The organism is Ruegeria sp. BB5 (genome assembly GCF_056539405.1).
The window spans coordinates 112,855-170,525 of record NZ_JBQFUX010000002.1; the positions used below are offsets into that span (position 1 = coordinate 112,855).

At 58.2% G+C, this 57,671-nt stretch carries 55 protein-coding genes and 1 riboswitch (1 of these 56 running past the window's edge); of the genes, 37 read left to right on the forward strand and 18 right to left on the reverse strand.

What is annotated here, in order from left to right; genetic code table 11:
* Positions 1-4: 4 nt before the first annotated feature.
* Entirely contained in the window at positions 5-445 is a 441-nt protein-coding gene (locus ACR0DL_RS08545; protein ID WP_170349567.1) for a DUF1810 domain-containing protein, read from the reverse strand.
* Positions 442-1,668 carry an argininosuccinate synthase gene (locus tag ACR0DL_RS08550; protein WP_170361039.1) on the reverse strand — a complete coding sequence of 409 codons (1,227 nt, stop codon included), beginning with the start codon at positions 1,666-1,668 and terminating at the stop codon, positions 442-444. Before ACR0DL_RS08550 ends, ACR0DL_RS08545 begins: the two co-directional genes overlap by 4 nt.
* Before the next feature lie 141 nt (positions 1,669-1,809).
* Between ACR0DL_RS08550 and ACR0DL_RS08555 the strand changes: the two genes are divergently transcribed.
* The gene (locus ACR0DL_RS08555) at positions 1,810-2,550 is read left to right on the forward strand and encodes a hypothetical protein (RefSeq protein ID WP_480688601.1); all 741 of its coding nucleotides are present in this window, start codon (positions 1,810-1,812) and stop codon (positions 2,548-2,550) included.
* A 58-nt stretch (positions 2,551-2,608) separates the two neighbouring features.
* Positions 2,609-3,835: a threonine ammonia-lyase IlvA gene (ilvA, locus tag ACR0DL_RS08560; protein WP_480688603.1), complete on the forward strand. Its 1,227-nt coding sequence runs from the start codon at positions 2,609-2,611 to the stop codon at positions 3,833-3,835.
* Here the strand turns inward: ilvA and ACR0DL_RS08565 are convergent.
* Positions 3,832-4,161 carry an Hpt domain-containing protein gene (locus tag ACR0DL_RS08565; RefSeq protein ID WP_480688605.1) on the reverse strand — a complete coding sequence of 110 codons (330 nt, stop codon included), beginning with the start codon at positions 4,159-4,161 and terminating at the stop codon, positions 3,832-3,834. The two genes, ilvA and ACR0DL_RS08565, sit on opposite strands and share 4 nt — an antisense overlap.
* Positions 4,162-4,317: 156 nt before the next feature.
* Here ACR0DL_RS08565 and ACR0DL_RS08570 point away from each other — a divergent pair, with 156 nt between their 5' ends.
* On the forward strand, positions 4,318-5,589 hold the full coding sequence (locus ACR0DL_RS08570; protein ID WP_226689020.1) for a PP2C family protein-serine/threonine phosphatase: 1,272 nt from the start codon (positions 4,318-4,320) through the stop codon (positions 5,587-5,589).
* On the opposite strand, the gene ACR0DL_RS08575 is transcribed toward ACR0DL_RS08570, so the two are convergent.
* Complete coding sequence (locus ACR0DL_RS08575) at positions 5,586-6,032, reverse strand: NUDIX hydrolase (protein ID WP_480688607.1); 447 nt, start codon at positions 6,030-6,032, stop codon at positions 5,586-5,588. The two genes, ACR0DL_RS08570 and ACR0DL_RS08575, sit on opposite strands and share 4 nt — an antisense overlap.
* A 76-nt stretch (positions 6,033-6,108) precedes the next feature.
* Between ACR0DL_RS08575 and hslO the strand changes: the two genes are divergently transcribed.
* From hslO to ACR0DL_RS08615, 8 genes are all read left to right on the forward strand, one after another.
* Positions 6,109-7,086: an Hsp33 family molecular chaperone HslO gene (gene hslO, locus ACR0DL_RS08580; protein ID WP_170349573.1), complete on the forward strand. Its 978-nt coding sequence runs from the start codon at positions 6,109-6,111 to the stop codon at positions 7,084-7,086.
* On the forward strand, positions 7,070-7,675 hold the full coding sequence (locus ACR0DL_RS08585; RefSeq protein ID WP_480688609.1) for a CoA pyrophosphatase: 606 nt from the start codon (positions 7,070-7,072) through the stop codon (positions 7,673-7,675). Before hslO ends, ACR0DL_RS08585 begins: the two co-directional genes overlap by 17 nt.
* Positions 7,672-8,826 carry a CCA tRNA nucleotidyltransferase gene (locus ACR0DL_RS08590; protein WP_480688611.1) on the forward strand — a complete coding sequence of 385 codons (1,155 nt, stop codon included), beginning with the start codon at positions 7,672-7,674 and terminating at the stop codon, positions 8,824-8,826. Before ACR0DL_RS08585 ends, ACR0DL_RS08590 begins: the two co-directional genes overlap by 4 nt.
* Before the next feature lie 191 nt (positions 8,827-9,017).
* Positions 9,018-10,856 (forward strand): ABC transporter ATP-binding protein, encoded by a 1,839-nt coding sequence (locus ACR0DL_RS08595; RefSeq protein ID WP_480688613.1) that lies wholly within the window; start codon positions 9,018-9,020, stop codon positions 10,854-10,856.
* Positions 10,853-12,685 carry an ABC transporter ATP-binding protein gene (locus tag ACR0DL_RS08600; protein WP_480688615.1) on the forward strand — a complete coding sequence of 611 codons (1,833 nt, stop codon included), beginning with the start codon at positions 10,853-10,855 and terminating at the stop codon, positions 12,683-12,685. The genes ACR0DL_RS08595 and ACR0DL_RS08600 overlap by 4 nt, the downstream gene beginning before the upstream one ends.
* A gap of 57 nt (positions 12,686-12,742) precedes the next feature.
* Positions 12,743-13,972, forward strand: coding sequence for a class I SAM-dependent RNA methyltransferase (locus tag ACR0DL_RS08605; protein WP_480688617.1), 1,230 nt, complete (start codon positions 12,743-12,745; stop codon positions 13,970-13,972).
* Between the two features lie 20 nt (positions 13,973-13,992).
* Complete coding sequence (locus tag ACR0DL_RS08610) at positions 13,993-14,778, forward strand: ion transporter (RefSeq protein WP_170349843.1); 786 nt, start codon at positions 13,993-13,995, stop codon at positions 14,776-14,778.
* A 56-nt stretch (positions 14,779-14,834) separates the two neighbouring features.
* Complete coding sequence (locus tag ACR0DL_RS08615; RefSeq protein ID WP_170349579.1) at positions 14,835-15,353, forward strand: L,D-transpeptidase family protein; 519 nt, start codon at positions 14,835-14,837, stop codon at positions 15,351-15,353.
* Here ACR0DL_RS08615 and ACR0DL_RS08620 read toward each other — a convergent pair.
* The 7 genes from ACR0DL_RS08620 to cysQ all read right to left on the reverse strand — a co-directional run bounded on the left by ACR0DL_RS08620 (position 15,337) and on the right by cysQ (position 23,335).
* Positions 15,337-16,782 carry a nodulation protein NodH gene (locus ACR0DL_RS08620; RefSeq protein ID WP_170376485.1) on the reverse strand — a complete coding sequence of 482 codons (1,446 nt, stop codon included), beginning with the start codon at positions 16,780-16,782 and terminating at the stop codon, positions 15,337-15,339. The two genes, ACR0DL_RS08615 and ACR0DL_RS08620, sit on opposite strands and share 17 nt — an antisense overlap.
* 6 nt (positions 16,783-16,788) lie before the next feature.
* Entirely contained in the window at positions 16,789-18,489 is a 1,701-nt protein-coding gene (locus ACR0DL_RS08625; RefSeq protein WP_480662927.1) for a DUF5927 domain-containing protein, read from the reverse strand.
* Positions 18,486-19,472: a glycosyltransferase family 2 protein gene (locus ACR0DL_RS08630; RefSeq protein ID WP_480688619.1), complete on the reverse strand. Its 987-nt coding sequence runs from the start codon at positions 19,470-19,472 to the stop codon at positions 18,486-18,488. Before ACR0DL_RS08630 ends, ACR0DL_RS08625 begins: the two co-directional genes overlap by 4 nt.
* A gap of 166 nt (positions 19,473-19,638) precedes the next feature.
* Positions 19,639-20,676: a glycosyltransferase family 2 protein gene (locus ACR0DL_RS08635; protein ID WP_480688621.1), complete on the reverse strand. Its 1,038-nt coding sequence runs from the start codon at positions 20,674-20,676 to the stop codon at positions 19,639-19,641.
* Positions 20,677-20,683: 7 nt separating this feature from the next.
* A complete protein-coding gene (galE, locus tag ACR0DL_RS08640) occupies positions 20,684-21,667 on the reverse strand; it encodes a UDP-glucose 4-epimerase GalE (protein ID WP_170361011.1) in 984 nt (327 codons plus the stop codon).
* Between the two features lie 70 nt (positions 21,668-21,737).
* Positions 21,738-22,538, reverse strand: a complete 801-nt coding sequence (locus ACR0DL_RS08645; RefSeq protein WP_226689029.1) for a 3-deoxy-manno-octulosonate cytidylyltransferase — start codon at positions 22,536-22,538, stop codon at positions 21,738-21,740.
* Positions 22,538-23,335 carry a 3'(2'),5'-bisphosphate nucleotidase CysQ gene (cysQ, locus tag ACR0DL_RS08650; protein WP_480688623.1) on the reverse strand — a complete coding sequence of 266 codons (798 nt, stop codon included), beginning with the start codon at positions 23,333-23,335 and terminating at the stop codon, positions 22,538-22,540. The genes ACR0DL_RS08645 and cysQ overlap by 1 nt, the downstream gene beginning before the upstream one ends.
* Before the next feature lie 122 nt (positions 23,336-23,457).
* Between cysQ and ACR0DL_RS08655 the strand changes: the two genes are divergently transcribed.
* Positions 23,458-24,279: an ABC transporter permease gene (locus tag ACR0DL_RS08655; RefSeq protein WP_170349587.1), complete on the forward strand. Its 822-nt coding sequence runs from the start codon at positions 23,458-23,460 to the stop codon at positions 24,277-24,279.
* Here ACR0DL_RS08655 and ACR0DL_RS08660 read toward each other — a convergent pair.
* On the reverse strand, positions 24,276-24,878 hold the full coding sequence (locus ACR0DL_RS08660) for an alpha-ketoglutarate-dependent dioxygenase AlkB family protein (RefSeq protein ID WP_480638436.1): 603 nt from the start codon (positions 24,876-24,878) through the stop codon (positions 24,276-24,278). The genes ACR0DL_RS08655 and ACR0DL_RS08660 overlap by 4 nt on opposite strands.
* Before the next feature lie 212 nt (positions 24,879-25,090).
* On the opposite strand from ACR0DL_RS08660, the gene dnaK reads away from it, so the two are divergent.
* From dnaK to radC, 9 genes are all read left to right on the forward strand, one after another.
* A complete protein-coding gene (gene dnaK / locus ACR0DL_RS08665) occupies positions 25,091-26,998 on the forward strand; it encodes a molecular chaperone DnaK (protein ID WP_170349589.1) in 1,908 nt (635 codons plus the stop codon).
* A gap of 74 nt (positions 26,999-27,072) precedes the next feature.
* Positions 27,073-28,227, forward strand: coding sequence for a molecular chaperone DnaJ (gene dnaJ, locus ACR0DL_RS08670; protein ID WP_170349590.1), 1,155 nt, complete (start codon positions 27,073-27,075; stop codon positions 28,225-28,227).
* 128 nt (positions 28,228-28,355) lie between these two features.
* A riboswitch (TPP riboswitch) is annotated at positions 28,356-28,462 on the forward strand.
* Between the two features lie 43 nt (positions 28,463-28,505).
* Complete coding sequence (gene thiD, locus ACR0DL_RS08675) at positions 28,506-29,309, forward strand: bifunctional hydroxymethylpyrimidine kinase/phosphomethylpyrimidine kinase (RefSeq protein WP_480688625.1); 804 nt, start codon at positions 28,506-28,508, stop codon at positions 29,307-29,309.
* A complete protein-coding gene (locus ACR0DL_RS08680) occupies positions 29,306-30,283 on the forward strand; it encodes an FAD-dependent oxidoreductase (RefSeq protein ID WP_480688627.1) in 978 nt (325 codons plus the stop codon). The genes thiD and ACR0DL_RS08680 overlap by 4 nt, the downstream gene beginning before the upstream one ends.
* Positions 30,267-30,461 carry a sulfur carrier protein ThiS gene (thiS, locus tag ACR0DL_RS08685; RefSeq protein WP_226689032.1) on the forward strand — a complete coding sequence of 65 codons (195 nt, stop codon included), beginning with the start codon at positions 30,267-30,269 and terminating at the stop codon, positions 30,459-30,461. The genes ACR0DL_RS08680 and thiS overlap by 17 nt, the downstream gene beginning before the upstream one ends.
* A gap of 2 nt (positions 30,462-30,463) precedes the next feature.
* Positions 30,464-31,228, forward strand: coding sequence for a thiazole synthase (locus ACR0DL_RS08690; protein ID WP_480688629.1), 765 nt, complete (start codon positions 30,464-30,466; stop codon positions 31,226-31,228).
* Positions 31,225-31,821: a thiamine phosphate synthase gene (locus tag ACR0DL_RS08695; RefSeq protein ID WP_480647570.1), complete on the forward strand. Its 597-nt coding sequence runs from the start codon at positions 31,225-31,227 to the stop codon at positions 31,819-31,821. The genes ACR0DL_RS08690 and ACR0DL_RS08695 overlap by 4 nt, the downstream gene beginning before the upstream one ends.
* Positions 31,818-32,780 (forward strand): HesA/MoeB/ThiF family protein, encoded by a 963-nt coding sequence (locus ACR0DL_RS08700; RefSeq protein WP_480688631.1) that lies wholly within the window; start codon positions 31,818-31,820, stop codon positions 32,778-32,780. Before ACR0DL_RS08695 ends, ACR0DL_RS08700 begins: the two co-directional genes overlap by 4 nt.
* Before the next feature lie 110 nt (positions 32,781-32,890).
* Entirely contained in the window at positions 32,891-33,646 is a 756-nt protein-coding gene (gene radC / locus ACR0DL_RS08705; protein WP_058283296.1) for a RadC family protein, read from the forward strand.
* A 4-nt stretch (positions 33,647-33,650) separates the two neighbouring features.
* Here the strand turns inward: radC and ACR0DL_RS08710 are convergent, their stop codons facing one another.
* From ACR0DL_RS08710 to secA, 3 genes are all read right to left on the reverse strand, one after another.
* Complete coding sequence (locus tag ACR0DL_RS08710; RefSeq protein ID WP_480688633.1) at positions 33,651-35,207, reverse strand: phosphate ABC transporter substrate-binding/OmpA family protein; 1,557 nt, start codon at positions 35,205-35,207, stop codon at positions 33,651-33,653.
* 25 nt (positions 35,208-35,232) lie between these two features.
* Positions 35,233-36,156, reverse strand: a complete 924-nt coding sequence (locus ACR0DL_RS08715) for a hypothetical protein (RefSeq protein WP_480688635.1) — start codon at positions 36,154-36,156, stop codon at positions 35,233-35,235.
* Between the two features lie 100 nt (positions 36,157-36,256).
* On the reverse strand, positions 36,257-38,974 hold the full coding sequence (gene secA, locus ACR0DL_RS08720; RefSeq protein WP_170396790.1) for a preprotein translocase subunit SecA: 2,718 nt from the start codon (positions 38,972-38,974) through the stop codon (positions 36,257-36,259).
* Between the two features lie 176 nt (positions 38,975-39,150).
* On the opposite strand from secA, the gene ACR0DL_RS08725 reads away from it, so the two are divergent.
* The 15 genes from ACR0DL_RS08725 (at position 39,151) to ACR0DL_RS08795 (ending at position 54,605) form a co-directional block, all read left to right on the forward strand.
* Entirely contained in the window at positions 39,151-39,999 is an 849-nt protein-coding gene (locus ACR0DL_RS08725) for a peptidylprolyl isomerase (protein WP_170376441.1), read from the forward strand.
* Positions 40,000-40,004: 5 nt separating this feature from the next.
* Positions 40,005-41,231, forward strand: a complete 1,227-nt coding sequence (gene argJ / locus ACR0DL_RS08730) for a bifunctional glutamate N-acetyltransferase/amino-acid acetyltransferase ArgJ (protein ID WP_480688637.1) — start codon at positions 40,005-40,007, stop codon at positions 41,229-41,231.
* A gap of 55 nt (positions 41,232-41,286) precedes the next feature.
* Entirely contained in the window at positions 41,287-41,685 is a 399-nt protein-coding gene (gene mutT / locus ACR0DL_RS08735; protein ID WP_170349603.1) for an 8-oxo-dGTP diphosphatase MutT, read from the forward strand.
* A 195-nt stretch (positions 41,686-41,880) separates the two neighbouring features.
* The gene (locus ACR0DL_RS08740; protein WP_170360986.1) at positions 41,881-42,078 is read left to right on the forward strand and encodes a hypothetical protein; all 198 of its coding nucleotides are present in this window, start codon (positions 41,881-41,883) and stop codon (positions 42,076-42,078) included.
* 389 nt (positions 42,079-42,467) lie between these two features.
* Positions 42,468-44,411, forward strand: coding sequence for an AMP-binding protein (locus tag ACR0DL_RS08745; RefSeq protein WP_170376719.1), 1,944 nt, complete (start codon positions 42,468-42,470; stop codon positions 44,409-44,411).
* 78 nt (positions 44,412-44,489) lie between these two features.
* Complete coding sequence (locus tag ACR0DL_RS08750; RefSeq protein ID WP_170376430.1) at positions 44,490-45,308, forward strand: ABC transporter ATP-binding protein; 819 nt, start codon at positions 44,490-44,492, stop codon at positions 45,306-45,308.
* A 29-nt stretch (positions 45,309-45,337) separates the two neighbouring features.
* On the forward strand, positions 45,338-46,324 hold the full coding sequence (locus ACR0DL_RS08755) for a branched-chain amino acid ABC transporter permease (RefSeq protein ID WP_480688639.1): 987 nt from the start codon (positions 45,338-45,340) through the stop codon (positions 46,322-46,324).
* A 3-nt stretch (positions 46,325-46,327) separates the two neighbouring features.
* Positions 46,328-46,585, forward strand: coding sequence for a hypothetical protein (locus ACR0DL_RS08760; protein WP_170411030.1), 258 nt, complete (start codon positions 46,328-46,330; stop codon positions 46,583-46,585).
* Between the two features lie 3 nt (positions 46,586-46,588).
* Positions 46,589-47,665, forward strand: a complete 1,077-nt coding sequence (locus ACR0DL_RS08765) for a branched-chain amino acid ABC transporter permease (RefSeq protein ID WP_170349609.1) — start codon at positions 46,589-46,591, stop codon at positions 47,663-47,665.
* A gap of 73 nt (positions 47,666-47,738) precedes the next feature.
* The gene (locus ACR0DL_RS08770) at positions 47,739-49,022 is read left to right on the forward strand and encodes an ABC transporter substrate-binding protein (RefSeq protein WP_170360980.1); all 1,284 of its coding nucleotides are present in this window, start codon (positions 47,739-47,741) and stop codon (positions 49,020-49,022) included.
* A gap of 64 nt (positions 49,023-49,086) precedes the next feature.
* Positions 49,087-50,316, forward strand: coding sequence for a patatin-like phospholipase family protein (locus ACR0DL_RS08775; RefSeq protein ID WP_480688641.1), 1,230 nt, complete (start codon positions 49,087-49,089; stop codon positions 50,314-50,316).
* Between the two features lie 2 nt (positions 50,317-50,318).
* Positions 50,319-51,152 (forward strand): ABC transporter ATP-binding protein, encoded by an 834-nt coding sequence (locus ACR0DL_RS08780; RefSeq protein WP_170349612.1) that lies wholly within the window; start codon positions 50,319-50,321, stop codon positions 51,150-51,152.
* A 19-nt stretch (positions 51,153-51,171) separates the two neighbouring features.
* Positions 51,172-52,392 (forward strand): phenylacetate--CoA ligase family protein, encoded by a 1,221-nt coding sequence (locus ACR0DL_RS08785; protein WP_480688643.1) that lies wholly within the window; start codon positions 51,172-51,174, stop codon positions 52,390-52,392.
* 121 nt (positions 52,393-52,513) lie between these two features.
* Positions 52,514-54,178: an ABC transporter permease gene (locus ACR0DL_RS08790; protein WP_170515520.1), complete on the forward strand. Its 1,665-nt coding sequence runs from the start codon at positions 52,514-52,516 to the stop codon at positions 54,176-54,178.
* 76 nt (positions 54,179-54,254) lie between these two features.
* Positions 54,255-54,605 (forward strand): DUF2794 domain-containing protein, encoded by a 351-nt coding sequence (locus ACR0DL_RS08795; protein WP_170349615.1) that lies wholly within the window; start codon positions 54,255-54,257, stop codon positions 54,603-54,605.
* Here the strand turns inward: ACR0DL_RS08795 and ACR0DL_RS08800 are convergent.
* The 3 genes from ACR0DL_RS08800 to ACR0DL_RS08810 form a co-directional block, all read right to left on the reverse strand.
* On the reverse strand, positions 54,602-55,339 hold the full coding sequence (locus ACR0DL_RS08800) for a C40 family peptidase (protein WP_170506329.1): 738 nt from the start codon (positions 55,337-55,339) through the stop codon (positions 54,602-54,604). The genes ACR0DL_RS08795 and ACR0DL_RS08800 overlap by 4 nt on opposite strands.
* Positions 55,336-56,718 (reverse strand): leucyl aminopeptidase family protein, encoded by a 1,383-nt coding sequence (locus ACR0DL_RS08805; protein ID WP_480688645.1) that lies wholly within the window; start codon positions 56,716-56,718, stop codon positions 55,336-55,338. Before ACR0DL_RS08805 ends, ACR0DL_RS08800 begins: the two co-directional genes overlap by 4 nt.
* A 63-nt stretch (positions 56,719-56,781) precedes the next feature.
* On the reverse strand, positions 56,782-57,171 hold the full coding sequence (locus ACR0DL_RS08810; protein ID WP_480688868.1) for a hypothetical protein: 390 nt from the start codon (positions 57,169-57,171) through the stop codon (positions 56,782-56,784).
* 144 nt (positions 57,172-57,315) lie between these two features.
* Between ACR0DL_RS08810 and ACR0DL_RS08815 the strand changes: the two genes are divergently transcribed.
* Positions 57,316-57,671, forward strand: the 5' portion of a protein-coding gene (locus ACR0DL_RS08815; protein WP_170349618.1) for a carbonic anhydrase. The gene runs 295 nt beyond the window's last position; the window shows 356 of its 651 coding nt (coding positions 1-356); the start codon lies at positions 57,316-57,318; its stop codon lies beyond the right edge, outside the window.

A 57,671-nucleotide genomic window follows, 5' to 3' on the forward strand; every position in this document is an offset into this window, starting at 1 on the left:
GCAGTCACGACATTTGCAGGATTTGCCGGGTCCGCTCACAGGGTTGCCCATCATAAAAGGCATCAAGAACAGTCTGGAACTCTGACGGAGCTCCGGGCACGGATGCAAACAACGTCATCGAGGATCGCAGTTTCTTTGCGTCAATCCCACCTAGAATGTCACTGGCATCGCGCCCCTTGTGCTGCAACATCAACCCAGCAACCTTGGTCAGGCGCTGGCGGAGGTCTGGATGATCCAGATAGGCTGTGGCCTCATCCAAATCCTCGATCCCGTACAGCTGCGCCATGTGAGACCGACCAAGTTCGGCCAATTGCGGAAATACAAACCACATCCAGTGGCTGGTTTTCTGCCCTTGTTCCAATTCGCGCAGGACGTCGGACCAGACCGCGTCCTGCGCTTCGATGAACAGATCGAGTTCGTCGTTGATGTCGTCGTCGTCGATCACTTGGACAGGCGCTTATCCCGCGCCGCCAGCAATTTCAGGCGCAGCGCGTTCAACTGAATAAATCCGGCCGCGTCTTTTTGGTCATAGGCGCCGGCGTCATCTTCGAACGTCACATGCTCTTCGGAATACAACGAATGATCCGACCAGCGGCCTACGGTCGAAGCCAGACCTTTGTACAGTTTCACGCGGACAGTGCCGGTGACATGATCCTGAGATTTGTCGATGGCCGCCTGCAGCATTTCCCGCTCGGGGCTGTACCAGAAGCCGTTATAGATCAGCTCGGCATATTGCGGCATCAGCTGATCTTTCAGGTGCATCGCGCCACGGTCCATGGTGATGGATTCGATACCACGGTGCGCTTCCAGCAGGATGGTGCCGCCGGGTGTTTCATAAATACCGCGCGATTTCATGCCCACGAAGCGTCCTTCGACCAGGTCCAGACGGCCAATGCCGTGCTTGCCGCCATATTCGTTCAGTTTGGTCAGGATGGTTGCGGGGCTCATCGCCTCGCCATTGATGCTGACCGCGTCGCCTTTTTCAAAGCCGATCTCAATGAACTCGGGCTCGTTCGGTGCGTCCTCGGGGTGGACGGTACGCTGATAGACGTAGTCGGGCGCCTGATCCGCCGGATCTTCCAGAACCTTACCTTCGGACGAGGTGTGCAGCAGGTTGGCATCGACCGAGAACGGCGCCTCGCCGCGTTTGTCCTTGGCAATCGGGATTTGGTTCGCTTCGGCAAATTCCAACAGCTTGGTGCGGCTGGTCAGATCCCATTCACGCCACGGGGCAATCACTTTGATGTCCGGGTTCAGCGCGTAAGCCGCCAGTTCAAACCGCACCTGATCGTTGCCCTTGCCGGTTGCGCCATGTGCAACGGCGTCGGCACCGGTGGCCTCGGCAATCTCGACCAGACGTTTCGAGATCAGCGGACGCGCGATTGAGGTGCCCAGCAGATACAGGCCTTCGTATTGCGCATTGGCGCGGAACATCGGGAAGACGAAGTCGCGGACAAACTCTTCGCGGATGTCCTCGATATAGATGTTTTCGGGCTTGATCCCCAGCAACTCGGCCTTTTGGCGGGCGGGCTCAAGCTCTTCACCCTGACCCAGATCGGCGGTGAAGGTCACGACCTCACAGCCATACTCGGTCTGCAACCATTTCAGGATGATCGAGGTATCAAGGCCACCGGAATAGGCCAGAACAACTTTCTTGGGCGCGGACATCTGACTTCCCCTTATGCGTAAGACGCTTGGCCCCTAACGGGTTTTGAACGTGGGGGCAAGTTATCTGCGTTGACCCTGGGTGGGAATTGAGGTGATACAGGTGGAAAGAGAACAACGATTGGTTGAGAGGGCGGTTTCAGGATGTTGAGTTGGCAGATTTTCAAACATGCGCTTGGAATGATTTTCAATGATTTAGGCACAGCATTGCGCGTTTCGTCTCCTGTAATTGCGGTGTCTCTGCTGGGAGTGCTTTTGTTCATCGTAAAAGGGCCGGCATTTGTAACAGGAGAGCAGGGAGTTGCCGGTGGGGTTTTTCTGCTCGCGATCCTGAACTACATTGCTGCACTTTGGGTGGCTGTTGGATGGCATCGCTATTGTTTGCTGTCAGAATACCCAGGCAAAGTATTCCCTGAATTCAACGGGTCACGCATTTTGGCTTATTTTGGCTGGGCGCTGCTGCTGGGATTAATCTTTGCGGGAATGGCCCTCGTTTTAGTCGGAGTTGTTTATGTCGTCGGAGGGATTGGAACCGGTTCTTTCTCACTGCTCGGCGGAGCTGTCTTGACCGTTGGTTTCATCTTTATTTTTTGGGTTGCGCAGCGTTTGAGCCTGATACTTCCGGCAAGCGCAGTTGGGAACACGATTTCAATATCTGAATCGTGGCGCGCCACTCAAACAGTAGCGACGGCGATAATTATGGTTTTTCTATTTTTCTTCGCGTTTAGCTTTGTTCTGGGGTTGCTCGCAGGGTTTGTCGGTGCCTTTTCCGGGTTTCTGGGTTTTGTTCTTCAGGCTGTTGTGAACTGGATGATTGCGATGGTCGGCCTGAGTATCCTAACGACGTTCTATGGTATTTGCGTTGAAAAACGCGAGCTCGCCTAACCCGCGTACACATATGTATTCCTTGCTCTTTTAGTCGGGATAGGCCACTGAAACGGTCATGACTGATTTCATGACCCGCGCCCGTGCCGCCGAACAGGCGATGCGCTCTGTGTTTCCGGCAACGCCGCTGCAGCGGAATGCCCATTTGTCGGATCGCTATGGCGCGGATATTTGGCTGAAACGCGAAGACCTCAGCCCGGTGCGGTCGTATAAAATCCGTGGTGCGTTCAACGCCATGCGCAAGCAGCAGGGGCAAGAGCTTTTCGTCTGCGCCAGCGCGGGAAATCATGCGCAGGGCGTGGCCTTCATGTGCAAGCATCTGGGTGTGAAGGGCGTGATATTCATGCCGGTGACGACGCCGCAGCAGAAAATCCAGAAGACCCGTATATTCGGTGGCGACAATATCGAGGTTCATCTGACCGGCGATTATTTCGACGACACACTGGCTGCTGCGCAAGCGTGGTGTGCGCAGCAGGGCGGGCATTTTCTGTCGCCCTTTGACGATGAGGATGTGATTGAAGGGCAGGCCTCACTAGCGGTTGAGATTGAGGCGCAATTGGGCGGTATCCCCGATCATGTCATCCTGCCCGTGGGCGGGGGTGGAATGTCCTCGGGCGTGGCGACATGGTTCGGGGATCGGACTCATTGCCTGTTTGTCGAACCCAAAGGCGGGGCCTGTTTGCATGCGGCCATGGCAGCGGGGCATCCGGTGGCGTTGGATCACATCGACAATTTTGTCGATGGGGCAGCGGTCGGGAAGATCGGGGCGAAACCGTTTGAACTGCTCAAGGATCGCCACCTGTCCGACGTGTTGGTCCTGTCTGAGGATCGTATCTGCACCACCATGATCGAAATGCTGAATGTCGAAGGCATCGTGCTTGAGCCCGCAGGCGCTCTGGCGATCGAGGCGGTGACTGATGTGCAAAGCTTTATCCGCGGCAAAACCGTTGTCTGCGTCACCTCGGGCGGCAATTTCGATTTCGAACGTCTGCCCGAGGTCAAGGAACGGGCGCAGCGTTATTCCGGCGTCAAAAAGTACTTTATCCTGCGCCTGCCGCAGCGCCCCGGCGCGTTGAAAGAGTTTCTGGGCATATTAGGGCCGGAAGACGATATCGCCCGGTTCGAATACATGAAGAAGTCGGCGCGCAATTTCGGTTCGGTCCTGATCGGCATCGAAACCCGTAAGCCCGAGAATTTCGCACGCCTGTTCGCGCATCTGGATGAGGCTGGCTTTACCTATACCGACATCACCGAAGACGAGACGCTGGCGCAGTTCGTGATCTAGGACAGGTTCGCGGCTTTCTCGGCAAAGAACACAGTTTTGGAGTTGTCATAAACGGTCAGGAGGGCAGGCAGATCGACGTCACTGGCCTTGCCAGCGGCGGCGTTGCGCTCTGCGTCCTGACACAGCTTGGAAAACCGGTCGAACCCCAGGCTCAACGCGCTGCCCTTGAGGAAATGCATGTTCTGTTCGAACTCAGCCCGGTCGGTGTCCTGATGCAGCCGGTCGATGGTTTCCTGAACCTCGTCCAGAAAGATCTGCACCACCTCTTCGAATTCGTTGGCACCCACCTCATCCTGCAGTTGTCTGACTCTGGACCAGTCGATCATGTTCGGCCTCTCCACACATATCGCGACCTGACTTGCGTAGCCCACGGCGAGTAAAGAGCGGGTTAAGCAACAAGACAAAGACGCCTTCACCGGATGTTAAACCGCCCCGCGCTAGGGTCGCTGCGTTCCGTAAAGGTCACAGTGCAGAGGGTTCAGGTGGCAGAGGGCAGTCAGGCAGAGGCCAGGTCCGATCAGGATTTTGGCGCGATCCAAAAGGTGCTGGTCGTCGATGACAGCCGGCTGCAACGTCGTATTCTGGTGGCCTCGCTGAAAAAGTGGGGCTTTGAGGTGCTAGAGGCCGATAACGGCGACGCCGCGATCGAGATGTGCGCCACCGACCCGCCGGATCTGGTTCTCAGCGATTGGGTGATGCCGGGGATGAGCGGGCTGGAATTCTGCCGTGCCTTCCGGGCGCTGGAAAGTGATCAATACAGTTACTTCATCCTGTTGACCTCAAAAAGTGAAAAGCAAGAGGTGGCGCGCGGGCTGGACGCTGGTGCGGACGATTTCCTGATCAAACCGCTTGAGGCGGATGAGCTGCGCGCGCGGATCTCGGCCGGGGCGCGGATTCTGGATATGCAGCGCGAACTGTCCGAGAAGAACCGGATGATCGAATCCGCGTTAGAAGACCTGCGCGTGGCGCATGATGCCATCGACAAAGACCTGATTCAGGCCCGGAAAATTCAGGAATCCCTTGTCCCCGAACTGACGCGGGATTTCGGGAAATCGCGGGTCAGCATGCTGCTGAAACCCTGCGGGCATATTGGCGGTGATCTGGTGGGGATGTTCTCGCCCGGGGTCAATCGGCTGGGGTTTTACAGCATTGACGTGTCGGGTCACGGTATCACCTCGGCGATGATGACGGCGCGATTGGGCGGCTATCTGTCCAGCAATCATTTCGATCAGAACGTGGCGATGGAAAAGCGCTTTGACAAATTCTATGCGCTGCTGCCACCCGAACAGGTGGCCGAGATGCTCAATTGCCGCCTGATGGCCGATGCCGGCGTCGAAGAATATTTCACCATGGTTTATGCTATTGTCGACCTGCGCAACGGGCATCTTAAGATGGTGCAGGCCGGGCACCCGCATCCACTTGTATTACGCCAAGACGGCAGTGCCGAATTTCTGGGCGAAGGCGGCCTTCCCATCGGTTTGCTGCCCGATGTGTCCTTTCAGCGGATCGAAACTTACCTGCAACCTGGCGATAAACTGATGCTGTATTCTGATGGTTTTACCGAGTGTCGTCTGGCCGATGGCGGCTTGCTTGAGGAAGAAGGCCTGCAGCAGATGGCCCGCGATTGTGCGCCCGACCGCAGCGGTACCGAGTTTCTGGACGATATGTTCTGGCGCCTGACGCAGGCCATGGCACCGGGCAGCGGCATGGATGATGACGTGTCCGCCGTGTTCTTTGAATATAACGGGGCTTAGAAACTGTTCAGATGTCGGGTGGCAAAGTGACGGTCCCCCTCGTTGCCAAGCATCTGCACCGCAACGGCAGTTTCCATCCAAAGCGCCTCGTGAAACTCTTCGAGAGGCGGTCCCATCCGGCGCACCGGACGGGCGCTGTAGATCATGCAGATTTTCTCGGCCCAAAGGTCATATTCAGGCATAAAGGTGAACCGGCGAAACGCACCGATCCGCCGCGGGGCGGCGATCAGCCAGCCGGTTTCTTCGAACACTTCGCGATGCAGCGCGGTAATCGGGGACTCGCCCGGATCAATGCCACCGCCCGGCAGCTGCAATTCGGGGTTCAGCCCATCGTCATACCACGTGACCAGCAGGTCTTTTCCTTGCGGCAGCAACGCATAGACACCCGGTCTGCGTGTATATGTACGCCCTTTTTCCGGGGTTTCACCGAACCGTCTGATCATGTATGGCCCCTTCAAACCCAATCTGTTCAACCTATATGGTGCCGGTATGCCAACCCGTGGCGTGTAAGGAAACCCCATGTCTCTTGGAACGAAAATCGCGTGGGACGATACTGTCCTGCCCTTTCAACTTGATGTATCGGATATGCGCGGCCGTGTAGCCCGTCTGGATGGCGTGCTGGACGGCATCCTGAAGCAGCATGACTATCCCGAAAAGGTCGAGGCGTTAGTGGCCGAGATGGCCCTGCTGACCGCGTTGATCGGCCAGACCGTTTCGCTGCGTTGGAAACTGTCTTTGCAGGTGCAGTCCAAGGGCCCGGTGCGCATGATAGCGACCGATTACTTTGCGCCCAAGGTCGAGGGTGAGCCGGCCCGCATCCGCGCCTATGCCAGTTATGATCGCGACCGCCTGACTGATGGTGGGCCGTTTGATCAGGTGGGCGAGGGTTATTTCGCCATCATGATCGACCAGGGTGAAGGCACGCAGCCGTATCAGGGGATCACACCGCTGGCGGGGGGCTCGATCTCTGCCTGTGCCGAGGCGTATTTCGCACAATCCGAGCAGCTGCCGACGCGGTTCTCGCTCAGCTTTGGCAAATCGACCGAGCCGGGCGTCGGTGAGCATTGGCGCGCGGGCGGGGTGATGCTGCAGCACATGCCCAAGGCCTCGCCCTTTGTGGCGGACGGACAAGGTGGAGGGCAGATCCTAACCGCCGAAGATCTGGTCGACGGGGAAGAGAGTGAAAACTGGGGCCGCGTTAACATCCTGTTGGATACGGTCGAGGATCTCGAATTGATCGGGCCTTCGGTGGCGCCGACCGACCTGTTGATCCGGCTGTTTCACGAGGAACAGCCGCGGGTCTATGACGCTCAGTCCGTGCAATTCGGCTGCACCTGTTCGGAAGATCGTGTGCGGCAAAGCCTGTCGATCTATTCGGCCAAGGACATCGAAAAGATGACCACGCCCGAAGGCAAGGTAACCGCCGATTGTCAGTTCTGTGGCGCACATTACATACTGGAACCGGGCTCGGTCGGCTTTGATGCGGACGACGCCTGATCCTACGGACCAGCTGCGGGCGGCCCTGCGCCGCCCCGGCCATGGTTCAAGCGATTTCGACCTGAACCCCGAAACCAACCTGCCTGAAGGGCGCATATTGCGCCCGGCGGGGGTGCTGGTTCCGATTACGGTGTTTGACGACACGCCGCGGCTGATTCTGACAAAACGATCCTCGGCTCTGAAACACCACCCTGGCCAGATCGCCTTTCCCGGCGGTAAGCAGGATCAAGGCGACGTAGATGTCACCGCCACTGCCCTGCGTGAGGCGCAGGAGGAGATCGGTCTGCCGCCCGACTTGCCTGAGATTCTGGGCCACCTATCGTCTCATGAAACCGTCACGTCCTTTACCGTTACACCGGTTGTCGCGATCCTGCGCGAAGGGTTTCAACTGACCCCCGAACCGGGCGAAGTGGACGAGGTGTTTTCGGTTCCGCTTGCACATGTCCTCAACCCTGCGAATTATATCGTTGAATCGCGCCGCTGGCGTGGTCACAAACGGTATTATTTCACGGTGCCGTTCGGCCCCTACTACATCTGGGGCGCGACGGCCCGAATGTTGCGGGGATTGGCTGCACGGGTGAATGAATGACGCGAATTTCTGAGGCCTGGGTTACTGATCCGGCAACGCAAAAGGTCTGTGCGGCGTTGACGGGCGCTGGTGCGCAGGCGTTGTTCGTCGGGGGTTGCGTGCGCAACGCGCTGCTGGGCGCGCCGGTCTCGGATATCGATATCGCCACCGACGCGCGCCCCGAACGGGTGATGGAGTTGGCGCAGGCAACGGGCCTCAAGGCCATCCCCACCGGAATCGACCACGGCACGATCACTGTGGTCAGTGGCGGTGCCCCGCATGAGATCACCACTTTTCGCCGCGACGTGGAAACCGATGGCCGCCGGGCGGTGGTGGCTTTCTCCGACAAGGTGGAAGAGGACGCCGCGCGCCGCGATTTCACCATGAATGCGATCTATGCGCGGCCCGATGGCAGTATTCTCGACCCGTTGAACGGGCTGCCCGACCTGCAATCCCGCCGCGTGCGCTTTATCGGCAACGCCGAGAACCGCATTCGAGAGGATTACCTGCGATCCCTGCGGTATTTCCGGTTTCACGCCTGGTACGGCGATGCAGAGGCTGGGTTTGATCCGGACGCTCTGGCGGCGATTGCGTCCAATCTGGACGGGCTAGAGGGCCTGTCTCGTGAACGGGTCGGGGCTGAACTTCTGAAACTTATGGGCGCACCCGATCCGGCACCCTCGATTGCCGCGATGCGTCAATCGGGAGTTCTGGCCCGGCTGTTGCCAGGGGCCGAGGACCGTGCGTTGGCACCGTTGATAGCCTTAGAGGAACAGGCCGGGGCCGCCCCTGAGTCAATTCGGCGTCTGGCCGCAATCGCAACACCGGAAATCGCCAAGACCCTGCGCCTGAGCAAGGCGCAATTACAACGTCTGACCCGCATGCGGGATGAGGCATCCGGTACCGCCAGCGTTGCCGAACTGGGGTTTCGTTATGGCGAAGAGGGCGGCTTGCACGAAACCTTGCTGCGCTGTGCATTCCTTGAACAGCCGTGGAGCGAAACCTTGCGCACCGATCTGCACAAAGGGGCTGAGGCTGATTTCCCGATCAAGGCCACCGACCTGATTCCCGATTTCACCGGTCCCGCGCTGGGCAAAAAACTGGCCGAGCTTGAGGCGCGCTGGATTGCATCAGGCTTTGCGCTGACCCGCGAGGAATTGCTGAGCATCTGACACGAAGTCTCAAAAGGGGATGACAAATCAACTTCTTTGTGGTTTCGTGCGCCTGTCACATGAATGGAGGGATGCGAATGTATTACGGGATCTGGTTCGGCTAAAGCCGGAACACTTTGACCCGTAGGGGTGGTGTTCTGGCGCCATCTTTCTTCGCATGACCTATTTACTGCTCAATCGGAGCACTCTCCATGTTTCGCTATTTCGAAAACCTTGTTGACCCTTTTGCCGACTATACCGAGACCGACACACCGCCCACGCGGCTGTGGCCGTTTATGCTGGATTATTCCCGACCTTTCATGCGGGTGTTTTTCTGGACCGCGCTGATTTCAGTCATCGTCGCCGCGGTCGAGGTCGGGCTGATTTATTACATGGGTCGGGTGGTTGACCTGTTGTCTGGCCCTCCGGCTGAGGTCTGGCAGGCCCACGGGACCGAATTGATTCTGATGGCTGTGTTTGTGCTGCTGTTACGCCCGATGCTGCATGTGGTCGATGTCCTGCTGCTGAACAACACGATCCTGCCGAACTTTGGCACCATCATACGTTGGCGGGCGCATAAGCACGTGCTGCGTCAGTCCGTGGGGTGGTTCGAGAATGACTTCGCGGGCCGTATCGCAAACCGGATCATGCAGACGCCCCCCGCCGCGGGTGAGGCCGTGTTTCAGGTTTTTGACGCGATTTCTTTCTCGCTGGCTTATCTGATCGGGGCGGCGATCCTATTGATGGCGGCCGATCCGCGCCTGTTGTTGCCGCTGCTGATCTGGTTTGCACTATATGCATTGTTGGTGCGCTGGACGGTCGCTCGGGTCGGACCGGCGTCCAAGGCGGCGTCGGATGCGCGCTCGGCGGTGACAGGTCGGGTGGTGGACAGTTACACCAACATCCATTCGGTCAAGATGTTCGCGCATGATGATCAAGAGTTGGACTATGCCCGCGAAGCCATCGCTGAAACCCGTCGCACCTTCCAAGTTGAGATGCGGATCTTCACCATTATGGATGCGGTTCTGGTGACGTTGAACGGCCTGCTGATCGTTGGTGTTGTCGGTTGGGCCATTGCCTTGTGGATGCAGGGCAGTGCTACGGTCGGTGTGGTGGCAGCGGCGACCGCGCTGACCTTGCGACTGAATGCGATGACCGGTTGGATCATGTGGGCGTTGACCAGTTTCTTCCGCCAGCTTGGTGTAGTGGCTGAAGGGATGGAGACGATTGCCCAGCCTATCGACCTGCTGGATGCGCGGGGTGCGAAACCTTTGCAACTGACCACAGGTCAGATCGAAATCCGCGACCTGTCGCATCACTATGGCCGCAAAACCGGTGGGCTGGATCATATCAACCTGACCATTCAACCGGGTGAAAAGATTGGTCTGATCGGGCGGTCCGGTGCCGGAAAATCGACCCTAGTTAAGCTGCTTTTGCGGTTTTACGACGTTGAACAGGGTGCGATCCTGATTGACGACCAGAACATCGCGAGCGTCACGCAGGACAGTCTGCGCAGCCATATCGGCATGGTTCAGCAGGACAGTGCGCTGCTGCACAGGTCAGTGCGCGACAATATCCTGTATGGTCGTCCCGAGGCATCCGAGGAACAGATGATCGCTGCCGCCAAACAGGCCGAGGCGCATGAATTCATCCTCGACCTACAAGACCCACAAGGGCGCACCGGCTATGACGCGCATGTGGGGGAACGGGGCGTGAAGCTGTCCGGTGGACAGAGGCAGCGGGTGACGCTGGCGCGGGTGATCCTAAAGGACGCACCGATCCTGTTGTTGGACGAGGCGACATCCGCCCTGGATTCCGAGGTCGAAGCGTCGATTCAGGAGACCCTCTACGGCATGATGCAAGGTAAAACCGTGATCGCCATTGCCCACCGGCTGAGCACCATTGCGCAGATGGATCGTATTCTGGTTATGGATGGAGGTCGGATTGTAGAGCAGGGCGGGCATTCCGAATTGTTGGCGCATGGGGGGCTTTACGCTCAGTTCTGGGCGCGGCAATCTGGGGGCTTCCTGAACCCGGAGGCTGCGGAATGAAGGCTGCCGATCTTATAGATCCGTTCAAAAACTCTGAGACGCCCCCGCCGCAAACGCTGGGGGCGTTCATCCGTTGGTGCCTGTCCGGCGCGTGGCCGATGATTTTTGTCGCCGCCAGTTTTTCGGCGATGGCTGGCGCGATGGAGGCAGGAACGGCCTGGATGTTGGGTCTGGTGATCGATCTTGCATCGGAAAATGGACCTCAGGGTTTTTTCAACGCAGATAATCTGTGGATGATTCTGGGCGTGGTGGCATTTTTCATGTTGCTGCGCCCGGCGCTGTTTGGGCTGTCTTCGGTGACGAACAACTATATCGTCATGCCCAATGTGCCGCCGCTGGTGCTGGCCAAGCTGAACCGCTGGACCCTTGGCCAATCGGTCACTTATTTCGACGATGATTTTGCAGGCCGGATCGCGCAGAAACAGATGCAGACGTCAAATGCGCTGGCCTCGGTCGTGTCCGAGACAATCAGTGCAATTGTGTTTGCCTTGGCCTCACTTGCCGGTTCTTTGTTCTTGTTAGGGTCTATTCATCCACTGGTGATGTTACCTTTCGCCGGGTGGCTAGTGGTGTATTTTCTGCTGATCCGCTGGTATCTGCCACGCATTCGCGCCCGGTCTGCTGCGCGGGCTGGCGCGCGCGCCATGGTGTCCGGGCAAGTGGTTGATACCATCACCAATATCAAGACCGTAAAGCTGTTCGCCCATTCTGCGTTTGAGGATCAGGCCGCGCGAAACTCGATGGTTGATCTACGCGAAAAGATGTTGGCCTTCGGGGCATTGTCGGCCAGCTTCCGATTTATCCTGATGGTGCTGGCTGGGGTTCTTCCGGTTCTCTTGCTGGGCGCGACGCTGCTTTTGTGGAGAAACGGGATTGCGACGGCGGGTGATATCGTGGCGGCTGGCGCGGTTTCGATCAGAATTGCGCAGATGACCGGCTGGGTCAGTTTCACACTAATGGGGCTCTACGCGAATGTGGGTGAGGTCGAGAACGGTATGAAGACGCTTGCCAAACGCGACCGGGTCGAGGACGCCGCGCAAGCCACTGACCTGACAGTGACCGAGGGGCGGATAGATTTCGACCATGTCAGCTTTGCCTATGGTCGCGATGTGGGTGGTGTGTCCGATGTGAGCATGACCGTGCATCCGGGTGAAAAGCTGGGAATTGTTGGGGCCTCGGGTGCTGGGAAATCCACTTTGGTCTCGTTGTTGCTCAGGCTCTATGACGGGGAAAAAGGCATAATTCGCATTGATGGGCAAGATGTCAGCCAAGTAACGCAGGACAGTTTGCGTAGTCAGATCGGCATGGTCACGCAGGAAACTGCGATGTTCAACCGCTCGGCGCGTGAGAATATCCTGTATGGCCGCCCAAACGCGTCAGAAGACGACATGATTGCAGCGGCGAAGAAGGCTGAAGCGCATGAGTTTATTCTTAGCCTACAGGATGCCCATGGCCGCAGCGGCTATGACGCGCATCTAGGCGAACGCGGTGTGAAGCTCAGCGGTGGGCAGCGGCAACGGATCGCTCTGGCGCGCGCTATCCTCAAAGATGCGCCGATTCTGGTGCTGGATGAGGCGACCTCGGCGCTGGATTCCGAAGTTGAGGCGTCGATTCAAACCGCCCTGCACCGGGTGATGCAGGGCAAGACGGTCCTGGCGATTGCACATCGCCTGTCCACGCTCAGCGAGATGAACCGGATTATCGTCCTGGATCAGGGGCAGATCGTCGAATCCGGCGCCCATGACGCGCTGTTGGAGCAGGGCGGGTTGTACGCGCGGTTCTGGCATCGCCAATCGGGCGGGTTCATTCAGGCCGAAGCCGCCGAATAACGCACAAAGCGTGCTAGGGGGTTTTGTTGCACGCAAAGCCCCGGTATCAGGCCCCTTATGACGCAACACTTCACCATAAATCGCCTGGGTCATCAGGGAGACGGCATTGCTGACGGCCCGGTTTACGCGCCGCGTACCCTGCCAGGTGAGGTGGTAAGTGGTGCATTAGTAGGGCAGCTGCTGACTGACATACGGGTTGAAACACCCTCGGACCAAAGGGTGAAACCTCCTTGCCGTCACTACAAGGCCTGTGGTGGATGCCAATTGCAGCACGCCGCAGATGATTTTGTGGCCAACTGGAAGGTCGAAGTGGTGCGCACCGCACTGGCGGCGCAGGGGCTAGAGGCGCAGATGCGCCCGATCCATACTTCGCCCGAGCGGTCGCGCCGCCGTGCCACGATCGCCGTGCGTCGAACCAAAAAGGGCACGCTCGCCGGATTCCATGGCCGAGCGTCCGACACGATCACCGAAGTCCCCGATTGTCATCTGCTGGACCCGGCCCTGATTGTTGCCATACCGGTGGCCGAGGCGCTGGCTATTCTGGGCGGAAGTCGCAAGGGCGTGCTGGCCGTGACACTGACCTTGTCCGAAGGCGGGCTGGATGTGGCCGTCAAGGGTGGCAAACCGCTGGATGGGCCGTTGGAACTGGCATTGGCGCAGGCAACCGAGAAGCACGGCTTGGCGCGGCTTAGCTGGGATGGTGAAGTGATCGCAATGCGCCAACCTCCGATGCAACGCTTTGGGGGTGTTGGGGTTGTGCCACCGCCCGGAGCATTCCTGCAGGCGACAAAAGACGGGGAACAGGCTCTGTTACAGGCGGTTTTGCAGGCAATACAGGGTGCGAAGCGTATTGCCGACCTGTTTGCAGGCAGTGGGACTTTCTCACTCCCCCTCGCCGAAAATGCCGAGGTACACGCGGTCGAAGGTGAAGCCGTGATGACGGATGCGCTGGATCAGGGCTGGCGCCGCGCGCAAGGGTTGAAACGGGTCACGACCGAGTCCCGCGACCTGTTCCGCCGCCCGCTGATGCCCGATGAGCTGAAATCCTTTGACGCTGTTGTGCTGGACCCGCCCCGCGCTGGTGCCGAGGCGCAAGTTGCCGAACTGGCACAGGCGCAGCGCCCGGTGATTGCATATGTCTCGTGCAACCCGGTGACCTTCGCACGGGACGCAAAAACGCTGGTTAATGCGGGCTACACTCTTGAATGGGTACAGGTGGTGGACCAATTTCGATGGTCGTCACACACGGAACTTGCCGCGCGGTTTGTATGGGGCCCCGCATCATGAGCAGACAGGAGAGTGTCAATATGGGCTTCAATCAGCGTCTGCTGACCATCATCGAACATCCCACTTTTGGCCGGTTCATCACTGCAGTCATCATCTTTAATGCTGTGTTGTTGGGGATGGAGACATCGCCAACCCTGATGGAGGCCGCGGGACCCCTGATCGTGACGCTGGACACAATCTGTCTGGCCATTTTCGTGGCCGAGATCGCCATGAAGCTGTTGGCGACCGGGCGACGGTTCTTTCTCAGCGGATGGAACGTCTTTGACTTTATTGTTGTCGGCATCGCGCTGATTCCCAGCGCCGGGGGGCTGTCGGTATTGCGGGCGTTGCGAATCCTGCGGGTACTGCGGGTTATCTCGGTCGCGCCGCGCCTGCGGCGGGTGGTCGAGGGTTTTATTTCGGCCCTGCCGGGCATGGCCAGCGTATTCCTGTTGATGGCGATACTGTTCTACATCGGTGCCGTGATCTCGACCAAGCTGTTCTCGGCCACTTTCCCGGACTGGTTCGGCGACCTAGGTCTGTCGGCCTATACGCTGTTCCAGATCATGACGCTGGAAAGCTGGTCCATGGGCATTGTCCGTCCGGTGATGGAGGTCTATCCCTATGCCTGGCTGTTCTTTGTTCCGTTCATCATGGTCACCACCTTTGCGGTCGTGAACTTGCTGGTCGGTCTGATTGTGAACTCGATGCAGGATGCGCATCATGCCGAGGATGAGGTGCGAACTGACGCCTATCGCGACGAAGTATTGGAACGGCTGGAAAGCATCGAGCGCCGCCTGACCGAACAGCAGCACATCAAAAAGTGATTTCAGTTTTTCGGAAATCTGGCATAATGCTGAAAAAAAAGAGCAGGCAGTGAAACATGGATCGTCGAGCATTTGGATTGGGCGCTATGGCAACGCTGGGCCTTTCGGCCTGTGCCACAGCTAGCCCACGATTTCTGACATATGATGGCCCCGAGGTGACTTCTTTGGTCATCAACAAGGGCGCGCGGAAGATGTATCTTCTGCACAACCAAACTATTCTCAAGGAATACAAAGTCGATCTGGGCTTTGCGCCAGATGGTACAAAGACCAAGCGCGGTGATGGCCGCACGCCCGAAGGCAGCTATCTGATCGACCGTCGCAACCCCAACAGTCGCTATCACCTGTCGCTGGGGATTTCCTATCCGAATTCCAATGATATCGCGCAGGCCAAGGCGGCCGGTGTTGATCCGGGTGGTGATATTTTCATTCACGGTCAGCCGAAAAAGCGGTCGGAACTGAAACGCGCCAAGAAGACAGCGGATTGGACCGCCGGTTGTATCGCCGTCAAGAATGAAGAGATCGAAGAGATCTATGCGATGGTCAACAAGGGCACACTGATCACGCTGCGCCCGTAACTGGTTCCCAATCCCCGAACCCGAATTGCACATAGTCGCGCTGGTAGGCCTCAGCCGCCAGCGTTTCTAATCTGTCGTCATAAATTTCGGCCAGCGTGAACGGGATTTCCGGCGCGCAAAACCCGGGTGTTGGTGGGCTGTGATGCCCCATCCGTCTGGCTAGATCGGGCAGGGTTGTTGCGATCTCATCCTCGCGCAGGATGAGGTCAGGCAGAGCAAAGGATGCCATTCCGTCTAATACCTGAGACTGGCTGCACCACGTTCCATCCACACGAACGGGCGTCTGTCCGGACATATTTTGGCGTAGGAAGATTAGGAAAGCCGAAAACGCCTCATAATGCTGATCAACCGGGTAATTGCCGTCACGCAGCTGACCCGGGATCGGAATTTTGAATCGGTTGCGCAGCATATTTCGGATTTTCAGGTAAGCGCCGGGCCCGGTGCTGAGGATGTTGGAACAAAAGGCCGAATGCGCCCGTGCCAGAGGGTGCTGTAGCACCGTGAATTTTCGGTGTCCGAGATGAGCGTGCAGCCATCGCCGCATCTGTTTGCGGTTCAGATTGGTGACCAGCTTGTCGGTGCTGACCGAGTCAAGATCGGCCATCCATTGGGTCACCGGTGCCTCAAGCCCGCCGCGTATTGGCATAAACATCAGCGGCGTATGCGGCGCGGCAACATAATTGCCGACGGTCGATCCGCGCCGGGGCTCGAAATTCGGGGTGCGATGCAGGTTGAAACTGTCGATCCGAGCCAAGGCATGCTCGGTCTCTTCCGGGTTTGTCACTTTGGACAGGGTCGGGCCCGGGTTTTGCGGCTTGATCGTATCGTCAATCGAAACCGACCGCGCCGATATACCCAACCACGCGGCCAGCCCGTTCAGCACCTCCAGATTGGTCAGGTCGTCATAGGAAATGTAAAACCCGGTTTGACCCGTTCGCTGAAGGGTATTGAGCAACAAGAGCTGAAAATCCTGCTGTCTATCCAGATAGGATTCAAACTCTTCCGCATTAAACTCTACCTGTGCTTCGCGGCGGCGTTTGATGTTCTTCAGTTGCCACTGCTTGGTTTCCCGCGCAATTTTCAACGAAACGTAACTGTCCAGAGGATTGCGCGTCAAAATGATTTTGGCGCAGCGTGGGTCAGCCAAAACAGGCTCTAACACGCGGTTATCGTGCCCCTGAAAGAAGCGGAACCCATTTAACTCGCCGGGTGCATCTTTGATTGCCTGCACCAGTTTCATCGGATCGCCGTCACGATCTTCCAAAGTTACATCCAACAGACTTTCAGATTTCAGCCGACCAATGAAATGTGGGTTGAATGCCTCACCAAAGCTGGTGACGCCTTCAAGCGCGTTGAGATTGAACTCAAGCAGGTTGGACCCGGTGCGCATCGCGGCGAGGATGACGAAATAGTCGAACTTGGATGTCATGACAGACTATTGCACCAGATAGGGTTTCTTGAATGGCCGAACCCGCGCGCCGAAAATATCATCCGCCGGAAAATCCCCCACCAAATAAGGATGCATTCCCTGATTTTTGAGGTTCTGGAGGAATTGTCCAAAGCCAGTCAAATCCACCATTTTTGGCGCCTCGGTCAAATGGTTCGCGCGATGGGTGCCGATTTCCTCGATCACGGTCTGCATGGGCTCCATCGGAGATTCCACAAATTCGGCCAAGGACCAGGTCCGCACCTGCGCCTTGGTCCAGACCGAGCCCAGAACCTCAAGCTGTTTGGTTTCAATCTGTTGAAGGCGTGCCGCTTCACAGCGGATATCGGCGAAATTCATGTTCGACCGGAACAATGGGATCGCCCAGGCCCCGGTGATAACCGAGATTTGCGCGTTCTTATCCCGCGCCAGAAACCAGCTGATCTTTTGCGTGTCCCCGGGACCGAATTGAAAGCACTGCCGCTCACCCCGTGTGTTCCAGATCAGGTTCGAGATAAAGGCCGTTGGGTTATAGTCACGCAGAACCGCACAATCGCTGAGCGCACCGTTTGTGATCGTGTCCCCGTTGGCAAACTCGGCCCGAGCGGGGCCAAACAGGTGCCCATGCACCCGTGCGCCTGTGGTCTCAGCCAGCCAGGGTTCAAAATCCTCGAACAGCTCGGCAAAGCCCTGAAAAACCGAATAAGGGAATGAGGTCAGGCCGTTCTCACTGCCGTGGCGAGGAAAGCGGCTTTGCATGTACAGCCCGTCGCGCCCACGGGTTCGACGCTCGACCGCTTTGGAAAACACCCGGTCGATCTTGCCCGGGTTGGGTTCGGCTGGTCGCATCGCGCTGCTCTGATCGGTCAGAAAGGCCTGATACAGCCGATCAGCACGCGGCCAGATCTTTCGGGCCACAAAACAGTCCGAGCGGCGCAGCAACTGCAGATGATCATCATAAAAGATATGTGGTCGCCCCTGATAGTCGAATTTCGACAAGGTCAGCGACCGGCTTTCGATGTGGGTGGAATACAGTCGGGCCAGCGTCTGGAAATAGCTTTCATCCGGAATCCAGACGCGGCGGAAATAGCGGTCATAGGTCTGCCGCTTGGGGTCCTGCAGAATGGCCGACAGGGTCTGTCGGGTCAGGCACCACCATTGGCTGCCCATATGCGGCATCAGCCCTTCGGGGATTTTGCGGCGCATCCCGAGGGCGCGTTGCAGTTTTACATAAGCGTCGAACAGTTTGCGGTTCCGGCGCCAGGAAAACGGAAAGCGCAGTGTAAAACGTTCCTGATCCAGCCCACCGATCGTCCAGCTGACATCGGCGGTCGTTGCGCTTTCGATGAAATCGACCCGAGGCCGGTCAGAAAGATAGTCGATCAGCTCATCCACGGGCCGCAGGGGCAGGCAGGCCCCCGAAGATAGGTAGACGTGATGTACATCCGGAAAAGCCTCAAGCATCAGTTCGGACGCGGATTGTGAGGCCGCAACAATTCCCCAACTACCCCATTCGCAGGTATGGCGTTCCGAGAACCGAATCAACGCTTCATCCGCGAATGCGGCAACGAAATCGGAATAAACTTGATCCGGCACTTTGCGGTCCACATGGATCACCACCGGACAGCCCGATGCCGTCCAATGCCGTGCCACCTGCTCGGCCCGGTGCAGTGCTGTATGAACCAGCATAACAACGCCCAGACGGCTCATGCCCAGTTTCCTTTCGACATGAGGCCAAGGATCTCAAGCTGACGCCAATTGATGTATTTCTCGGACCGGTCGCACCAGAATACCGGCTGCTCGTCCAGCCCCTGGGCATATGCGCGATATTCGCCCGAGCGGCGGTAATGCTGGCCGCGCTGCATCTCTTCGCGGGCTTTGTCGCCCAGCGTGCTGATCAGCTTTGCGTGCAGCAACGCGCCACTGGTCTTTTCACCGCCCCAATCGTCATAAACCTGGTTTAAGCCACGCGGCAGCAGCGAATGGGTCGAGCTGACATAGACATAGCGACGGTCCCATTTGACCAAGGGGATCTTGTTCAGCGCAGGCGCTTGCAAGGGGGTGTCGCGAAAGAACACGCGCGCACGAGGTCCCCCCTGAATCCACAGATTCTTATACTCGGGGTTCTTTGTGATCATATAGTTGCCAGCATCAAACCAGCGGGCGATCTCAAACGGGTCCTGCCCTTCGTGATACGGCTGAGCATCCACTGGTCCTTGCGGATACATGTCGATCAGCATGGTGCCGAAACTGCGTACCGCGCAGCCGTCCAGCCAATCGGTCAGGGCGCGGATCGGACGGGTGTCGCAGAACGGATAGATAAAGAACTCATCCGGGTCGACTGTCAGAACCCAGTGCCCATGCGCGTATTTTCGCAACAGGTAGTTTGACCAATCCAATCCAAACGAAGCCTGTTTATAGCTGGCATTTGCCCGCCAGACCGAAACGTCGGGTTGGCTTGCCAGGTATTCGCCCGAGCCATCATCGCTGTCGTTGTCGACAAACAGAAAATGATCGACGCCCAACCTGCGGTAGTATTCCAGAAAGTAAGGCAGGCGGATTTTCTCGTTCCGCAGAACGCTCATCAACAAGATATCGTCGCGTTGGATATTGTTGGTCTTGTCGGAAACCGGCTTTAATTGCCGACGTTTGCGCAGGCAGCGCACCAGACGACGCTTGCGCCGCAATCTCATTCGGTATGAATCCAACAGGCTCACGCGTTTGCACTGCCTTTTTCGTTACGCGAGCATGCCCGGGGGCTGGACGATCCAGAGTGGTGCCGGGCAAGTGCCGTTTTATGCCATTGATGTATCTTTCAAGGCAACGAATTTAAAAACCGTTAGTCACATATGCTGCTTTTCAGCAAACTTTCCCCATCAGACCCAATTGTTGTAACTGGGCCCAGCCCTCAAGACGCCCGGACTGAGGCGTCCACATGTCGGGGCGGTTTCCAATTGCATCATAATATGACCCAAATAGGTCGGGATCATGAAAATGCTGCCGTCGGGTTTTTTCGGTCGATGACTTGTCCACCACCTCGGGAAGAAATTTGGTGTGCAGCAACACGCCCGAAGGCGTCTTGCCGCCGGGGCCGTCATAGACCGCGTTCAGATGCCGGGGCAGGGCCGAGTGGCACGAGTTCACATAGGCATAGCGCCGTGACCAGCGCACCAGCGGGATTTTGTTCAACGTGGGCGAATGCCGCGGCCTGTCGGCAAAAAACATCCGTTCTCGCGCGCCACCCTGCACCCACAGGTTGCCCAATGGGCTTTGGCGCTGCGCCCGGTAGGGGCCGGGATCGAACCAGCTAAGGGTTTTGGTCGGGTCCATTTCGGGGTCATAGGGCTGCGCGCCCAGTGGCCCTTTGGGGTAGAGATCCAGCAGCAGCGCGCCAAAGGCGATGTGGCCTTGTTGGTCCAAGGTGCCTGTTAGGTCATGCAAGGATTTGCTGTCGTGGTTGGGGTAGATCAGCAGCTCATCCGCGTCCACCATCAAGGTCCAGTGTCCGTGGCCATAGCGCATTTGCAGCCATGTCAGCCAATCCAAACCGTATCGCGCGTCGCGATAGCTGTTAGAGGTCTGCCACAGCGACACATCGGACTGATCGCACAGAAATCCGACCGAGCCGTCATCGCTGCCGTTATCCACGACCAGAAAGTGATCCACCCCGAGCCCGCGATAGTGGCGGAAGAACCACGGAAGGCGATTGACTTCATTGCGCAGCGTGGTGAAGGCCAGTACCGCGCCTGGTCTGATTTGCGCGGCCTGATCCTTGAGGCTGGCTAGCTGATGGCGGCTGCGAAAGGATCGCCAAAGCAACCGCCGTCGTTTCAGACGCAACCGGTACTTCTGCACCCATCCAATGGGGGGAAGATTATCGGCTGCATGATCTGTCACCTATGGCTCACTTTTCGTAATTGCCGTTCTGATGCCAGCGCCAGGCATCACTGATCATCGTCTCTAACGTTGATCTTTTTGGGGTCCAACCAAGCTCTTGCCCCGCGCGAACCGAGCCTGAAACAAGCTTGGTGCAATCGCCAGCGCGGCGGGGGCCGATGGAATAGGGCACCTCGCGGTTAGTGACGGCTTTGGAATGGCCGATCACCTCCATCACCGAAAAGCCCGATCCGGTGCCAAGGTTGAAAACCCGACTACCCTTGCCCTGTTCCAGCCAGTTCAACCCCAAAACATGAGCATCGACCAGATCACAGACATGCACATAGTCGCGGATGCAGGTACCGTCGGGCGTGTCGTAATCGGTGCCGAATACGGTCAGCCCGTCGCGCTTGCCGTCAATGGCGTCCAGCATCAGCGGCACCAGATGAGTTTCGGGACGGTGGAATTCCCCCACTTCACCCTCGGGGTCGGCACCGGCCACGTTGAAATAGCGGAAGATCACATGGTTCAGGCCATATGCGGCCTCGAAATCATGCAGGATATCTTCGATGGCCCGCTTTGAGGCACCATAAGCGTTCAGCGGCAGTTGCGGTGTGTCTTCATCCAGCACCACATTGTCATGCTCGCCATAGGTGGCGCAGGTCGATGAGAACACAAAGTTCAGGCAACCGGCTGCCACGGCTGCCTCGATCAGGTTCAGTGATCCGGTGACATTGTTGGTCCAATATCTGCCGGGCTGGGACATCGCCTCGCCCACCTGACTGAGGGCGGCGAAGTGCATTACGGCGGCGGGCTGGTATTTGGCGAAGACCTCATCCAACCGAGCGCGATCCAGCAGATCGCCCTGTTCGAACGGTCCGAATTTCACCGCGTCCTGCCAGCCGGTGATCAGGTTGTCATAAGTCACAGGTGTATAGCCCGCCTGCGCCAGCGCTTTGCAGGCATGCGATCCGATATATCCAGCTCCGCCGGTTACAAGAATATTGGTCATCTGTCTTCCAGACAAAGAAGTTTGTGGCCTGCTATGCCAACAGGTGTGTCCAGGTCAGGGGGAAAATGGCTCAATCCAACCCCATCGCGGCCATCATTTCCTCAAGCTTGGGAACGTCCTGCGGGTTGTTCAGCTCCCAGAATTGGCGGCCTTTGGCCTCAACCTCAACGCACAGAACTTTGCGGCCATTCTCCATAAAGCGCAGTTGCTCAAGCCCTTCCAGCTGTTCCAGCGGGCCCACCGGCCAGGTGGAATAGGCGGCCAAAGCATCGGGGCGATAGGCGTAGACGCCGACATGGTGGAAAACCGGGGTCTCTTCTTCGCCTGCGTAGGTCTCGGCGGTGAACGGGACGACTTCTTTTGAGAAATACATGGCGCTGTGATCCGCGGCGAAGACGGCGGTGGTGCCGCCAACGCGCCCGTGCTTGCGGTCGTTCAGCAGGCTGTTCAGCGCGTCACCATCGCAGCGCAGCACGGGTGTGGCGACGCCCGCCCCGGGCGCGGCGCGCAGGCCAGCGATCAGGTCTTCGACAAACCAATGCGGTGTCAGCGGCGCGTCGCCTTGCAGGTTCACCACGATGTCATAGCCAGCGCCAAGGTTGGCATGGGTCTCAGCGCAGCGTTCGGTGCCATTGCCGCAGCTTTCCGAGGTCATCACCACCTCGGCCCCGAACCCTTCGGCCACTTCGCGGATGCGGTCGTCATCGGTGGCAACGACCACCTTGTCGACGCCCGACACCGAACAGGCAGCGCGCCAGGACCGCTCGATCAACGTCATCGCGGTGCCATTGGCGCCGGTCAGCGGAACCAGCGGTTTGCCCGGATAGCGGGTCGAGGCATAGCGGGCGGGAATGGCGATCAGAACGGACATCAGGCCTCCTTCAGGTCAACACCTGGAGCGTAGGCGATAAAGAACGGGTTTGCATAGCCGTCCTTGCCATAGGTCAGCGGTGAATGATCATCAAATCGCACCACGTTGCCGCCCGCACCGGCCAGCACGGCATGGCCCGCAGCTGTGTCCCATTCCATCGTGCGGCCAACGCGGGGGTAAAGATCTGCCTCGCCCGTTGCCACCAGACAGAATTTCAGGGATGAGCCCGCGCTCTTGCTGTCCTTCACCTGATATTTGTTGATGTAATCCTCGGTGGCCTGATCGCGGTGCGATTTCGACGCCACGATTAGAAGCGCTGAATTGTCTGGATTAGACACTGAAATTGGCGCCACATCCCCAATCTGCGTCTTGTCCAACGCGCCGGTCTCTTCGACCGATTGACCATCGGCCTGTGTATAAAACATGCGGCCCTTTGCAGGCGCATAAACCACGCCACGGGTTGGAACGCCGTTTTCGACCAACGCAATATTCACCGTGAAATCGCCGCGCCGGTTGATGAATTCCTTGGTGCCGTCCAATGGATCAACAATCAGGAATCTGTCACCCTTTTCTGAATGCGAGGCGGCCTGTTCCTCGGTCACCAGCAGAATATCCGGGAAGGCATCGCGCAGACCGGCCGAAATCAAGGCATCGGCAGCTTCGTCTGCTTCGGTCACCGGGCTGGAATCGGATTTGACCTTTACGTCGAAATCATCCGAATTGTAGATCTCCATGATCTTGTCACCGGCTTCCAGGGCCAGCCGTCGAATGACGGGAATGAGGGCGTCGTAGGTCACAAAAAAGCTCCGTTCCTGTGATTTGTTGATCGAATAGCCTGACGGCCTTATGATGTGCCGGTTACGGAACGGCAAGAATTTCGTGACAGATTGCAGGCGAAAAAACGGGAAAGACGCTTCGGGTGTATTATTTCAAGCGAAACCAGTCCTTACTGGGCGGCGCGTTCACAACGGCCGAGCTGATTTTCCACGCCGTTGTTCGCAGCATACGGTCCCAGCATCACAACGCGGTCGTGGCCATAATCATCAACATCTTGCAGGTTCTGGCCCTAGTTTTGGTGTTATATACGATCCTGTCTTTCCTGGGACCACGTATTGCAAGAATCCGCGGCGAATTTGTCCTGTTTCTGCTGTCGGGCGTGTTTCTGTTCATCACCCATATCAAATCCGTCAGCGCGGTAGCGGGGGTCGGGACCGGCAACAACCCGATGATGCTGCATTCGCCGATGAACATGGTTGTCGTCCTGTTGGCCACCGCTTTTGGGGCGCTTTACACGCAGATTGTGACAATCATCGTGATCCTCTTTATTTACAGTGTAGCAGTCGCGCCAATTGAAATTCAGGAACCGGGCGGCGCTTTTGGCATGTTGATCCTGAGCTGGTTTGTTGGCTGCGCGATTGGCGTCGTCTTCATGGCTCTGCGACCGTGGTTTCCCACTTTTGTGACAGTCCTGACCAATATCTACCGGCGCTTGAACATGATCTTTTCGGGTAAAATGTTCGTGGCGAATGCGCTGGGCGGTGCCACGTTGGCCATGTTCACTTGGAACCCCCTGTTTCACGTCATCGATCAGTGCCGCGGTTTTCTTTTCCGCAATTATTTTCCTCGCAATACCAGCTGGGAATACGCGCTTTGGGTGGGGCTGATCTTGTTGCTGATCGGCTTGTTGGGAATTTTCTTTTCCCGTCAGCATGTGTCCCAAAGCTGGGAGGCGCGCCGCTAACGTGCCACACGCAGCGTCAGGTTGATCCGACCACCCTTGGGCAACAGTTTTGATGATCCGAACCGGATGCGGTCGACGCCGTGATAGGTCAGCCGGGCGGGCCCGCCCATGATCACCACATCACCCGAATTCAGCCAGATGGATTCGGTCTTGCCGCCGCGTGTCTGGTTGCCGATGCGGAACAGGGCATCATCCCCCAGTGAGATCGACAGGACCGGCCAGGAAAAATCGGCCTCGTCCTTGTCCTGATGCAACCCCATCCGGGCCCCTTCGCCGTAGTAGTTGATCAAACAGCAATCAGGATCGCGATCCGCGCTGGCAAGGTCGCGCCAGATATCAAGAATCTGATCCGGGATCGCGGGCCAAACCGCGCCTTTGGGGTGTTGCGCCTGATATCGGTATCCCGTCTTGTCGGTGACCCAGCCCAGTGATCCGGCCGACGTCATACGCACGGACATTTCCTTACCCGATGGCGTGACCGGCCGGAACAAAGGGGCCGATTTCAGAATCGGCCGCAGGCTGTCGATCAGCCGCTCCTGCGCGGGCCCGTCCAGCCAGGCTTTCCTGATATCAAAACCGCGTAAAAGCAGCCGCGCCATCCGAGAATCCCCGATCCTTGCCAAAACCTTGCCAAAAAGGCCACAGATTCCCGAAAACCTGCGTTTTACAACGCTTGCAGGCCTCTGATCCCGCCCTTATATACGCCGGGACGCGCGATGGTGTAGGGCTGTTGCGCACATCAGATCGGGGCCGGGTGCCATAACGGGTTCGGACCTCGGGACATCGCCTTGAAGAGAAAGGGATTGAACATATGGGAAAAGTAATCGGGATTGACCTCGGAACCACCAACTCGTGCGTGGCCATCATGGACGGCTCGCAGCCGAAGGTCATCGAAAACGCCGAAGGGGCGCGGACCACGCCCTCGATCGTCGCCTTCACCGAAGATGAGCGACTGGTCGGTCAGCCTGCAAAACGCCAGGCGGTCACCAACCCCGACAACACGATCTTTGGTGTTAAGCGTCTGATCGGTCGTCGTGTGGATGATGCAGAAGTCGAAAAAGACAAGAAAATGGTGCCGTACGCCATCGTCGATGGCGGCAATGGCGACGCGTGGGTTGAAGCCCGCGGTGAAAAGTACTCCCCAAGCCAGATCTCGGCCTTCACTCTGGGCAAGATGAAGGAAACCGCCGAGAGCTATCTGGGTGAGGAAGTCACGCAAGCCGTGATCACCGTTCCTGCATATTTCAACGACGCACAGCGTCAGGCCACCAAAGACGCCGGTAAAATCGCCGGTCTGGAAGTGCTGCGGATCATCAACGAACCGACAGCGGCTGCGCTGGCCTATGGTCTGGACAAAGAAGAAACTCAAACCATCGCGGTCTATGACCTTGGTGGCGGTACTTTCGACGTGACCATTCTGGAAATCGACGACGGCCTGTTCGAGGTCAAATCGACCAACGGTGACACCTTCCTGGGAGGTGAAGACTTTGACATGCGCATCGTCAACTACCTGGCGGATGAGTTCAAAAAGGAACACGGTGTCGACCTGTCGCAAGACAAGATGGCGCTGCAGCGTCTGAAAGAAGCTGCTGAGAAAGCCAAGATTGAGCTGTCTTCGACTTCGCAAACCGAAATCAACCAGCCGTTCATCTCGATGGGTTCGAACGGTCAGCCGCTGCACATGGTCATGAAACTGACCCGTGCCAAGCTGGAATCGCTGGTTTCGGACCTGATCAAAAAGTCGATGAAGCCCTGCCAGGCCGCTCTAAAAGACGCTGGTCTGTCGGCTGGCGACATTGACGAAGTTGTTCTGGTCGGTGGTATGACCCGGATGCCGAAAGTGATCGAAGAGGTCACCAAGTTTTTCGGGAAAGAGCCGCACAAGGGTGTGAACCCGGACGAAGTGGTTGCCATGGGCGCCGCCATCCAGGCCGGTGTTCTGCAGGGCGACGTCAAAGACGTTGTTCTGCTGGACGTGACCCCGCTGTCGCTGGGTATCGAAACGCTGGGTGGCGTGTTCACCCGCCTGATCGATCGCAACACCACGATCCCGACCAAAAAGTCTCAGGTCTTCTCGACCGCCGAAGACAACCAGAACGCCGTAACCATCCGCGTGTTCCAGGGTGAGCGTGAAATGGCTGCGGACAACAAGATCCTGGGTCAGTTCAACCTCGAAGATATCCCGCCTGCACCGCGCGGCATGCCTCAGATCGAGGTGACTTTTGATATCGACGCCAACGGCATTGTCTCGGTTTCGGCCAAGGACAAAGGCACCGGCAAAGAGCAGAAGATCACCATCCAGGCCTCGGGCGGTCTGTCGGATGAAGACATCGACAAGATGGTCAAGGACGCCGAAGAGAACGCGGAAGCCGACAAGGAACGCCGCGAGTTGGTCGACGCCAAGAACCAGGCGGAAAGCCTCATCCACTCGACCGAAAAGTCGATGGAAGAGCATGCCGACAAAGTCGACCCGACCACCATCGAAGCCATCGAGCTGGCAATTGCCGCGCTGAAGGACGAGCTGGAGACCGAGAATGCCGACAAGATCAAGTCGGGCATCCAGAACGTCACCGAAGCGGCCATGAAGCTGGGCGAAGCCATCTATAAGGCGCAAGCCGAAGAAGGTGAGGATGAGCCTGCGGCGGCAGATGCTGCGCCGGGTGAGGACGACATTGTTGACGCCGAGTTCGAAGATCTGGACGACGACAAGCGTAACTAACGGGTAACCGGGCCAATGTGGGCCGGTCCGGTTGCCGGGCCGGCCCAAATACGTTGAGGCTGAAGGAAATACTGATGTCAAAACGCGACTACTACGATGTGCTCGGCGTATCAAAGGGCGCATCAGCGGATGAAATCAAAAAGGGTTTTCGTAAGAAAGCCAAAGAGTTGCATCCTGATCGCAACAAAGACAACCCGGATGCCGAGTCGCAGTTCAAAGAAGCCAACGAGGCTTATGATGTTCTGCGCGACGCCGACAAAAAGGCCGCATATGACCGTTTCGGCCATGCCGCCTTTGAAAACGGTATGGGCGGCGGTGGTGGTCGTCCGGGCGGCGGCTTTGGTCAGGGTGATTTCTCCAGCGCATTCTCAGACGTGTTCGACGATCTGTTCGGCGATTTCATGGGCGGTCAGCGTGGCGGCCCCGGTGGCGGGCGCCGTGCGGCGCGCGGATCGGACCTGCGCTATAACCTGCGCGTGACGCTGGAAGAGGCGTTCGCGGGCCTGCAGAAAACTATCAGTGTTCCTGCTGCCGTGGCCTGTTCGGCCTGTGACGGATCGGGTGCAGAAGGCGGAGTGGAGCCAACCACCTGTCCAACCTGTTCGGGCATGGGCAAGGTGCGTGCACAGCAGGGTTTCTTTACCGTCGAACGATCCTGCCCGACCTGTTCGGGTCTGGGTCAGATCATCAAGAACCCCTGTAAAGCCTGTGGCGGTGCAGGCCGCGTGGAAAAAGAGCGTGCGCTGTCCGTCAACATCCCCGCCGGTGTCGAGACCGGAACCCGCATCCGCCTGGCGGGTGAGGGTGAAGCTGGGATGCGCGGTGGCCCTCCGGGCGATCTGTATATCTTTGTCGAAGTTTCGGATCACAAGCTGTTCGAACGCGACAGCGTGAACCTGTATTGCCGCGTCCCGGTCAGCATGGCCAAGGCTGCGCTGGGCGGTTCGATCGAAGTGCCAACCATCGATGGTGGCCGCGGCCGCGTGCAAATACCAGCAGGCAGCCAATCGGGCCGTCAGATGCGCCTGCGCGGCAAAGGCATGCCCGCCCTGCGTGGCGGCGGTGTGGGTGACATGTTCATCGAACTGGCGGTGGAAACGCCGGTCAACCTGACCAGTCGCCAAAAAGAACTGCTGAAAGAGTTCGACGATTTGGGTGAGGATAACCACCCGGAATCAAAAAGCTTTTTCTCATCCGTCAAATCCTTTTGGGATGGGATGAAGGGCTAAGATCACCCCACCAAGTTGCTAAAAGGCCGATCCCCTTGGGTCGGCTTTTTTCGTTTTATAGGTCCAGTTTGTCCGCGAACTTCGCGAAATTTGGCTCTTGAATCTTGCCACATCCCCTGAGATTGTCGCGTCAACCGTTGGGGTGCCTTGATCAAGGGGCTGAGAGGCGTGAATGCGCTAACCCATCGAACCTGATCCGGGCAATACCGGCGTAGGGAACGGTCTACACACACAGACGTTTTCCATGCTGCGTTGCCCCCTGATGATGGAGCAACGATATGGCGCATATTGCCCTGACAATTGCGGGCTCGGACAGTGGTGGTGGGGCCGGGATTCAGGCCGATCTCAAGGCGATGTCTGCGTTGGGCGTGTATGGGGCCAGCGTGATCACGGCGGTCACGGCGCAGAACACGCGGGCTATGACCGCAGTGCATGGCATACCGCTCAACGTAGTGGCCGCTCAGATCGAGGCGGTGCTGATCGACCTGGATGTAGGCGCGATCAAGATCGGCATGCTTGCGACCCCTGAAATTATTCAAACCGTTGCCGGGGCCATCGCTGGGTATGATGGCCCCGTCGTTTTGGACCCGGTGATGATCTCCAAATCTGGCGATGCCTTGGTGGCACAGGGTGCCGTTCAGACCCTGCGTGATGTTCTTGTGCCCCGAGCGACCATGCTGACCCCGAACTTACCCGAGGCCGCTTGTTTGCTGGGCACCTCGGACGCCGAATCCCCCGATCAGATGATCGCGCAGGGGATGGCGCTGTGCGGGCTGGGCGCGCGCTCGGTATTGATGAAAGGCGGACATGGGCGCGGCGACGTTTGCCACGATGTGTTGATTGATCCCTCGGGAGTTGTGGCAGAATTCACCGCCACTCGGCGCAATACGCGCAACACGCATGGCACCGGTTGCACCCTGTCGTCTTCGATAGCAGCCGGGCTGGCGCGAGGGCTGGGCCTGACCGATGCGGTCGCGCAGGCGCATGAGTATCTGCAAGGGGCTATTGCTGAAGCTGACGGTCTGATGGTCGGACAGGGGCATGGCCCGGTTCATCATTTCCATCGGGTCTGGCCCGCGTGACGGTCTGGTCGGTCATAGGGGCCGGTGTGGCCGGGCTGGCCGTAGCCAGCGAGCTAGTGTCGCGCGGGGCCAAGGTTCAGATCTTTGATCCCAGTGGTCCACCTGGCCCGCATGGGTGTTCTTGGTGGGCTGGCGGTATGCTGGCCCCGTGGTGCGAGTTTGAAAACGCCGAAGAACCTGTGTTGCGGCTGGGCATGGCTGCGTTCGAGTGGTGGTCTACGCGTACTCGGGTGGAACAACGTGGCACGCTGGTTGTTGCCAACCCGCGTGATCTGCCGGATTTGCGTCGGTTCGCTCGTCGGACCGGGGGGGGTACCGAGATTAGTCAGGCTGAAATTGTCAGTTTAGAGCCTGATTTAACCAGTTTCACCAACGGTCTGCATTTCACGGATGAGGCTCATCTGAACCCACGACAGGCGCTGCGGGATCTGCACCGCCAATTGCTGGACCAAGGGGTAGTCTTCCACCGGAAACTGGCCCCGACCCAGCTGGAGAATGCAATCGATTGCCGCGGTCTGCACGCGCGTGAGGTTTTGCACGACCTGCGCGGCGTCAAGGGAGAGATGTTGGTGATCCGCTGCCCGGACGTGACCCTGACGCGACCTGTACGTCTACTGCATCCAAGGATGCCGCTGTACATCGTGCCGCGTGAGGATGGTGTCTACATGCTGGGCGCAACGATGATCGAAAGCGAAGACAGCAGCCGCATCACGGCCCGATCCATGCTGGAACTGCTCAGCGCCGCCTATGCGCTGAACCCCGCCTTTGGCGAGGCCGAGGTGCTTGAGATCGGTGTCGATCTGCGCCCGGCTTTTCCCGACAACCTGCCCCGCATCCGGCGGCTGGGGCATACGATTTATGCCAACGGACTGTACCGCCATGGCTATCTGCTGGCCCCAGCGCTGGCGCAGGGAGTGGCCGATCTGGCGTTGGACAACAAACATTCGGAGATGGTCGATGAAGATCGTGCTTAATGGTGAATTGCGCGAGGTGCGCGCCGAAATCCTCTCGGACCTGTTGGTCGAATGCGGGTTCTTGGGGAGGGTGGCGACAGCTGTAAACGAAGACTTTGTGCCCTCGGGTCTGCGCATTGCTCAAAAGTTGACCGATGGCGACCGGGTTGAAGTCGTCGCGCCGATGCAGGGAGGCTGAGGATGAAGACCTTCTACGGAACTCAGCTGCCCAATCCGCTGATGTTGGGAACGGCGCAATATCCAAGCCCCGCTATTTTGGAACAGGCGTTTCGCGAGAGCGGCGCGGGTATTGCCACAGTGTCCTTGCGCCGTGAATCCGGGGCTGGGCAGACCTTCTGGCAGATGATCCGCGAGCTGGGCGTGCTGATCCTGCCAAACACCGCTGGGTGCCACACCGTCAAAGAAGCTGTAACCACCGCCCATATGGCGCGTGAGGTGTTTGACACTAATTGGATCAAGCTGGAACTGATCGGCCACACTGACAGTTTGCAGCCAGATGTGTTTCAACTGGTCGAGGCCGCGCGCATACTGACCGAGGACGGGTTTCAGGTTTTCCCCTACACCACCGACGACCTGATCGTGGGCGAGCGGTTGCTGGCCGCCGGGTGTGAGGTGCTGATGCCTTGGGGGGCGCCCATCGGGTCGGGACGGGGGCTGAACAACGAATATGCTCTGCGCGCGATGCGGGCCGAGTTCCCCGATGTTCCTTTGGTTGTGGATGCCGGGATCGGCCTGCCCAGTCACGCCGCGCAGGCGATGGAGTTGGGTTATGACGCCGTTCTGCTGAATACCGCTGTCGCTCGCGCCGGAAACCCTGTGGCCATGGCCCGCGCAATGATGCTGGCGATTCAGGCCGGGCAACTGGCGCATCAAGCCGACCCGATCGAGGCGCGCGATATGGCCGAACCATCAACTCCAGTAATCGGAAAGGCCTTCTTATCATGATGTTAGACCGGTTCTATCCGATCTTCGACCACTCTGACTGGTTGCGCCGGATGCTGCCCCTGGATGTGAAGCTGGTGCAACTGCGGATCAAGGATCAGCTTGATGTGATCATACGGGAACAGATCGCCCAATCGTTAGAACTATGCCGTGCCCACGGCACCGTGCTGGTGGTCAATGATCATTGGCAGGCGGCTATCGACGCTGGTTGTGAGTGGATTCATCTCGGGCAAGAGGATCTGGACGAGGCCGATCTGAAAGCCATCCGCAAGGCGGGGCTGAAACTGGGTGTCTCTACCCACGATGATGATGAATTAGAGCGAGTCCTGACCATGGACCCGGATTATGTGGCTTTGGGCCCGGTCTATCCGACGATCCTGAAAAAAATGAAATGGGAACAGCAGGGCCTGCCACGCGTCACCGAATGGAAGGCACGGGTGGGGGATATCCCTCTGGTCGCGATTGGCGGCATGAGCGTTGAGCGGGCGCCGGGCGTCTTGCAGGCGGGGGCCGACATCGTCTCGGTCGTCACGGACATCACGCTGAATTCCGATCCAGAAACCCGCGTTCGCGAATGGATCGAGGTCACGAGATGAGCCGCTATGCCCGCCAGATGATCCTGCCCGAGGTTGGACCGGCAGGCCAGACCGGCCTGTCAGCAGCGCGGGTTCTGGTGGTGGGCGCAGGCGGATTAGCCTCCCCGGTCCTACCCTTGTTGGCCGGGGCCGGGGTTGGGCATATAACCATCCTGGACCGGGATCAGATCGCGCTATCGAACCTGCATCGGCAGACATTGTTCGCTGAATCCGACTGTGGGCGCGCCAAGGCCAAAGTCGCCGCAGAACGCTGCCGGGCGCTGAATGGTGACATCACCGTAATGGCTGAGAATCAGGCTCTAACAAACCAGAATGTGTTAAATTTTGTCCGCAGCTCTGACATTGTTCTGGACTGCGCGGACAGTTATGCGGCCAGCTATATCCTGTCGGATACCTGTTTGTTGCAGGGCAAGCCGCTGATCAGCGCATCCGTATTGGGGCTGACCGGCTATGTCGGTGGGTTTTGTGCTGGCGCGCCGTCCTTGCGTGCGGTGTTTCCGGATGCACCGGATAGCGGCGCGAGCTGTGCAACGGCCGGCGTGTTGGGCCCTGTCGTTGGGGTGATAGGTGCCTTGCAGGCGCAAATGGCGCTGGGCGTGATCCTTGGCCTGGACCCCTCGCCTTTGGGACAGTTGGTACAGTTTGACGCCCGCACGCTGCGCAGTACCTTATTCCGATTTGACGGCGCACCGGAACCGGCGCACCACTTTCGATTTCTTTCCGCCAGCCAATTGACCGAAGATGATGTGATCATTGAACTGCGCACCCGGGACGAGGCCCCCGAACTTCTTCACAGCAGGGCACGTCGGGACATTGTTGAATCCTTGAAAACAGAGCCTAACAAAGGAAAAAGACTTGCGCTTTGTTGCTCTAGCGGATTGCGCGCATGGCGGGCGGCTGAGCAAATTCAATCGGATTGGTCCGGTGAAATTGTCCTGGTTGCAGCCTCAACTACATGAGTGAATTGATTCACGAGGTAAGTGGAAACCGGTGACTATCGACCAAAGGGGTCTAAGGTTGTTTGGGCGCGTTAACCTTTCGGAAACCGATTCTGCGCAAATCTGAGCGCATGACTCAGGACGCCTTTGCCGAAGCCCCGATGCTGTTTGAAAGTGACGAAGCCCCGGTGGCGCCCCTGCCCTCGGGGCGATTGCCGTCCTATATCAAAGACCACCGGAAACGCCTGCGGGAACGGTTCATGTCAGGCGGATCGGCGGCGATGCCGGATTATGAACTGTTGGAACTGGTGCTGTTCCGTTCAATCCCGCGGCAGGATGTAAAGCCGCTGGCACGGGCGCTGATGGACACGTTTGGGGATTTCAACCGGGTTCTGACCGCGCCCGAGGAACGGCTGCGTCAGATCAAGGGCGTTGGTGACACGGTGATCACCGATTTGAAGATACTTGAGGCCTGCGCCCATCGCATGGCCCGCGCGCGGGTGATGCAGCGGCACGTGATTTCAGGTTGGGATGCACTGCTTGACTATTGTCACACCACGATGGCCCATCGCGAAACGGAGCAGTTCCGGGTGTTCTATCTGGATCGCAAGAACGTGTTGATCGCGGATGAGGAACAGGCCAAGGGCACCGTCGATCACGTACCGGTCTATCCGCGCGAGGTTGCGAAACGGGCGTTGGAATTGAATGCGTCTGCCTTGATCCTGGTACACAATCACCCTTCGGGCGATCCGACCCCGTCGCAATCAGATATCGACATGACCAACCGGATACAGGACGCATGTCTGGCCTTGGGGCTGACGCTGCATGATCATCTGATCATCGGCAAATCGAATGAGCTGAGCTTTCGGTCGCAGGGATATCTGTAGCGAGTTACTGAACCCAGATCTCGACCCGGCGGTTGATCTTTCGGCCCCATTCGGTGTCGTCGCAAGCCATCGGCATCGCCTCACCAAACGCATCGACTTGCAATTCAACACTATCGGGAATGGCAGTTTCCACCGCCGCCAACACCGCATTGCGCACGGTTTTGGCGCGCAGCAAGGCGATCCGCTTATTTGCAGTCGCGGCTCCGTCGCCGTCGCTGAAACCAACGAACACCAGCTTGCGCGCATTCAGCGTCCCGGCCTCAAGCTGTTGGGCCAAATGCTGGATGTTCGACCGAGATTGTGCGTCGGGGCGGGACGAGCCTGCCTCGAACCTGACCGATAGCGACAGCCGGGACATGGGTCTGAGGGTATCGACCATACGCTGCAATTCCTCCAACCCAACCTCGGGGCCACCCGAGGCCACCGCATTGGCCAGACGATCCCCCTGCAATCCGATCCGCATCATCTCGGGTTCCTGATCGACAAAACCCGCATTGCGGATCGCCTTTTGGGCTGCGTCGCCTTGGGTATAAGCCAGAAACTGCCGGGCGATACGGGGCAGGCGGCGCTTGGGGAGGTACAGGAACATGGGTGAGGTCAGCGGGTAGTCCTCGGTCTTGATCGTCTGCCGGGTGGCCATCAACACGTGACCACATCCACCGGTCAGGGGCAGTGCGCGGGCCGCGTCAGCCTCGGCCTGGCTAGCGATGCCGATGGCAAAAGGGTCCTTGGTGACCTTTTGAACCAGATCGCTGCTGCGCTCATGCCGGATAACGGCATCAGACAGAACGACACTGGCGGGTGAAAGCAGTTGATCCTCGACCCCTTGTGCCAGACCTGATCCGGCGTCGGGCAGGTGCAGCGCAATTGGTGCGTCGGGTCCACCCAAGGCGGACCAATTGTCAATCGTGCCAGAAAACACCAAGGCGAGATCCGCGGGAGAGATTTGGGGCACGGGATTGTCCGGCGCCACGATGGGCACCAACGCATCCAACGCAATAACCCGCGACCGGCGTGCGTGGTTCAAGTCGCCCAAACCAGCGGCTTCGGCAGCCTCTTGCTCTGACGGGCGGATTTCGCGCAAAGCCATGACAATGTCGGTCTGATCTGCGATCAGATCGGCAAAGCCCTGACCGGTATTGCCGATATCGAAATAGAATCGGCCCAGCGGCGCGTCGCGCCCATCCTGATGAAGCTCGTATATCAAACTGTCCGGAGCGGATTGGCGGGACGTGACTGATAGCCCTTCCTGTTCGGCAAAGCCCATCAACAGGGCAGGCAACACCTTCTCGGCCATGACGGAAGAGCCTGAAAACGTCAGTTCGCCCACGAAATCGGTCAGATTGGGGCAGGCAGGGCCATCGCAGGTCACGCCCGAGCCATCCACCGTCAGCTCACCAAATTGGGTGTCGACGCGGTAGAACTCTCCGTCAAAGCCAAGCAGGGTGCCTGTCACCTCGACCTTGCCGTCATGAGAGGTGAGCGTGATATCCTGCGCCTGAACGGCTGAGGAAAGTGTTGCCGAAAACAGTGCGACCGCCGCCACACGAAGAAATGTCATAGGAAGTTCTAGCCTGCCTGCGGTTTTAGTTTGCCGCGATTGTCAGGTTTTGGAACAGATTATTCAACACCAGAAACTCACCTGTTTTCGAGCAGTCTGGAAAGTTCAGCGTTAATTCGCGCGGCCGCAGTTTCCGGTCTTCGCGCAACTCCAGCGACTGGACGTGCAGGTCCGTGCCGCAATTTTCTGACGTCACCTCAGCCTCGACCGTCAATTCGATCGAGCCCGATTGATCCGATTGCGCTGCGGGAAAGGAATAGATCTCGAGGTTGCGCGCATCGCTGAAGGTCGGTTGCGTTAGCTGAACGACACTGCCTGCGCCTTGCGAGTCAGACTGAGCCGAAACATGACCTGCATCCCCATAGCTGGCCCCAAATTCCAGCGCGTGGATCTGCAGCTCGGTCGTGCCCTGCCATTGTAATACAACGCGGGCATACTGGCTGATGTCGGGAACGTGAGTGGTGGCTACGGTCCCTTTCTGATCGTCAAGCGAGATCAGGAAGATCGCGTATTCCGACAAGGCCGGTATGGTCAGGTCCAGCGTGCCATTGGCGTCTGTCTGCTGGGTTACGGTCAGTCCACTGTGATGCACCTCGATCCGTTCATTGCCGTAGCAGGGGGCCTTGATGATCAGTCGCGCGGCAGCACCGGGCACGGCGCGTGCGCGGGCACTAAGGCTACAATCAGCGTGATCAGAGGGGGTTGACCGGCTGGGAGTCTCAACTCGTTGTGCAGAAGGGATGGCGCGGTCTGTTTCCTGGGCGGGGGTCGAGGAGGTCAAGACGATGTCCTCCAGCCCGGGAATACCGGTGCCTTGATCAGCGGCCGCAAGTTCAGTGCCCTGCACGTCGTCAGACCACGCAGGAAATCCATTTTGCATCAGGTAACCAATTGCCAGCGCGCAAACGACTGTGCCGCCGGTGGTCACATAGTTCTTTATTACAAACAAGACACCCTCCCCAGTTGAAGGAGCGAGTCGCATATTGATTCTGAATCACGGCCAATATGTGGCCGTGAGGGGGACTCAATGTGTCTGAATTACGATGACGTTAGGTCAGGCGCCCGTGGCAGTGTTTGAATTTTTTGCCCGATCCACAGGGGCAACGGTCATTGCGCGACGGGTTGCCCCAGGTGCTTGGATCATCCTCGACAAAGCCGGGACGCGGATCGCCCGAGGCTTCGGCCTCGGCTACCGCTTCGGCCCGTTCGGTCGCTTGTTCGACCTGCTGCTGCGCCTGAGCCTGTTGTGCTTGCATCTGCGCCAGCATTTCCCGCTGCTCTTCTTCAGACAGTGGGCGCACGCGTGACAATTGCTGAGTCACGGTCTCACGCAGGCTATCGAGCATCGACTCGAACAGCTGGAAGCTTTCGTTCTTGTATTCGTTCAGCGGATCGCGCTGGGCATAGCCGCGGAACCCAACGACCGAGCGCAGATGTTCCAGCGTCAACAGATGCTCGCGCCATTTACCGTCGATGGTGTTCAACAGCACCTGTTTTTCGATGTTGCGCATGTTTTCGGGACCAAAGGCCGCCGCTTTCTGCGCCATCATCTCGTCTGCGGCGTTGATCAGACGTTCGCGTACCTGCTCGTCATCCACGCCTTCTTCGGCGGCCCAGTCCTGTACAGGGGCGTCGATGGTCAGCTTATCCTTGACCGCCTCGTGCAGACCGTCAGTGTCCCATTGATCGGCATAGGATTTTGGCGGCATGTGTTCGTCGATCAGATCGTCGATCACCTGTTCGCGCATATCCGAGACGATTTCGGACAGGTCGTCCGAAGACATGATCTCACGCCGTTGGCTGAACACTACCTTCCGCTGGTCGTTCATCACGTCGTCAAATTTCAGGACGTTCTTGCGCATGTCAAAGTTGCGGCCTTCGACCTTGGACTGTGCCCGCTCCAGTGACTTGTTCACCCAGGGGTGGACGATGGCTTCGCCTTCTTTCATGCCCAGGGTGGTCAGCACCTTATCGAGCCGTTCTGACCCAAAGATTCGCATCAGGTCGTCTTCGAGGCTCAGGTAAAACACGGTGCGGCCCGGATCGCCCTGACGGCCCGAACGGCCACGAAGCTGGTTGTCGATGCGGCGGCTTTCGTGACGCTCGGACGCCATCACATAAAGACCACCGGCTGCCAGAACCTTTTCCTTTTCCTCGGCATGGCGGGATTCTTCAGCGGCACGCAGCTGGGCCGGGTCGGCCTCGGGGTTTTCGGCCAGTGCCTGCAGAACCTTCATTTCCACATTGCCGCCCAGCTGAATATCGGTGCCGCGGCCAGCCATGTTGGTGGCGATAGTCACCGCACCCAGACGGCCGGCATCGGCGACGATCTGCGCCTCTTGCTCGTGCTGGCGGGCGTTCAGAACATTGTGTGCAATGCCTTCCTTTTGCAGCAACTGGCTGAGCAGTTCGGATTTCTCGATCGACGTGGTGCCCAGGAGGACCGGCTGGCCCTTTTCCTGCGCCTCTTTGGTCTGTTCGATCATCGCGCCGTATTTCTCACCGGCGGTGCGATAGACCTGATCGTCTTCGTCCAAACGGGCAATCGGTTTGTTGGTCGGAACCTCGACTACGCCCAAACCGTAGATTTCAGCGAATTCTTCGGCCTCGGTCAGTGCGGTGCCAGTCATGCCGCCCAGCTTGTCGTACAGGCGGAAATAGTTTTGGAAAGTCACACTGGCCAGCGTCACGTTTTCCGGCTGAATCTGCACACCTTCTTTGGCTTCGATGGCCTGATGCAGACCTTCGGACAGGCGGCGGCCCGGCATCATCCGGCCGGTGAATTCGTCGATCAGCACGACATCGCCGTCACGGACGATATAGTCCTTGTCGCGCGTGAACAGCTTGTGCGCGCGCAGACCCTGGTTGACATGGTGCACCACGGTTGTGCTTTCGGGATCATACAGCGAATGCCCTTCGGGGATCAGCCCCGCAGCAATCAGCTGCTGTTCCAGAAACTCGTTGCCCTCATCGGTGAAGGTCACGTTGCGGGACTTTTCGTCCAGCGTATAGTGATCGTCCTGCAACGAGGGGATCAATCCATCAATGGCGGTATACAGATCCGAACGGTCCTGCGACGGCCCCGAGATGATCAGCGGCGTACGCGCCTCGTCGATCAGGATCGAGTCGACCTCGTCCACAATGGCGAAATTGTGGTATTTCTGGTAAATCTGGTCCAGCTCGGCCTTCATATTGTCGCGCAGATAGTCGAAACCCAGCTCATTATTGGTGGCATAGGTCACGTCACAGGCATAGGCCGCTTTCTTCTCGGCGTCGGGTTGGCCCGACCAGATCACGCCGGTGGTCATGCCCACGGAGGCAAACACCTTGCCCATCCATTCCGAGTCGCGCTTGGCCAGATATTCGTTCACCGTGACCACGTGAACGCCCTTGCCGGTCAGCGCATTCAGATAGGCGGGGAAGGTGGCGACCAGCGTCTTGCCCTCACCAGTCTTCATTTCCGAGATGTTGCCTTGATGCAGGAACGCGCCGCCCATCAGCTGCACGTCAAAGGCGCGCAGACCCAGCGCGCGTTTGGCGCCTTCGCGGACGTTGGCAAAGGCTTCGGGCAGCAGGTCATCCAGGCTTTCCCCGTCCAGTGCGCGTTTGCGCAGCTCGGCGGTTTTTTCGATCAGGCCGTCATCGGACAGTTTCTCGAACTCTGGCTCCAGCGCGTTGATTTTCTCGACCAACGGGCGGGTCGCCTTAATCTTGCGGTCGTTCGGTGTTCCGAACACCTTTTTGGCGAGCGTTCCGAGTCCCAGCATGTTCACTCCAGCGGATCTGTTCTTATCGTGGTTGCGACAGGCTTGCCCACCTTGCGCGCAACCCATAGATACGGGGGGTGAAAGGCGGCCCTGTCCAAGGCTTCAAAGCGATGTAAGCGGCAGGTCCCAGAGTGTCAACGCTGCGCCCTGTCGCGGCAAAGAAATAGGATGATTCCATGCCCAAAGGCCTCACTTTTCTGCCATCGTTGGCGCTTGCTGCTGTGATGGCCCTGCCATTGGCCGCCGAAACCAAACCTGATGCCGCCACCGTGGTCGCTCGTGTGAACGGTGATGAAATCACATTGGGTCACATCATCGCCACCGCAGCCGCGCTGCCCGAGCAGTACCAGCAGATCGAAGATGATGTTCTGTATGATCTGATTCTGGATCAGCTAATCCAGCAACAATTGTTGAGCCAGCAGCAGGACGCTTTGAGCAAACTGAACACTCTGGCCTTGGAAAACGAGACGCGATCCATGCGGGCGGTGCAGGCGGTGGATGCGTTGATCGACGAAAACCTGACCGACGACGTGATACAAGACGCCTATGACGCCCAGTACGCGGATTTCGAAGGTTCGGACGAGTTCAACGCCAGCCATATTCTGGTGGAAACGGAAGACAAAGCCAAAGAAATCAAGGCACAGCTGGATGACGGCGCCGATTTTGCCGAGATGGCCAAAGAACACTCCACCGGCCCGTCGGGCCCGAACGGGGGTGAGCTGGGCTGGTTCGGACCCGGTCAGATGGTCCCGGAATTTGAGGCGGCCGTGATCGCGATGGACAAAGGCCAGATTTCCGAGCCGGTGAAAACTCAGTTCGGCTGGCATCTGGTCACCCTGAACGACAAGCGCAAAACCGAAGCGCCTGAATTGGAACAGGTACGCGCCGAGTTGACCCAAACCCTGCAACAGGGCGTCATTCAGGCACGGATCGACGAGCTGACTCGCGAGGCCGACATCGATCGTCCCGCCCCCGAGGGTGCTGGCCCCGAGGCGCTGCGTCAGATCGAACTGCTTCAGGAGTAACCCCCGTGGCCACGATCACCAAGGTATCTCCGCTGGCCCCGGCGGCCTTTCCCGATTTGCCCGCGATTGACGGTGTGCGGTTCGCCACGGTCGAGGCCGGTGTGCGCTATCAGGGCCGTACTGATGTTATGCTGGCGGTGATGGATCCCGGCACTTCGGTGGCGGGGGTGTTCACCCGCTCCGCCACACGCGCGGCCCCGGTCCTAGACTGTCAGGACAAGATCGGAGGAACCAACGAGGGACCAGCTGCGATCCTGGTGAATTCAGGCAATGCCAATGCCTTTACCGGTCATTATGGTCAGACCTCGGTGGCCGAGGTGACACAGGCAGTTTCCAAGGCCACCGGTGTTCCGGTCGAACGGGTCTTTACCTCGTCCACCGGCGTAATTGGTGAGCCGTTGCCTCATGAGCGTATCGTGGCGCAGCTTGAGGCTCTGAAAGCGGGCCTCAGCCGTCACGCGGTCGAGGATGCCGCGCGCGCGATCATGACCACAGACACGTTCCCGAAAGGATCCTGCGCGCAGGTCGAGATTGATGGAAAAACAGTCTCTATTGCGGGGATTGCAAAGGGATCAGGCATGATTGCCCCGGATATGGCGACGATGCTGGTTTACATTTTCACCGATGCGCAGGTCGAACAGTCGGCGCTGCAGGCGCTGCTAGGCGCGCAGACGGACCGGACATTCAACTGCATCACGGTGGATAGCGATACCTCAACTTCGGACAGCCTGTTGCTGTGCGCGACCGGGGCGTCAGGCGTGGATGCGACGGGCAATGTCGCCTTTGCCGAGGCACTGGAAGGCGTGATGCTGGATTTGGCGCAGCAGGTAGTGCGCGACGGAGAAGGTGCGACGAAATTCGTGGAAATCCGCGTGACTGGGGCCACCTCGGACGCAGATGCCAAGGTGCATGGGTTGGCCATTGCCAATTCCCCTCTGGTCAAAACCGCAATTGCGGGCGAGGACCCGAACTGGGGCCGCGTTGTTATGGCCATCGGAAAATCGGGTGCCGCGGCGGATCGGGACCTGCTGAGCATTTCTTTCGGTGACATTCTGGTGGCCGAGAAAGGCTGGGTCAGCCCCGATTACAGCGAGGACGCCGCCGCCGCCTATATGAAAGGTCAGGATCTGGTGATCTCGGTCGACCTGGGGCTGGGCGAAGGTAAGTCCACCGTTTGGACCTGCGATCTGACCCACGGGTATATCGAGATCAACGCGGATTATCGCTCGTGAAACCGGAGCAATTCCAGCAAAAGTGGAGCCCGGTTTTGCGTCCGGGATTGCGACCATGAAAACCGTATTAGTGTCTGCCGTCGCCCTGATCGACATCGAGGGCCGGGTGTTGCTGGCGCAGCGCCCGGAAGGCAAATCCATGGCGGGCTTGTGGGAGTTCCCCGGCGGCAAGATCGAAGCCGGAGAAACGCCCGAAGCCGCCTTGATCCGCGAATTGCATGAGGAGCTGGGCATCGACACCTGGGCCTCCTGCCTTGCCCCGCTGACCTTCGCCAGTCACAGCTATGACGATTTTCACCTGTTGATGCCCTTGTTTGCCTGCCGCAAGTGGGAGGGGATCCCGCAGTCTAAAGAAGGGCAGGCACTGAAATGGGTGCGCGCGAATGAGCTGCGAAACTATCCGATGCCTGCAGCAGATGTGCCGCTGATCCCAATTTTGCGGGACTGGCTGTAAATCCGTCAGATTGGACGTCGGAACGAAATCAGTTCCGTTTTCAACCAAGAGAATGTGAATGCAATGTGAACAACGCGTTGCTTCTGTATTTAATATTGTTGATGCAAACTCTGTTAGCTTACGGCGAGTCGAAAACACCTAATGGTGCCTGTCTGCAGAATTACTCAATGATAAGGTCAGGGGCGGCTACGCAGATTGAATGGCGCAGATCGGATTGGTGATGTTATGAAAAGCGATACAAGTTCCACCAACAATGAATTGCAAAACAAATGGGCGACATGGACGATGAAGCCTGAAAAGAAACAGCTAAGTTTCAAGTATTTCGCGTCTGCATTGGTCATTGCGGCGTCGGCCTTTGTTGTTGTCGGCCTTCATCAACACGCGATTTTCTGAATTTTTTACCAGCGCCCAACGCGCCGTGTCTTAAGTGGTAATCCAGAATATTTAGCCATTAGAAGACCTCCGCAAGACCGATGTCTGCGGCGGCAAATCGTTCCTGACGATCAGAGCATTTGATAGTAGGTCAGGGCTGATTATCTGATCGTTCGGTTTAGGTTTGCAATTTCCACACCCGAGATCGGTCAGGTTTTACCACGTCTTGGTTGTTACAATTCGTAAGAATTGAGAAAACATCAGGAAAAAGTTGACGCTGATCGTGCAAGCGTCCCTTAATCGGGCGTTGGCGTCCGGGGTTGATCCTCGGGTCCGCTTTTTCCGGCCCGGGGAGAGGCCGGATGTGGAGGAGAGGAAGATTGGCTCAGACGCAGTCGGGCGCCGAGGGGATGCACTCCCTTGCTGCGCTGCTACACCGAAACGCGACACAGTTCGGGGACGCCCCGGCCTATCGAGAGAAAGAATTCGGCATCTGGCAATGCTGGACTTGGGCTGAGACGACTAAGGAAATTCGTGCCATCGCGTTGGGGTTTCTCGAGTTGGGTGTTGAAAAGGGCGACCATATTGCTGTGATCGGTCGCAACCGCCCGGCGCATTATTGGTCGATGGTCGCGGCGCAAATGGTCGGTGCGGTGCCAGTTCCGCTGTATCAGGACGCGGTGGCCGAAGAGATGGCCTATGTACTGGAGCATTGCGGCGCGAAATACGTTGTCTGCGGCGATCAAGAGCAGGTCGATAAGGTCATCGAGATTCAGGAAAACCTGCACCAGGTCAAACACATCCTTTATACCGACAAGCGGGGGATGCGGAAATACGACCATTCCCAGATGAACGCGCTGGACGACATCATGGCCGAAGGCCGTGCCGGTCACGCCCGGTTCGATGCGGAACTGGACAAGCGCATCGCTGCGATCACTTATGACGATACCTGCGTGATGCTCTATACCTCGGGCACTACCGGCAAGCCCAAGGGCGTGGTGTTGTCGAACCGCAACGTCATCGAAAGCGCCAAGAATTCAGCCGAGTTCGATCATCTGACCCAGAGCGAGGATATCCTGTCCTACCTGCCGATGGCCTGGGTGGGCGATTTTATCTTTTCCATCGGTCAGGCCTATTGGTGCGGGTTCTGCGTGAACTGCCCCGAAAGCGCCGATACGATGATGACCGATCTACGCGAGATCGGACCGACCTATTTCTTTGCCCCGCCGCGCGTGTTCGAAACACAGCTGACCAACGTGATGATCCGGATGGAGGACGCGGGCAAGCTGAAGCAGCGCATGTTCCATCACTTCATGGCGCATGCCAAGAAGGTCGGAGGTTTGCTGCTGGATGGCAAACCCGTGGGCCTCGGTGATAAGTTGAAATACGCGCTGGGCAATCTGCTGGTCTACGGCCCGCTGAAGGATACGCTGGGTTATGGTCGGTTCCGGGTGGGCTATACGGCGGGTGAGGCCATCGGGCCCGAGATTTTCGATTTCTACCGATCCCTTGGCATCAATCTGAAACAGCTCTACGGCCAGACCGAGGCCACCGTGTTCATCACCGTGCAACCGGACGGCGAAGTACGCGCGGATACGGTTGGTGTGCCAGCGCCGGATGTCGAGTTGAAGATCGATGACAAGGGAGAAATTCACTATCGCTCGCCCGGTGTTTTTGTTGAGTATTTCAAAAACCCGGATTCCACGGCCTCGACCAAAGATGCCGAGGGATGGGTTGCCACTGGCGATGCCGGTTTCATCGAAGAGAACTCAGGGCATTTGCGGATAATTGACCGCGCAAAGGATGTGGGCAAGATGGCCGACGGGTCGATGTTTGCGCCGAAATACGTCGAGAACAAGCTGAAATTCTATCCTGACATCCTTGAAGTTGTTTTGTTCGGAAACGGCAAGGATCGCTGCGTGGCCTTTATCAATATCGACCTGACAGCAGTGGGCAATTGGGCGGAACGTAACAACGTGGCCTACGGGTCTTATCAAGAACTGACGGCGAATCCACAGGTGTTAGAGACCATCAAGGCGCATGTGGAAGAGGTGAACAAATCTGTTGCCGCCGACGAGATGCTGTCGGGCTGTCAGGTGCATCGCTTTGTGGTTCTACACAAGGAACTGGATGCGGATGACGGCGAGATGACCCGCACGCGGAAAGTGCGGCGCGGGTTTGTCGAGGACAAGTTCAGCGACATTATCGCGGCGCTGTATGACGGGTCAGAGACCGTCTCGACCAAAACGGAAGTAACCTATGAGGATGGCCGCAAGGGATCAATCAGCGCCACCCTTGAGATCGTAGATGCGCCGGTTGTACCGGTCGCTCAACATAAAGTGGCTGCGGAATGATGGGTCGCCGAGCGCCGCTCGACCTGCGGTCATCGCCCCGCCCGCCATCCCGTTTTTGCGTAGGTCAGGGAGTGACTGATGCTGGATAGTTCCGAAGGATATGTCACCGAAGACGGTCGCAAGATCGGCGGTGTGGTGATGGAGATGAAGAACATCACTTTGCGGTTTGGCGGTGTGGTGGCGATCAAGGATATCTCGTTTGATATTCGCGAGGGTGAGATCCGCGCCATCATCGGGCCGAACGGGGCAGGTAAATCCTCGATGTTGAACGTGATTTCCGGGTTCTATGTCCCGCAAGAGGGTGAGGTCTGGTTTCACGGGGCCAAGCGCCCACCGATGCGGCCATTCGAGGTCGCGCAGCAAGGCATTGCGCGGACGTTCCAGAACATCGCTCTGTTCGAAGGTATGAGCGTTTTGGACAACGTTATGACCGGACGGCTGAACTTTATGAAGACCAACATTTTTCAGCAGGCCTGGTGGAAGGGCAAGGCAGAAGCGGAAGAGGTGGAAAACCGCGAGGCGGTGGAGAAGATCATCGATTTTCTGGAAATCCAGCACATCCGAAAAACTCCGGTCTCGCGCCTACCTTACGGGCTGAAAAAGCGGGTCGAGCTGGCCCGTGCGCTGGCGGCCGAACCCAGGCTGCTTCTGCTGGATGAGCCGATGGCGGGCATGAATGTCGAAGAAAAAGAGGACATGAGCCGCTTTATCCTAGACGTGAATGACGAGTTCGGCACCACCATTGCCTTGATCGAACACGATATGGGCGTGGTGATGGACCTGAGCGATCGCGTGGTCGTGATGGATTACGGAAAAAAGATCGGCGACGGCACCCCGGATGAGGTGCGCAGCAATCAGGACGTCATCGACGCCTATCTGGGGGTCAGTCATGACTGAGCATCGGACAGACATGGGGAGAGGCGCAGATGCCTGAACAACTCGTATTCGCGATGGAGGTCATCCTCAATGGTCTGATGGCCGGGGTGCTCTACGCGCTGGTCGCGCTGGGCTTTGTTCTGATCTACAAAGCTTCGGGGATTTTCAATTATGCCCAAGGCGTTATGGCGCTGTTTGCGGCGATGACGCTGGTCGGGGTCATGAACGGGCAGGTGCCCTTTGCGCATGTGATCAACGCGACTTTTGGCACGCACGTTCATACTTTCGGGTGGAATGTGCCCGCTTTTGTGGCGATCCTTTTGACCATGGGTGTCATGGTATTGCTGGCCTGGGCGGTACAGCGGTTCGTCATGCGTCATCTGGTAGGGCAAGAGCCGATCATCCTGTTCATGGCCACCATCGGGCTGGCCTATTTCCTTGAAGGTGTGGCCGACCTGATGTGGGGGTCCGAGATCAAGACGCTGGATGTAGGCCTGCCGCAGGGCATCAACCTGTGGATTGATGAGAGCACCTATAACATCTTCGGTTATGGCTTCTTCCTCGACAATCTGGACATCGTGGCGACCCTGATTGCGGCGCTGCTGGTGGCGGCCCTGGTGGCGTTCAGCCAGTATACCAAACAGGGCCGGGCCATGCGCGCTGTGGCCGATGACCATCAGGCAGCACTGTCGGTTGGCATCTCGCTGAACTTCATCTGGATCATGGTCTGGTCGGTGGCTGGGTTCGTGGCGCTGGTCGCGGGCATCATGTGGGGCACCAAGTCGGGCGTTCAGTTCTCGCTGTCGCTGATCGCGCTTAAGGCGTTGCCGGTGCTGATGCTGGGCGGGTTTACCTCGATCCCAGGCGCCATTGTCGGTGGGCTGATCATCGGTGTGGGTGAGAAACTGTTCGAGTTCGCCATCGGCCCCTTGGTTGGCGGTGCGACCGAGAACTGGTTTGCCTATGTTCTGGCGCTGATTTTCCTGGTGTTCCGACCGCAAGGTCTCTTCGGTGAGAAAATCATCGAGAGGGTGTAGGGCATGACCAAACTGATCGCCATCATCAACGTCATCGCATGGGCCGGGTTCTGGGCCTTTGGCTATATCGCCGTCACCTCGGAAGATCTGACCGAAAGCCAGTTGGTGGTCGCTGCGATTCTGGCCTTTGCCGGGCTGATCACGGGCGTTCTGGCCTACATGAAACTGGTGCGCAGTTCCGAGGCGAGCGGATACGCCAAAGGATCGAACCAACTGGATGCCAAGGCCCGCAACCGGGCGCAGGAAGAGTGGGAGAAATAAGTCATGTTCTACCGTGAGGCCGGGGATTTCAAAACCTCCTACATCGATGACAACCAGACCTTTCCGATCAAGTTCGACCGGTATCGGTACTATGTCGTGCTCGCCGTGGCCTTTGGGATCATTCCGTTCCTCATCAATGATTACTGGGCCAATGCGTTGCTGTTGCCGTTTCTGATCTATGCGATTGCAGCGATCGGGTTGAACATTCTGGTGGGCTATTGCGGTCAGGTCAGCTTGGGCACCGGGGGGTTCATGGCCGTGGGGGCCTATGCCTGCTACAAGCTGATGACCGCGTTCCCGGATGTCAGCATGTTCATACATGTCATTCTGGCGGGCGGGATCACCGCCATTGTCGGCGTGCTGTTCGGCCTGCCAAGCCTGCGGATCAAGGGGTTCTATCTGGCGGTGGCTACACTGGCCGCGCAGTTCTTTCTGGTCTGGCTTTTCAACCGCGTACCGTGGTTCTACAACTATTCCGCTTCGGGCCAGATCAACGCGCCCGAGCGTGACGTGTTCGGCATCATCATCACCGGCCCGAATGCACCGGCCTGGGCCACCTATCTGTTCTGCCTGATCTTCCTGTCGGTCAGCGCGATCATTGCGCGCAACCTGACGCGTGGCACCACGGGGCGCAGCTGGATGGCGATCCGCGACATGGATATCGCCGCCGAGATCATCGGGGTGAACCCGCTGAAGGCGAAACTGACCGCTTTTGCCGTCAGCTCGTTCTTTGTGGGCATCGCCGGTGCGCTGTTCTTTGCCGTCTATTTGGGCGCTGTCGAAGTGGGTGAGGTCTTTGGCATTCAGAAATCATTTCTGGTGCTGTTCATGATCATTATTGGCGGGTTAGGGTCTATTTTTGGCTCATTCGCGGGCGCTGCATTTCTTGTGTTGCTGCCCGTGGTGCTGAAAGTCGTTGGCGCCGATTGGCTGGGCTGGCCCACCGATATTGTGGCGCATCTGCAGCTGGTGATTGTCGGCGCGCTGATCATCATGTTCCTGATCCTTGAGCCACACGGTCTGGCGCAGCTTTGGCGCGTGGCGAAAGAGAAACTCAGACTCTGGCCGTTCCCGCACTAAGGGGCAGGCCCAATCAGATAACGGGTGCAAAGCCCGACCCCAACATCGGACCAACCAAGGGAGGAGACACCCGATGAAATTGACACTGGCAACCGCGGCGCTTGGCGCCCTGATGGCCGCAGGACCGGCTCTGGCGGATTTGGTAATCCCTGATCTCAGCTACCGGACCGGGCCTTATGCAGCTGGCGGCATCCCGTTTTCGGACGGGTATAACGACTATTTCACCCTGTTGAACGAACGGGATGGCGGCATTGGCGGCGTGCCGATCCGCGTGGTCGAATGCGAAACTGGCTACAACACCGAAAAAGGGGTTGAGTGCTACGAATCGACCAAGGGCGAAGGCGCGTTGGTCTATCAACCGCTGTCGACGGGCATCACCTATCAGTTGATCCCAAAAGTGACTGCGGACAATATCCCGTTGCACACGATGGGATATGGCCGGACTTCGGCTAAGAATGGCGACGTTTTTAGCCATACGTTCAACTATCCGGCCAACTATTGGGACGGGGCCTCAGGTGCGATCAACTATCTGTTGGAAGAAAACGGTGGCGATCTGAGCGGCAAGAAAATTGCTCTGGTCTACCATAATTCGGCCTACGGCAAGGAGCCGATCCGCACGCTGGAAGAACTGTCCAAGAAGCACGGCTTTGAGCTCGCGGCCCTACCGGTTGATCACCCCGGTCAAGAGCAGAAGTCGCAATGGCTGCAGATCCGCCGCGACCGTCCTGACTATGTCTTGATGTGGGGCTGGGGCGTCATGAACCAGGTTGCGGTACAGGAAGCCGCAAACATCCGCTTCCCGATGGAGAATTTCATCGGTATCTGGTGGTCCGGCTCGGAAAATGACGTTGTGCCTGCGGGTGAGGCCGCGAATGGCTACAAGGCGCTGACCTTCCACAATGTGGGCACGGATTTCCCGGTCTTTGCTGACCTGCAGCAATATGTGGTCGATTCTGGCAAGGCTGCCGGTGCAGGCGATCAGGTTGGGACGGTACTGTATAACCGTGGCCTTTACGCTGCGGTGCTGGCTGCAGAAGCCATTAAGAAAGCACAAGAGCTTTCGGGCAATGCCGAAATCACTCCGGCTGACATGCGTGACGGTATGGAAGCGCTTGAAATGACCGAAGAGAAAATGGCTGAGCTGGGCCTGCCGAACTTTGGTCCGACCTTCTCGGTCTCGTGCAAAAACCACGGCGGCGACGCTTTGGTTGGTGTGACGCAGTGGGACGCGGCGAACAAGACCTGGTCGCTGATTTCTGACTTCAAACCAACAGATGGTGACGTGATCGGTGCGCTTATCGACGAGGATTCCGCAGCTTACGCGTCGGAAAACAACCTCGAGGGGCGCTGCAACTAAAGCGCAACAAAAAAAGGGGTGGCGGTGATCCGCCGCCCCAACCCCCAAACAAGGACACGCGGTGATGCTGGAGTTTCTCCGGATAAGAACAGGGATAGTGCTGAGTGCGGTACTTGGGCTTGCTGCGTGCAGCGCGCCCGAGATCGACGGGCCGACCTGCACCGGGCTTGTCCGAGATTTTGTTCCGGCGAAATCCGTTGTCGGGCGCAGCTCAGCGCCGAATGTGGATGCGACTGCGGATCTGTTTGCCCGGGTGTTCGAAGGTCAGGCCGCGCAACGTGCAAACCTTGACCGCGATGGACGGGGCATTCCCGTCGAAATTCTGGCTATGACCACCGGTGGGCAATATGGTGCCTTCTCATCAGGCGTTCTGACGGGCTGGACAGAAAACGGCAGGCCAGACTTCAATGTCGTGACCGGGGCCAGCGCCGGGGCGTTGATTACCCCTCTGGCATTTGCGGGAGCGGCGTTTGACGCGCGCCTGAAATCCAATACCAGGATCAATTTGAACGATGTGCTGTCGCTGCAAATCGTGCCGCCGATTCCTTTGGCCAGTTCTGTCTTCAGCACCAAAAAGCTGAAACGGCTGGTCGAAAGTGAAATTGACGAACCTCTGCTGGATCGTATCGCCAAGCGGGCCGACCCGGGCCAATCCGGGCAAGAGGTCAACAGCGTGGTGGTCGGCGCGGTCAATCTAAAAACCGGGCGGTTCGACATCATGGATATCGGTCAGTATCTGGCCACCACCCCAGATGATTTCGCGACAAAAGAGGATTGCGTGTCCGAGGCGGTTCTGGCCAGCTCGGCCATTCCGGTTCTGTTCCCGCCTCGCAAGATCAATGGGGACCTATATGCGGATGCAGGTGTGCGCCAGCACGTGTTTCTGGAAGGCCTGGCTAAAGGTCAGCAAACAGCTACGCAGCGCACAGGGCAACAATTTGACATTCGGGTAACTTTGCTGGTGAACGGCGATCTGGTTGTCGCAGAAAAGGACCCAGGACCCGGTATCCTCGCGTTGGCAGGCCGGAATTTCCAACTGGTCACCGATCAGGGATTTCGCGAGTCGATCGACCGAACCCTTCGCGTTGTGAAACAGAACCCCTCTTGGACCTTTAAGGCATTGGTTGCGCCTGAACTGCCCGCGCTCAATTGCAAGAACCCCGAACCCCTGTTTGACAAATGTATTACCGGGGCGTTGTTCGAGGCGGGGAAGAACATGACAAGCTCTCAACCCATCCCGTGGCTGGCCGCGGCTGAGTTGGAGCGCAAGATCAACGAAATCTACGGGAGTTGACGATGCTGGATGCGGCACAAACCACCGATGTACAGGCCGAAACCCTGTTGGAGGTCAACAATATCGAGGTGATCTACAACCACGTCATTCTTGTGCTGAAGGGCGTCAGCCTGACCGTGCCCAAGGGTGGGATCACCGCCTTGCTGGGCGGCAACGGGGCGGGCAAGACTACGACGCTCAAGGCGGTGTCGAACCTGCTGCAGTCCGAACGGGGCGAGGTCACCAAGGGTACGATCACCTATCGCGGCACCAGCGTGCATGAAAGCGATCCGGCCGATCTGGTGGAAAAGGGCGTCATTCAGGTGATGGAAGGCCGCCATTGCTTTGAACACCTGACGGTCGAGGAAAATCTGCTGACCGGGGCCTATACTCGCAAGGATGGCAACGCGGCGATCCAGCAGGATCTGGAACTTGTGTATTCCTATTTCCCGCGTCTCGCCGAACGGCGCCGGTCGCAGGCGGGCTATACCTCGGGCGGGGAACAGCAGATGGTGGCGATGGGTCGGGCTTTGATGTCGCGCCCAGAAACGATCCTGCTGGATGAGCCATCGATGGGTCTTGCGCCGCAGCTGGTCGAAGAGATTTTCGGCATCGTCAAGGATTTGAACGAGAAAGAGGGCGTGTCCTTCCTGCTGGCCGAACAGAACACCAATGTGGCACTGCGGTTTGCACATTACGGATACATTCTGGAATCGGGGCGTGTTGTGATGGACGGCCCGGCGGCCGATCTGCGCGAAAACCCGGATGTGAAAGAGTTTTATCTGGGCATGTCCGACGAGGGGCGCAAAAGCTTCCGTGACGTGCGCTCATACCGCCGCCGCAAAAGGTGGCTGTAAGCGGATGGAGGATCTGGTCATGACGAATTACTACGACGCGCTCGAGACCCGTTCAGCCGACGAGCGCGCTGCCGATCAGGCGCAGGCGCTGCGTGTTCAAATTCAGCGGGCGTTGTCCGCGCCCGGTTTTGCGGCGCATCTGGCAGGGGTTGATTGCAATGCTGTTGCCTCGGCCGAGGATCTGGTGAAACTGCCGGTGCTGCGCAAATCTGAACTGGCGCAGGCACAGGCGGCGCGGCCGCCGTTTGGCGGGTTCACGGTCACACCGGCGCGGCATTTTCACCATGTTTTCCAGTCCCCGGGTCCGATTTATGAGCCCGGCAGCACTGATCCCGATTGGTGGCGCATGGGCCGGTTCCTGCATGCGGCAGGCGTAAGACCCGGTGATATCGTCCATAACTGTTTTGGCTATCACCTGACCCCGGCTGGGATGATTTTTGAAAGTGGTGCGCGGGCTGTTGGGGCCGCTGTGCTGCCCGCCGGTACCGGCCAGACCGAGCTGCAGGTCACTGCGGCGCGGGATGTGGGGTGTACGTCTTATGCTGGTACTCCGGATTACCTGAAGGTCATTCTGGACAAAGCGGATGAGATGGGCGTGGAGCTGAACTTTTCTTCTGCCGTGGTGGGTGGTGGCGCACTGTTCCCATCGCTGCGTCAGGATTATGCCGACCGGGGTATTTCCTGTCTGCAATGTTATGCCACCGCCGATCTGGGCAATATCGCCTATGAAAGCCACGCGATGGAGGGAATGATCATCGACGAGCATGTGATTGTCGAAATCGTCACGCCCGGCACAGGCACCCCGGTTGCAACGGGTGAGGTGGGTGAGGTCGTGGTGACCTCGCTAAACCCAGATTATCCGCTGATCCGGTTTGCCACCGGTGATATGTCCGCGATCATGCCCGGACAATCGCCTTGTGGCCGCACCAACTTGCGTATCAAGGGTTGGATGGGACGGGCCGATCAGACCACCAAGATCAAAGGCATGTTCGTGCGTCCTGAACAGGTGGCCGCGCTGGTCGACAAACATTCAGAGATCGTCAAAGCCCGTGTCATCGCCGCGCGACAGGGGGAAATGGACACGATGACCGTTCAGATCGAAAGCCCACGCGACGATGACGTGACCTATGCCAAATCCGTAATTGAGGTGCTGAAACTGAAAGGCGCGATTGAGGTTGTGGCCCCCGGTTCGCTGCCCAAGGACGGGTTGGTGATCGAGGATCAGCGCGTTTACGAATAGTCCAACAAAGGGTTCTGCGGCAGTTTGTGCCGCAGAATTGTTCCTCTGCCTACTGGTGTTTCTTAGCATTTTAGTCGATTAAAGGCGAAACCTGCGCCTCTTTGCCTGTAACACCGGAAGCATGGCTGAAATCGAATACTCAGAACACGGAACGCGCAATCGGGGCGTGTTTGGCACCCGGTTGGTGGCCGTGGTGGCCTATCTGGTGGCAGCAGCCTGTCTGCTGCCGATGATTGCGGTTGTGCTTGCGGCAGTGACGGGTGGGACGGAAACGATCTCACACCTGCTGGATACGGTTCTGCCCGGCTATGCGCTGACGACGTTGATTTTGGTGGTTCTGGTCGCCATCGGCACCTTGTCCATCGGTGTGGGCGCGGCCTGGCTGGTGACGATGACCCGCTTTCCCGGTGTTCGCTTTCTTGAGATCGCACTGGTCTTGCCACTGGCCTTTCCGGCCTATGTTCTGGCCTATGCCTATACGTTCATTCTTGATCATCCCGGCATTGTTCAGACGACCCTGCGCGAGGTGACTGGCTGGGGCCCGCGCGATTATTGGTTCCCCGAGATCCGTTCGACCGGGGGTGCGGCGGTGATGCTGATCCTGGTTCTGTATCCTTATGTCTATTTGCTGGCCCGCGCCGCCTTTCTACAGCAAAGCTCGACCGCTTTTCTGGCCGCGCGGGCGTTGGGAAAAAGCCCTTGGCTGGCGTTCTGGCATGTGTCCTTGCCAATGGCGCGCCCGGCAATTGCCGGCGGGGTCCTGCTGGCGATCATGGAGACCATCGCCGATTTTGGCACCGTGGCTTATTTCGGCGTTCAGACCTTTGCCACCGGTATCTATACCAGCTGGTTTTCGATCGGAGACCGCGCTGCCGCCGCGCAGCTGGCCATGTGCTTGCTGGGCTTCGCATTGCTACTGGCAGTGATCGAACGCACTCGGCGGGGCAAGGCAAAATATTACCAGGCAGGTAAAAGCCACGCCCCACTGCCAGCACAGCAGATTAAAGGTTGGTTTGCAGTTGCGGGGTTCACGCTGTGTGCCATTCCGGTGCTGTTGGGTTTTTTGCTGCCGGTGTTCATTCTCGTGCAGATGGGGCTTGAATCGGAACAGAACCTGCTGTCGCGGCGCTATATCGGGTTTATCCAGAACTCGTTAACGCTGGCAGGTACGGCCGCCGTCGTCACCGTTTTTGCGGCGATCTGCATCGGGTTCTTTCAGCGGCTGCGCCCGGGCAAAGGGTCAGCCACGGCAGGTTATGTCGCGCGGCTGGGTTATGCAGTGCCGGGCGGTGTAATCGCGGTGGGCCTTTTGGTGCCATTTGCCAGTTTCGACAACGCATTGGATGCTTGGATGCGCGAAACTTTCGATATCTCGACCGGACTGCTGGTTACCGGGTCAATCTGGTTGCTGATCGCGGCTTATATGGTGCGCTTTCTGGCCGCTGCGCTCAGCGCTTATGAGGGTGGGCAAAGCACGGTGCATGTCAACATGGACGCCGCTGCACGGTCGCTGGGCCAGACCCCGTTGGGAACGCTGAGACGGGTGCATTTGCCGATCCTGACACCCTCGCTGCTGACGGCGCTGCTGATCGTCTTCGTCGACGTGATGAAAGAGCTTCCCGCCACCCTGATCATGCGGCCTTTCAACTTTGATACGCTGGCGGTACAGGCGTATCGGCTGGCCTCGGATGAGCGGTTGGAGGGTGCCGCCGTGCCCTCGCTGGTGATCCTTGCGGTTGGGCTGTTGCCGGTGATTCTGATCTGCCGTCAGGTCGGGCGGCGCTAGCACAGGGCGAACCAAAAAATCACATCCTGTTGTGCTTGGGCTTGATTCAAACGCAATTTCCGGCAAGGCTTGGGGTATGAACATGCAGCCTCCCAGCCGGTTTTCTGCAAACTCGGCCCAGATGCCCGTCGCGTTTAACCGGCACGAGATGTCCCATATTCTATCCGTCTATGGCAGGATGGTCGCCGCCGGAGAATGGCGCGATTACGGAATTTCCAACCTGCGCGACATGGCGGTGTTTTCCATCTTTCGGCGAACGGCAGAACATCCGATTTACCGGGTCGAGAAACATCCACGTCTGCGGCAAAGGCAGGGGATGTATTCGGTGGTTGGCATGGATGGCCGCATCCTGAAACGCGGCCAGGATTTGCGCACGGTTCTAAGGGTGTTGGAACGCAAGCTGATTCGCTCGGTCGACCTTGATTAGAGCCGTTTGTGGGCGGTCACTGGCCCATCACCCTGTTCCAGAATACGCGTGATAGCCTGATCCATCGGCTCGAACGTCACATCCATGTGATAGGCATTGGCATGCAGCAGCATGTTGTCGCCATAGACCCAGGCGACGTGACCCTTCCAAAACAGCAGATCGCCGCGTTTCGGTTCCGTCCCAGCGGGCAGGGCCTCGCCCAATTCACGCTCTTGATCGCCGCTATCGCCGGGACAAGGCGTGCCGCAGGCCAATAGCCCAGCCTGCACCAGACCCGAGCAATCCAATCCGAACCGGCTGTTGCCGCCCCAAAGATAGGGTGTGCCCAGAAACAGTTCGGCCACGGAAACCGGATCGGTCAGGTGGATGGCGTTGCGCTTGGCATGAACGGCGGGGATGAATCCCAGCTCAGTTTCCAGAAATCGGCCATTTTCCGAAAGAACCTGAACCCTGCTGCCGAAACTCAACGAGATCCGGTCGGGGCTTTTCATATCCGGCTGCGCATAGGCGTGGGTCGCAGGCGCCGTGACCCAATGCGTATCAGGCACCGGTACCCCCAAATGATCCAGGTTTACCCAGCCCGGGTAACCGTCCTTGTCGGCGGTGATCCGGCCCCAACCCTGTTGCGTTTCAAGGACGGTGACGGTGTCACCGAATAAAAGCTGCCGGTCCCGCGGACCATCCGGGCGGCGCAACAGGTCAGCGACGGGTGTTATGATGCGCTGTTGGGTCATAAGCCCAGAATCTCGGGTAGGGCGGTCAATATGGCGCGGGGGCCTTGACCGAGGCCGCCTTTGCTGCGGCCCGGGACCTTGCTGGGCTGCCACGAGTAGATGTCGAAATGCATGTAACGACTATTGCCCACAAACCGACGCAGGAACAGCGCGGCGGTGATCGAGCCTGCAAACCCACCCGGAGGCGCATTGTCCAGATCGGCGATGCCGGGTTCGATCATTGCCTCATAGGGTTCATGGAACGGCATCCGCCAAACCGGATCAGCGGCCTGCCTGCCTGCTTGTGCCAAAGCATCGGCAGCACTGTCGTCATCGGTGTAAAACGGCGCAAGATCGGGGCCAACGGCCACCCGCGCGGCACCCGTCAGCGTGGCCATCGAGATTACCAGATCCGGCTCCCCCTCATCTGCCAGCGTCAGCGCATCGGCCAGTACCAGCCGCCCCTCGGCGTCGGTATTGTTGATCTCAACCGTCAGGCCCTTGCGCGAGGTCAGGATATCGCCGGGGCGAAAGGCGTCTCCGGCCACCGAATTCTCAACCGCTGGGATCAACACCCGCAGTTGCAGCGGAAGGTTCAACGCCATGATCATCCGGGCCAGGCCCAGCACATTGGCCGATCCGCCCATGTCCTTCTTCATCAAGCCCATCGAGTTGCCGGGTTTCAGGTTCAACCCACCGGTATCAAAACACACACCTTTGCCGACCAATGTCAGCTTGGGGCCGACACTGCCCCAGTTTATCTCGATCAGCCGGGGGTCCTGCGCGGATGCCCGGCCAACGGCGTGGATCATCGGAAAGTTCTGATCCAACAGCGCCGCGCCGCGGATCACGTCGCACGACGCCTCGAATTCCTGCGCCAGCACCTCGGCAGCAGCTTGCAATTGATCCGGACCCATATCTGCGGTGGGTGTGTTGACCAAATCGCGGGTCAGGGCCTCGGCTTGGGCCAAAACTTCGATCAACGTGGCGTCGACGCCCTCGGGCGCGATCAGCCGGGCGTTGGCCGGAGATTGCTTGGCATAGCGGTTGAACGCATAGCCGGTCAGCAACCAGCCCAGACATTCGGTCGCTAACACCTCGGATGGGACGCCAGAAGCAATGTGATAGGCGCCTTCTGGCAGGGTTTCGGCCACGGCGGCCAGCGGAAAGCGCTTGCGCACCCGGCCTGTTGCTTTGCCATATCCCCCCAGCGCAAATTCGGGTTTGCCTTCCGGTCCGGGAATCAGCACTGCCTGACCCAGCGCACCGGTGAACCCGCTGGCCCTGACCCAGGTTGCAATATGGTCTGGCTGATCGCTCAGCCAACCTTCCAGATCGGGTTGTGCGATGACATGCAGCGGAAGCGATGGATCAGAAGAGGAAGCGAAGGACAGGGTCATGGAAATCTCGGCTTGTTCGATTTGCGCCCAGCCTAGCCGCCCACGGCCCGTCCGCAAGCCCCGTCAGACCGAAAGGTCCTGCTGATCCCAGATCACCGTCAGCGAGTTTTCACCGACCCGGATCAGCCGCGACAGGGTGGCGCCGGTGGCAACGGCATCCACTGCATCCACGGACTGCGCCACATCTCCGGCGACGCGGGCCAATGCGACCATGCCAATCTGTTCGGCGATCGCCACCAGCGACCGCGCGCATTTGCGCAACCCGGCCCAATCGCGTTGCCGCCAGAACCGTTCGCAGTTCGACAGGCGCACGGCCAGTTCCTCGACCGTGCGGCACAATACGTCCAGTGCGTTCTTGTCGCCCAATTGCCGGTACAATCCATTCAGCCGGTCCTGATCCAGACGAACGGTTTCCTTGTGTTCAAGCGTGAGTATCTTATCCACCACATTCACCCCAATATTTTGCGCCCCCACGGCATGGACCGACTTTGACCGCGAATTCCTTTGCAAAACCTTGCATTCGCGGGGGATAATCGCTCGAATTTTCTTCGAATTCGGGGTAGAGCAGCCCCCAGCGAACAAATCAGGGACTTTCAAATGGATCACGCCAAACCTTTGCCGAACTATTTGGTCAAGCGGTATCACGGCTGGAAAGCCACCACATATTCTGAAAATCAAGTCTGGTATCGCCGTCTGGCCACTGAAGGACAACGTCCACGGGCGATGGTGATTTCATGTTGTGACAGCCGCGTCCATGTCACTTCGATCTTCGGGGCCGATCAGGGTGAGTTCTTTATTCACCGCAACATTGCCAACCTGGTGCCCCCCTATGCACCGGATGGTGATCATCACGGCACCAGTGCGGCGATTGAATATGCGGTCACCGCCCTGAAAGTGGCGCATCTGATCGTGCTGGGCCATTCGCAATGCGGTGGTGTGCAGGGCTGTATCGA

Coding starts and splice junctions, on each gene's coding strand:
- ACR0DL_RS08550 (WP_170361039.1), bottom strand. CDS start 1,668: ATGTCCGCGCCCAAGAAAGTTGTTCTGGCCTATTCCGGTGGCCTTGAT.
- ACR0DL_RS08555 (WP_480688601.1), top strand. CDS start 1,810: ATGTTGAGTTGGCAGATTTTCAAACATGCGCTTGGAATGATTTTCAAT.
- ilvA (WP_480688603.1), top strand. CDS start 2,609: ATGACTGATTTCATGACCCGCGCCCGTGCCGCCGAACAGGCGATGCGC.
- ACR0DL_RS08565 (WP_480688605.1), bottom strand. CDS start 4,161: ATGATCGACTGGTCCAGAGTCAGACAACTGCAGGATGAGGTGGGTGCC.
- ACR0DL_RS08575 (WP_480688607.1), bottom strand. CDS start 6,032: ATGATCAGACGGTTCGGTGAAACCCCGGAAAAAGGGCGTACATATACA.
- hslO (WP_170349573.1), top strand. CDS start 6,109: ATGTCTCTTGGAACGAAAATCGCGTGGGACGATACTGTCCTGCCCTTT.
- ACR0DL_RS08585 (WP_480688609.1), top strand. CDS start 7,070: ATGCGGACGACGCCTGATCCTACGGACCAGCTGCGGGCGGCCCTGCGC.
- ACR0DL_RS08590 (WP_480688611.1), top strand. CDS start 7,672: ATGACGCGAATTTCTGAGGCCTGGGTTACTGATCCGGCAACGCAAAAG.
- ACR0DL_RS08595 (WP_480688613.1), top strand. CDS start 9,018: ATGTTTCGCTATTTCGAAAACCTTGTTGACCCTTTTGCCGACTATACC.
- ACR0DL_RS08600 (WP_480688615.1), top strand. CDS start 10,853: ATGAAGGCTGCCGATCTTATAGATCCGTTCAAAAACTCTGAGACGCCC.
- ACR0DL_RS08605 (WP_480688617.1), top strand. CDS start 12,743: ATGACGCAACACTTCACCATAAATCGCCTGGGTCATCAGGGAGACGGC.
- ACR0DL_RS08610 (WP_170349843.1), top strand. CDS start 13,993: ATGGGCTTCAATCAGCGTCTGCTGACCATCATCGAACATCCCACTTTT.
- ACR0DL_RS08615 (WP_170349579.1), top strand. CDS start 14,835: ATGGATCGTCGAGCATTTGGATTGGGCGCTATGGCAACGCTGGGCCTT.
- ACR0DL_RS08620 (WP_170376485.1), bottom strand. CDS start 16,782: ATGACATCCAAGTTCGACTATTTCGTCATCCTCGCCGCGATGCGCACC.
- ACR0DL_RS08625 (WP_480662927.1), bottom strand. CDS start 18,489: ATGAGCCGTCTGGGCGTTGTTATGCTGGTTCATACAGCACTGCACCGG.
- ACR0DL_RS08630 (WP_480688619.1), bottom strand. CDS start 19,472: ATGAGATTGCGGCGCAAGCGTCGTCTGGTGCGCTGCCTGCGCAAACGT.
- galE (WP_170361011.1), bottom strand. CDS start 21,667: ATGACCAATATTCTTGTAACCGGCGGAGCTGGATATATCGGATCGCAT.
- ACR0DL_RS08645 (WP_226689029.1), bottom strand. CDS start 22,538: ATGTCCGTTCTGATCGCCATTCCCGCCCGCTATGCCTCGACCCGCTAT.
- ACR0DL_RS08660 (WP_480638436.1), bottom strand. CDS start 24,878: ATGGCGCGGCTGCTTTTACGCGGTTTTGATATCAGGAAAGCCTGGCTG.
- dnaK (WP_170349589.1), top strand. CDS start 25,091: ATGGGAAAAGTAATCGGGATTGACCTCGGAACCACCAACTCGTGCGTG.
- dnaJ (WP_170349590.1), top strand. CDS start 27,073: ATGTCAAAACGCGACTACTACGATGTGCTCGGCGTATCAAAGGGCGCA.
- thiD (WP_480688625.1), top strand. CDS start 28,506: ATGGCGCATATTGCCCTGACAATTGCGGGCTCGGACAGTGGTGGTGGG.
- thiS (WP_226689032.1), top strand. CDS start 30,267: ATGAAGATCGTGCTTAATGGTGAATTGCGCGAGGTGCGCGCCGAAATC.
- ACR0DL_RS08690 (WP_480688629.1), top strand. CDS start 30,464: ATGAAGACCTTCTACGGAACTCAGCTGCCCAATCCGCTGATGTTGGGA.
- ACR0DL_RS08695 (WP_480647570.1), top strand. CDS start 31,225: ATGATGTTAGACCGGTTCTATCCGATCTTCGACCACTCTGACTGGTTG.
- ACR0DL_RS08700 (WP_480688631.1), top strand. CDS start 31,818: ATGAGCCGCTATGCCCGCCAGATGATCCTGCCCGAGGTTGGACCGGCA.
- radC (WP_058283296.1), top strand. CDS start 32,891: ATGACTCAGGACGCCTTTGCCGAAGCCCCGATGCTGTTTGAAAGTGAC.
- ACR0DL_RS08710 (WP_480688633.1), bottom strand. CDS start 35,207: ATGACATTTCTTCGTGTGGCGGCGGTCGCACTGTTTTCGGCAACACTT.
- secA (WP_170396790.1), bottom strand. CDS start 38,974: ATGCTGGGACTCGGAACGCTCGCCAAAAAGGTGTTCGGAACACCGAAC.
- ACR0DL_RS08725 (WP_170376441.1), top strand. CDS start 39,151: ATGCCCAAAGGCCTCACTTTTCTGCCATCGTTGGCGCTTGCTGCTGTG.
- mutT (WP_170349603.1), top strand. CDS start 41,287: ATGAAAACCGTATTAGTGTCTGCCGTCGCCCTGATCGACATCGAGGGC.
- ACR0DL_RS08745 (WP_170376719.1), top strand. CDS start 42,468: ATGCACTCCCTTGCTGCGCTGCTACACCGAAACGCGACACAGTTCGGG.
- ACR0DL_RS08750 (WP_170376430.1), top strand. CDS start 44,490: ATGCTGGATAGTTCCGAAGGATATGTCACCGAAGACGGTCGCAAGATC.
- ACR0DL_RS08755 (WP_480688639.1), top strand. CDS start 45,338: ATGCCTGAACAACTCGTATTCGCGATGGAGGTCATCCTCAATGGTCTG.
- ACR0DL_RS08760 (WP_170411030.1), top strand. CDS start 46,328: ATGACCAAACTGATCGCCATCATCAACGTCATCGCATGGGCCGGGTTC.
- ACR0DL_RS08765 (WP_170349609.1), top strand. CDS start 46,589: ATGTTCTACCGTGAGGCCGGGGATTTCAAAACCTCCTACATCGATGAC.
- ACR0DL_RS08770 (WP_170360980.1), top strand. CDS start 47,739: ATGAAATTGACACTGGCAACCGCGGCGCTTGGCGCCCTGATGGCCGCA.
- ACR0DL_RS08775 (WP_480688641.1), top strand. CDS start 49,087: ATGCTGGAGTTTCTCCGGATAAGAACAGGGATAGTGCTGAGTGCGGTA.
- ACR0DL_RS08780 (WP_170349612.1), top strand. CDS start 50,319: ATGCTGGATGCGGCACAAACCACCGATGTACAGGCCGAAACCCTGTTG.
- ACR0DL_RS08785 (WP_480688643.1), top strand. CDS start 51,172: ATGACGAATTACTACGACGCGCTCGAGACCCGTTCAGCCGACGAGCGC.
- ACR0DL_RS08790 (WP_170515520.1), top strand. CDS start 52,514: ATGGCTGAAATCGAATACTCAGAACACGGAACGCGCAATCGGGGCGTG.
- ACR0DL_RS08795 (WP_170349615.1), top strand. CDS start 54,255: ATGAACATGCAGCCTCCCAGCCGGTTTTCTGCAAACTCGGCCCAGATG.
- ACR0DL_RS08800 (WP_170506329.1), bottom strand. CDS start 55,339: ATGACCCAACAGCGCATCATAACACCCGTCGCTGACCTGTTGCGCCGC.
- ACR0DL_RS08805 (WP_480688645.1), bottom strand. CDS start 56,718: ATGACCCTGTCCTTCGCTTCCTCTTCTGATCCATCGCTTCCGCTGCAT.